Origin of the sequence: Kribbella lupini (assembly GCF_039529595.1) — a bacterium.
Taxonomy (GTDB): Bacteria; Actinomycetota; Actinomycetes; order Propionibacteriales; family Kribbellaceae; genus Kribbella; species Kribbella lupini.
On sequence record NZ_BAAANC010000002.1, the window covers coordinates 1,137,307 to 1,191,848 of the forward strand.

The 54,542-nt window shown below is 70.2% G+C and carries 57 protein-coding genes and 1 pseudogene (2 of these 58 only partly in view); 28 read left to right on the forward strand and 30 right to left on the reverse strand.

From position 1 onward, the window contains the following. Nucleotides 1–1,266: the 3' portion of a neutral zinc metallopeptidase gene (locus ABD235_RS18620; RefSeq protein ID WP_344175604.1), read on the forward strand. The gene continues 831 nt to the left of window position 1, outside the view; 1,266 of the gene's 2,097 nt are visible here — the last part of the coding sequence; its start codon lies beyond the left edge, outside the window; the stop codon is at nt 1,264–1,266. Here the strand turns inward: ABD235_RS18620 and ABD235_RS18625 are convergent. After that, nucleotides 1,263–2,948 (reverse strand): DUF2207 domain-containing protein, encoded by a 1,686-nt coding sequence (locus ABD235_RS18625; protein ID WP_344175606.1) that lies wholly within the window; start codon nt 2,946–2,948, stop codon nt 1,263–1,265. The genes ABD235_RS18620 and ABD235_RS18625 overlap by 4 nt on opposite strands. A gap of 80 nt (nt 2,949–3,028) precedes the next feature. Here ABD235_RS18625 and ABD235_RS18630 point away from each other — a divergent pair, with 80 nt between their 5' ends. The 3 genes from ABD235_RS18630 to ABD235_RS18640 are packed head-to-tail and all read left to right on the forward strand — an operon-like array spanning nt 3,029 to nt 9,536. Beyond that, a complete protein-coding gene (locus ABD235_RS18630; RefSeq protein WP_344175608.1) occupies nt 3,029–4,195 on the forward strand; it encodes a neutral zinc metallopeptidase in 1,167 nt (388 codons plus the stop codon). Nucleotides 4,196–4,242: 47 nt separating this feature from the next. Then, nucleotides 4,243–8,175, forward strand: a complete 3,933-nt coding sequence (locus tag ABD235_RS18635; RefSeq protein WP_344175610.1) for a Pls/PosA family non-ribosomal peptide synthetase — start codon at nt 4,243–4,245, stop codon at nt 8,173–8,175. Further along, complete coding sequence (locus ABD235_RS18640) at nt 8,175–9,536, forward strand: M1 family metallopeptidase (protein ID WP_344175612.1); 1,362 nt, start codon at nt 8,175–8,177, stop codon at nt 9,534–9,536. The genes ABD235_RS18635 and ABD235_RS18640 overlap by 1 nt, the downstream gene beginning before the upstream one ends. On the opposite strand, the gene ABD235_RS18645 is transcribed toward ABD235_RS18640, so the two are convergent. Then, nucleotides 9,533–10,408: a LysR family transcriptional regulator gene (locus ABD235_RS18645; RefSeq protein ID WP_344175614.1), complete on the reverse strand. Its 876-nt coding sequence runs from the start codon at nt 10,406–10,408 to the stop codon at nt 9,533–9,535. The two genes, ABD235_RS18640 and ABD235_RS18645, sit on opposite strands and share 4 nt — an antisense overlap. Before the next feature lie 90 nt (nt 10,409–10,498). Between ABD235_RS18645 and ABD235_RS18650 the strand changes: the two genes are divergently transcribed. Then, complete coding sequence (locus ABD235_RS18650) at nt 10,499–11,449, forward strand: nitrilase family protein (protein WP_344175616.1); 951 nt, start codon at nt 10,499–10,501, stop codon at nt 11,447–11,449. A 98-nt stretch (nt 11,450–11,547) separates the two neighbouring features. Here ABD235_RS18650 and ispF read toward each other — a convergent pair whose 3' ends face one another. Genes ispF through ABD235_RS18665 form a run of 3 tightly spaced genes read right to left on the reverse strand, consistent with a single transcriptional unit; the run spans nt 11,548 to nt 13,256 of the window. After that, nucleotides 11,548–12,018, reverse strand: a complete 471-nt coding sequence (gene ispF / locus ABD235_RS18655) for a 2-C-methyl-D-erythritol 2,4-cyclodiphosphate synthase (protein WP_344175618.1) — start codon at nt 12,016–12,018, stop codon at nt 11,548–11,550. Then, the gene (gene ispD, locus ABD235_RS18660) at nt 12,015–12,710 is read right to left on the reverse strand and encodes a 2-C-methyl-D-erythritol 4-phosphate cytidylyltransferase (RefSeq protein ID WP_344175620.1); all 696 of its coding nucleotides are present in this window, start codon (nt 12,708–12,710) and stop codon (nt 12,015–12,017) included. Before ispD ends, ispF begins: the two co-directional genes overlap by 4 nt. Before the next feature lie 60 nt (nt 12,711–12,770). Next, nucleotides 12,771–13,256, reverse strand: a complete 486-nt coding sequence (locus ABD235_RS18665; RefSeq protein ID WP_077017427.1) for a CarD family transcriptional regulator — start codon at nt 13,254–13,256, stop codon at nt 12,771–12,773. 251 nt (nt 13,257–13,507) lie between these two features. Here ABD235_RS18665 and ABD235_RS18670 point away from each other — a divergent pair, with 251 nt between their 5' ends. The 4 genes from ABD235_RS18670 to ABD235_RS18685 all read left to right on the forward strand — a co-directional run bounded on the left by ABD235_RS18670 (nt 13,508) and on the right by ABD235_RS18685 (nt 16,738). After that, complete coding sequence (locus ABD235_RS18670) at nt 13,508–14,068, forward strand: copper chaperone PCu(A)C domain-containing protein (RefSeq protein ID WP_344175628.1); 561 nt, start codon at nt 13,508–13,510, stop codon at nt 14,066–14,068. A gap of 101 nt (nt 14,069–14,169) precedes the next feature. After that, entirely contained in the window at nt 14,170–14,757 is a 588-nt protein-coding gene (locus ABD235_RS18675) for a TetR/AcrR family transcriptional regulator (RefSeq protein ID WP_344175631.1), read from the forward strand. Next, on the forward strand, nt 14,754–15,395 hold the full coding sequence (locus ABD235_RS18680; protein ID WP_344175633.1) for a VC0807 family protein: 642 nt from the start codon (nt 14,754–14,756) through the stop codon (nt 15,393–15,395). Before ABD235_RS18675 ends, ABD235_RS18680 begins: the two co-directional genes overlap by 4 nt. Beyond that, complete coding sequence (locus ABD235_RS18685) at nt 15,392–16,738, forward strand: FAD-dependent monooxygenase (RefSeq protein WP_344175635.1); 1,347 nt, start codon at nt 15,392–15,394, stop codon at nt 16,736–16,738. The genes ABD235_RS18680 and ABD235_RS18685 overlap by 4 nt, the downstream gene beginning before the upstream one ends. Before the next feature lie 22 nt (nt 16,739–16,760). On the opposite strand, the gene ABD235_RS18690 is transcribed toward ABD235_RS18685, so the two are convergent. The 3 genes from ABD235_RS18690 to ABD235_RS18700 all read right to left on the reverse strand — a co-directional run bounded on the left by ABD235_RS18690 (nt 16,761) and on the right by ABD235_RS18700 (nt 19,748). Further along, the gene (locus tag ABD235_RS18690; RefSeq protein ID WP_344175637.1) at nt 16,761–17,780 is read right to left on the reverse strand and encodes an iron-siderophore ABC transporter substrate-binding protein; all 1,020 of its coding nucleotides are present in this window, start codon (nt 17,778–17,780) and stop codon (nt 16,761–16,763) included. Between the two features lie 73 nt (nt 17,781–17,853). Next, entirely contained in the window at nt 17,854–18,531 is a 678-nt protein-coding gene (locus ABD235_RS18695; RefSeq protein WP_344175639.1) for a response regulator, read from the reverse strand. Next, complete coding sequence (locus tag ABD235_RS18700) at nt 18,528–19,748, reverse strand: sensor histidine kinase (protein ID WP_344175641.1); 1,221 nt, start codon at nt 19,746–19,748, stop codon at nt 18,528–18,530. Before ABD235_RS18700 ends, ABD235_RS18695 begins: the two co-directional genes overlap by 4 nt. 205 nt (nt 19,749–19,953) lie before the next feature. Between ABD235_RS18700 and phoU the strand changes: the two genes are divergently transcribed. The 5 genes from phoU (at nt 19,954) to ABD235_RS18725 (ending at nt 23,700) form a co-directional block, all read left to right on the forward strand. After that, entirely contained in the window at nt 19,954–20,667 is a 714-nt protein-coding gene (gene phoU, locus ABD235_RS18705) for a phosphate signaling complex protein PhoU (RefSeq protein WP_344175643.1), read from the forward strand. A gap of 214 nt (nt 20,668–20,881) precedes the next feature. After that, entirely contained in the window at nt 20,882–21,052 is a 171-nt protein-coding gene (locus ABD235_RS18710) for a hypothetical protein (RefSeq protein ID WP_344175645.1), read from the forward strand. Between the two features lie 64 nt (nt 21,053–21,116). After that, nucleotides 21,117–22,190: a serine hydrolase domain-containing protein gene (locus ABD235_RS18715; protein ID WP_344175647.1), complete on the forward strand. Its 1,074-nt coding sequence runs from the start codon at nt 21,117–21,119 to the stop codon at nt 22,188–22,190. A gap of 50 nt (nt 22,191–22,240) precedes the next feature. Next, nucleotides 22,241–22,858: a TetR/AcrR family transcriptional regulator gene (locus ABD235_RS18720; RefSeq protein WP_344175649.1), complete on the forward strand. Its 618-nt coding sequence runs from the start codon at nt 22,241–22,243 to the stop codon at nt 22,856–22,858. A gap of 11 nt (nt 22,859–22,869) precedes the next feature. After that, on the forward strand, nt 22,870–23,700 hold the full coding sequence (locus tag ABD235_RS18725; protein WP_344175651.1) for an SDR family oxidoreductase: 831 nt from the start codon (nt 22,870–22,872) through the stop codon (nt 23,698–23,700). A 43-nt stretch (nt 23,701–23,743) separates the two neighbouring features. Here ABD235_RS18725 and ABD235_RS18730 read toward each other — a convergent pair whose 3' ends face one another. Genes ABD235_RS18730 through mshA form a run of 3 tightly spaced genes read right to left on the reverse strand, consistent with a single transcriptional unit; the run spans nt 23,744 to nt 26,278 of the window. Further along, nucleotides 23,744–24,490, reverse strand: coding sequence for a phosphoglyceromutase (locus tag ABD235_RS18730; protein ID WP_344175653.1), 747 nt, complete (start codon nt 24,488–24,490; stop codon nt 23,744–23,746). 10 nt (nt 24,491–24,500) lie between these two features. Then, the gene (locus ABD235_RS18735; RefSeq protein ID WP_344175655.1) at nt 24,501–24,989 is read right to left on the reverse strand and encodes a type III secretion system chaperone family protein; all 489 of its coding nucleotides are present in this window, start codon (nt 24,987–24,989) and stop codon (nt 24,501–24,503) included. After that, on the reverse strand, nt 24,986–26,278 hold the full coding sequence (mshA, locus tag ABD235_RS18740; RefSeq protein WP_344175657.1) for a D-inositol-3-phosphate glycosyltransferase: 1,293 nt from the start codon (nt 26,276–26,278) through the stop codon (nt 24,986–24,988). Before mshA ends, ABD235_RS18735 begins: the two co-directional genes overlap by 4 nt. Nucleotides 26,279–26,354: 76 nt before the next feature. Here mshA and ABD235_RS18745 point away from each other — a divergent pair, with 76 nt between their 5' ends. Then, nucleotides 26,355–27,098, forward strand: coding sequence for an SDR family NAD(P)-dependent oxidoreductase (locus ABD235_RS18745; RefSeq protein ID WP_344175659.1), 744 nt, complete (start codon nt 26,355–26,357; stop codon nt 27,096–27,098). 130 nt (nt 27,099–27,228) lie between these two features. On the opposite strand, the gene ABD235_RS18750 is transcribed toward ABD235_RS18745, so the two are convergent. Beyond that, the gene (locus ABD235_RS18750; RefSeq protein ID WP_344175662.1) at nt 27,229–27,867 is read right to left on the reverse strand and encodes a TetR/AcrR family transcriptional regulator; all 639 of its coding nucleotides are present in this window, start codon (nt 27,865–27,867) and stop codon (nt 27,229–27,231) included. A 365-nt stretch (nt 27,868–28,232) separates the two neighbouring features. On the opposite strand from ABD235_RS18750, the gene typA reads away from it, so the two are divergent. Then, complete coding sequence (typA, locus tag ABD235_RS18755) at nt 28,233–30,095, forward strand: translational GTPase TypA (RefSeq protein ID WP_344175665.1); 1,863 nt, start codon at nt 28,233–28,235, stop codon at nt 30,093–30,095. A gap of 136 nt (nt 30,096–30,231) precedes the next feature. Further along, nucleotides 30,232–30,813, forward strand: coding sequence for a L,D-transpeptidase (locus ABD235_RS18760; RefSeq protein ID WP_344175667.1), 582 nt, complete (start codon nt 30,232–30,234; stop codon nt 30,811–30,813). Nucleotides 30,814–30,844: 31 nt separating this feature from the next. Here the strand turns inward: ABD235_RS18760 and ABD235_RS18765 are convergent, their stop codons facing one another. Continuing rightward, entirely contained in the window at nt 30,845–31,348 is a 504-nt protein-coding gene (locus ABD235_RS18765; RefSeq protein WP_344175669.1) for a macro domain-containing protein, read from the reverse strand. A gap of 322 nt (nt 31,349–31,670) precedes the next feature. Here ABD235_RS18765 and ABD235_RS18770 point away from each other — a divergent pair, with 322 nt between their 5' ends. Then, nucleotides 31,671–32,516 carry a L,D-transpeptidase family protein gene (locus ABD235_RS18770; RefSeq protein ID WP_344175671.1) on the forward strand — a complete coding sequence of 282 codons (846 nt, stop codon included), beginning with the start codon at nt 31,671–31,673 and terminating at the stop codon, nt 32,514–32,516. A gap of 49 nt (nt 32,517–32,565) precedes the next feature. Here the strand turns inward: ABD235_RS18770 and ABD235_RS18775 are convergent, their stop codons facing one another. The 5 genes from ABD235_RS18775 to ygfZ form a co-directional block, all read right to left on the reverse strand. After that, on the reverse strand, nt 32,566–32,922 hold the full coding sequence (locus tag ABD235_RS18775; RefSeq protein WP_344175673.1) for a DUF2516 family protein: 357 nt from the start codon (nt 32,920–32,922) through the stop codon (nt 32,566–32,568). A 112-nt stretch (nt 32,923–33,034) separates the two neighbouring features. Next, nucleotides 33,035–33,568 carry a hypothetical protein gene (locus ABD235_RS18780; RefSeq protein ID WP_344175675.1) on the reverse strand — a complete coding sequence of 178 codons (534 nt, stop codon included), beginning with the start codon at nt 33,566–33,568 and terminating at the stop codon, nt 33,035–33,037. 25 nt (nt 33,569–33,593) lie between these two features. After that, nucleotides 33,594–34,103 (reverse strand): helix-turn-helix domain-containing protein, encoded by a 510-nt coding sequence (locus tag ABD235_RS18785; RefSeq protein ID WP_344175677.1) that lies wholly within the window; start codon nt 34,101–34,103, stop codon nt 33,594–33,596. Nucleotides 34,104–34,315: 212 nt separating this feature from the next. After that, entirely contained in the window at nt 34,316–35,317 is a 1,002-nt protein-coding gene (locus ABD235_RS18790) for an asparaginase (RefSeq protein WP_344175679.1), read from the reverse strand. 58 nt (nt 35,318–35,375) lie between these two features. Beyond that, nucleotides 35,376–36,380 (reverse strand): CAF17-like 4Fe-4S cluster assembly/insertion protein YgfZ, encoded by a 1,005-nt coding sequence (gene ygfZ, locus ABD235_RS18795; protein WP_344175681.1) that lies wholly within the window; start codon nt 36,378–36,380, stop codon nt 35,376–35,378. A 106-nt stretch (nt 36,381–36,486) separates the two neighbouring features. On the opposite strand from ygfZ, the gene ABD235_RS18800 reads away from it, so the two are divergent. After that, nucleotides 36,487–37,314: an LLM class flavin-dependent oxidoreductase gene (locus ABD235_RS18800; RefSeq protein WP_344175683.1), complete on the forward strand. Its 828-nt coding sequence runs from the start codon at nt 36,487–36,489 to the stop codon at nt 37,312–37,314. Nucleotides 37,315–37,373: 59 nt separating this feature from the next. Here ABD235_RS18800 and ABD235_RS18805 read toward each other — a convergent pair whose 3' ends face one another. After that, nucleotides 37,374–38,750 (reverse strand): cation:dicarboxylate symporter family transporter, encoded by a 1,377-nt coding sequence (locus ABD235_RS18805; RefSeq protein WP_344175685.1) that lies wholly within the window; start codon nt 38,748–38,750, stop codon nt 37,374–37,376. A gap of 193 nt (nt 38,751–38,943) precedes the next feature. On the opposite strand from ABD235_RS18805, the gene ABD235_RS18810 reads away from it, so the two are divergent. Beyond that, nucleotides 38,944–40,200 carry a sensor histidine kinase gene (locus ABD235_RS18810; protein ID WP_344175687.1) on the forward strand — a complete coding sequence of 419 codons (1,257 nt, stop codon included), beginning with the start codon at nt 38,944–38,946 and terminating at the stop codon, nt 40,198–40,200. Between the two features lie 19 nt (nt 40,201–40,219). Further along, nucleotides 40,220–40,873, forward strand: coding sequence for a response regulator (locus tag ABD235_RS18815; protein ID WP_344175690.1), 654 nt, complete (start codon nt 40,220–40,222; stop codon nt 40,871–40,873). Between the two features lie 31 nt (nt 40,874–40,904). Here ABD235_RS18815 and ABD235_RS18820 read toward each other — a convergent pair whose 3' ends face one another. Further along, a complete protein-coding gene (locus tag ABD235_RS18820; RefSeq protein WP_344175692.1) occupies nt 40,905–41,399 on the reverse strand; it encodes a heme-binding beta-barrel domain-containing protein in 495 nt (164 codons plus the stop codon). Between the two features lie 173 nt (nt 41,400–41,572). Between ABD235_RS18820 and ABD235_RS18825 the strand changes: the two genes are divergently transcribed. Beyond that, nucleotides 41,573–41,935: a DsrE family protein gene (locus ABD235_RS18825; protein WP_344175694.1), complete on the forward strand. Its 363-nt coding sequence runs from the start codon at nt 41,573–41,575 to the stop codon at nt 41,933–41,935. A gap of 116 nt (nt 41,936–42,051) precedes the next feature. On the opposite strand, the gene ABD235_RS18830 is transcribed toward ABD235_RS18825, so the two are convergent. Together ABD235_RS18830 and ABD235_RS18835 are read right to left on the reverse strand one after the other, a co-directional pair. Beyond that, nucleotides 42,052–44,043, reverse strand: coding sequence for a hypothetical protein (locus ABD235_RS18830; protein WP_344175696.1), 1,992 nt, complete (start codon nt 44,041–44,043; stop codon nt 42,052–42,054). Then, nucleotides 44,043–44,606: a hypothetical protein gene (locus tag ABD235_RS18835; protein ID WP_344175698.1), complete on the reverse strand. Its 564-nt coding sequence runs from the start codon at nt 44,604–44,606 to the stop codon at nt 44,043–44,045. The genes ABD235_RS18830 and ABD235_RS18835 overlap by 1 nt, the downstream gene beginning before the upstream one ends. A 356-nt stretch (nt 44,607–44,962) precedes the next feature. On the opposite strand from ABD235_RS18835, the gene ABD235_RS18840 reads away from it, so the two are divergent. Continuing rightward, nucleotides 44,963–46,243 carry a molybdopterin-dependent oxidoreductase gene (locus ABD235_RS18840; RefSeq protein ID WP_344175701.1) on the forward strand — a complete coding sequence of 427 codons (1,281 nt, stop codon included), beginning with the start codon at nt 44,963–44,965 and terminating at the stop codon, nt 46,241–46,243. After that, nucleotides 46,240–46,698, forward strand: coding sequence for a hypothetical protein (locus tag ABD235_RS18845; RefSeq protein ID WP_344175703.1), 459 nt, complete (start codon nt 46,240–46,242; stop codon nt 46,696–46,698). The genes ABD235_RS18840 and ABD235_RS18845 overlap by 4 nt, the downstream gene beginning before the upstream one ends. On the opposite strand, the gene ABD235_RS18850 is transcribed toward ABD235_RS18845, so the two are convergent. Continuing rightward, nucleotides 46,635–47,465 (reverse strand): beta-keto acid cleavage family enzyme, encoded by an 831-nt coding sequence (locus ABD235_RS18850; protein ID WP_344175705.1) that lies wholly within the window; start codon nt 47,463–47,465, stop codon nt 46,635–46,637. The two genes, ABD235_RS18845 and ABD235_RS18850, sit on opposite strands and share 64 nt — an antisense overlap. Before the next feature lie 94 nt (nt 47,466–47,559). On the opposite strand from ABD235_RS18850, the gene dtd reads away from it, so the two are divergent. After that, entirely contained in the window at nt 47,560–47,985 is a 426-nt protein-coding gene (gene dtd / locus ABD235_RS18855) for a D-aminoacyl-tRNA deacylase (protein WP_344175707.1), read from the forward strand. 123 nt (nt 47,986–48,108) lie between these two features. Here dtd and ABD235_RS18860 read toward each other — a convergent pair whose 3' ends face one another. The 7 genes from ABD235_RS18860 to ABD235_RS18890 form a co-directional block, all read right to left on the reverse strand. Beyond that, nucleotides 48,109–49,332, reverse strand: a complete 1,224-nt coding sequence (locus ABD235_RS18860; RefSeq protein WP_344175709.1) for a choice-of-anchor P family protein — start codon at nt 49,330–49,332, stop codon at nt 48,109–48,111. Nucleotides 49,333–49,601: 269 nt separating this feature from the next. After that, nucleotides 49,602–49,898, reverse strand: a complete 297-nt coding sequence (locus ABD235_RS18865) for a DUF1416 domain-containing protein (protein WP_344175711.1) — start codon at nt 49,896–49,898, stop codon at nt 49,602–49,604. Between the two features lies 1 nt (nt 49,899). Beyond that, nucleotides 49,900–50,748, reverse strand: coding sequence for a sulfurtransferase (locus ABD235_RS18870; RefSeq protein WP_344175712.1), 849 nt, complete (start codon nt 50,746–50,748; stop codon nt 49,900–49,902). 12 nt (nt 50,749–50,760) lie between these two features. Next, nucleotides 50,761–51,213 (reverse strand): DUF4395 domain-containing protein, encoded by a 453-nt coding sequence (locus ABD235_RS18875; protein ID WP_344175714.1) that lies wholly within the window; start codon nt 51,211–51,213, stop codon nt 50,761–50,763. A gap of 287 nt (nt 51,214–51,500) precedes the next feature. Next, complete coding sequence (locus tag ABD235_RS18880) at nt 51,501–52,046, reverse strand: RDD family protein (RefSeq protein ID WP_344175716.1); 546 nt, start codon at nt 52,044–52,046, stop codon at nt 51,501–51,503. A 60-nt stretch (nt 52,047–52,106) separates the two neighbouring features. Further along, nucleotides 52,107–52,553 (reverse strand): thioredoxin family protein, encoded by a 447-nt coding sequence (locus ABD235_RS18885; RefSeq protein ID WP_344175718.1) that lies wholly within the window; start codon nt 52,551–52,553, stop codon nt 52,107–52,109. A gap of 45 nt (nt 52,554–52,598) precedes the next feature. After that, a complete protein-coding gene (locus ABD235_RS18890; RefSeq protein WP_344175720.1) occupies nt 52,599–53,024 on the reverse strand; it encodes an HIT family protein in 426 nt (141 codons plus the stop codon). A gap of 96 nt (nt 53,025–53,120) precedes the next feature. Here ABD235_RS18890 and arfB point away from each other — a divergent pair. The 3 genes and pseudogenes from arfB to ABD235_RS18905 form a co-directional block, all read left to right on the forward strand. Next, nucleotides 53,121–53,510, forward strand: a pseudogene (gene arfB / locus ABD235_RS18895) (alternative ribosome rescue aminoacyl-tRNA hydrolase ArfB); the annotation flags it as partial. A gap of 36 nt (nt 53,511–53,546) precedes the next feature. After that, nucleotides 53,547–54,164 carry a hypothetical protein gene (locus ABD235_RS18900; RefSeq protein ID WP_344175724.1) on the forward strand — a complete coding sequence of 206 codons (618 nt, stop codon included), beginning with the start codon at nt 53,547–53,549 and terminating at the stop codon, nt 54,162–54,164. Further along, nucleotides 54,161–54,542 carry the 5' portion of a hypothetical protein gene (locus ABD235_RS18905; RefSeq protein WP_344175726.1) on the forward strand. It continues 197 nt past the right edge of the window, so only the first 382 of its 579 coding nucleotides appear in the window; its start codon is at nt 54,161–54,163; its stop codon lies off the right edge, out of view. Before ABD235_RS18900 ends, ABD235_RS18905 begins: the two co-directional genes overlap by 4 nt.

Below are 54,542 nucleotides of genomic sequence, written 5' to 3' on the forward strand. Positions count from 1 at the left end.
GGCACGGGCAGCACGGCCGGCGGCACCTCGCACGGCACCTCTGACCCCGCGCAGACCGGCGGGGCTGGCGGCTTCACCGGCTCCTGGCCTACTGCCTCGACCGGACCTGTGCCGCCTCCGCCCACCGGCGGCTGGCCTGGGCCCACCACCGGACCGCAGCAGCCGCAGAACCCCTGGTCGGGGGCTACAGGTGGCGGTGGTTGGCAGCAGCAGGGCGGACCCAACGGCCCGCAAGGCGGTCAGCCGAACTGGCAGTACCCGCCGATTCCGATCCCGAAGCCGCCGGGCCCGGGCCGGCGCCGCAAGCCGCGGCAGCTGTCCAAGGGGCTGCTGATCATGCTCGTGGCCCTGGCCGTGCTGGTGGTCGGCTCCGGCGTCACCGTGGCGCTGAAGCTGACCGGCGACGACACCCCGACCAGCCCGGTCGCCGTCGACACGCCGTCGGAGACCCCGTCGGAGACGCCGTCCGAAACCCCGAGCGAGACTCCGTCGCCGACACCCACCCCGACGCCGACTCCGAAGCCGAAGCCCAAGCCGCGCGTGCCCACGCCGTACGAGGTGGTGGCCAAGAACAAGATCTACGCGGCCGGTGTCCTGCAGCCGACCAAGTGCGTGGAGCCGGCGTACCGGCCGACCACGTTCGCGGCGACGAAGGCCTACTACCAGCGCATCCTGCCGTGCCTGAACCGCACCTGGTACCTCGCGCTGAAGAAGACCGGCCAGCCGTTCCGCGCGCCGCACCTGATCGTCTACGCCAACACGGTGAAGACGCCGTGCGGCACCGAGCGCGGCACCCGCGGCTACTACTGCGGCGCGAACGAGGCGATCTACATGCCGTTCAACGTCGACTACAACAACTACAAGATCAACCCGACCTACACCCGGGCGTGGATGCTGAACACGATCGCGCACGAGTACGGGCACCACATCCAGCAGCTGACCGGCATCTTCCGGGCCAGCTTCGCCCGCCAGGCGACGATGGCCGACCCGAACCTGCGGCTGCTGGAGTCCCGCCGGCGCGAGCTGCAGGCGGCCTGCTTCGGCTCGGCCTACCTGGGCGCGAACGCGGCGTTCATCCCGATGCGCGGCGACCTGCTGAACAACTGGAAGTTCGCCGTCGCGAACGCCGGTGACGAGTTCAGCAAGCCGAAGATCCGCGACCACGGCTCGAAGGTCAACCACAACCGCTGGTCGACCCGCGGCTTCACCTTCAAGAACCCGATCTACTGCAACACCTTCAGCACCAACCCGCAGTACACGAGCTAGAACAGTCGGCGGGCAGCGGTCAGCGTCCCACCGAAGGTGGTGACGAAGCTGGTCAGCGACTCCCCGATGTCGGACAGGTGCCAGTTCTCCGGACCGGAGTACCAGCCGATGCCGGCATCGGGGTCGTCGTCGTCATCGGTGGCGGCGATCTCCAGCGCCCACTTCTCGGTCAGGCCGAGCACAGCGGCGTACGGCAGGCAGCGGGACGCGAACTCGAGCCGGTGGCTCTGCGGCAGGCTCGCCGAGGTCTCGTCGGCCAGGTAGCGCTGCAGGCCACCCACTCGACCCAGTACGGCGGCACCGCGCGCCGTCCGGGCAGGTGCGACCTGTCCGGCCAGCGACAACGCCACACCGGCCAGGATGACGGCCAGGCCGACCAGCCCGAACTTGGTGGCGATCGCCAGCACGATCGTCAGCACCACGCCGGCACCGACCAGCACCAGGCCGGCCGTGGTCCACCGGTTCCGGACGGCGTCCGGTCGGCTGGCGAACCAGCCCTGCGTGACGACGTCGGCGTACAGCTGCTCGCGCACCAGGTTGAGCCGGGGCCGCAGCGCCGGACCCAGCGTCGACACCTGGACCGTCTCGCCGTCGGCGAAGACCGCGTCGAGCAGGGCCTTCTCGTACGGCAGGAGCTCGGGCCCGCCCTCGTTGAGCCGGACCAGCTGCCAGTCGTGCCGGCCGAACTGCGTCTCCCGCGGCAGCTCGACGATGGTCAGGTAGTTGCGGACGGCAAGGTCCAGCAGCGTCGCGGTGATGTCGACGACGTCGGCCGACTCGTCCACCACGGTGCCGACCTGACCCGGGCGGATCCCGTCCGGCGCGGCGAACTGCGGCCCGTCGGCGCCGTCCAGCACCGGGCGCTCGGGCGCGCCCTCACCGGTCTTGCCCGCGTCACGTCCCTTGAAGAACCACAGCGCGGCCGCGGCCAGGACGCCGAGCCCGAGCAGCAGCGCGCTCAGCCCGATCGTCGAGGAGTCCGCGGTGAACGCGTGGTGCAGCGACCAGCGGGTCTTGAACTCGGCGTTCGGCTTGACCGTCGCCTGGCCGCTCAGCCCGGTCAGGAAGGTGACCCGGCCACCGGCGGGCACCTGCAGCTGCTCGATCACCACCTCGGCGGACTCGCCCAGCTGGTACGACGTACAAGGCATGCTCGACCCGGTCCGGCCGGCGAAGCAGGTCAGCCAGGTGGCGAACGGGACGTTCACGTTCAGCGTCGCCTTCGGGATCGCCGCCCCGAAGCCCTGGAGCACCGGCCAGCTCACCTCGCGGCCCTCGGTGGAGTCGGCCACGACGTTGTCGACGTCGTAGGTGTAGACGATCTTCGCCTGCCCCGACACCTGGACCGACAGCTGCCGGCCGTTGTCGATCTCGGTGTCGCTGAAGCCACCGGCGGGCTGCCCGTTCACGGTGGCCGACACGTTGCTGATGTCGTACACCCGGTCGTCGTCGGCGTTGGAGCGGACGCGGGTCGCCAGCGTGCGGACGAAGGTGTCGCCGCCGGCCGCGACGTCGACGGTCTCCTTGACCTGGAGCACGCCGTCACCGGTCAGGGTCGCCTCCGCGGCGTACGCCGTGATCTTGTCGTCGGCGGCCTGGGCAGGCAGCGCGCCCACGGCAACGAACGGGACCGTCAGGGCGACCAGCAGGGCAGCCGGGAGGAGTCGGCGCTTCAGTGACATGGGGTGAGAGTAGTCTCGGGGCGGTTCGCCCTGCGAACCCGCGACGACCTGCCACCGGCACAGAAGGGGACCTGCGACCAGTGAGCAACCCGTACGACTACGGGCGTCCCCAGGACCGTCCGCAGCACCAGAACCAGGCCTACCGCCCGCCGGCCCCGCCGCCTGGCGTGCTGCCTCCGCCGCAGCCGGGCCAGTGGCAGCAGGCGCCGCAGCAGTACCCACCGCAGTACCAGCAGCCGCAGTTCCCCCAGCAGGGCCAGTACCCGCAGTACCAGCAGCAGCCGGGGCAGTGGCCGCAGCCGCACTACGGCGGCCCCAACCACTTCAACGGCTTCCAGCCGCCGCCGCGGCGGCGCAGCTCCGGTGCGGCGAAGTTCATCCTGCTCGGCTTCTTCGCGCTGGCCTTCGTCGGCATCACGCTGGCCGTCGTCGGCGCGGTGCTGACCGACAGCTCCACCAGCACGGCGATCCCGGAGAACAGCGGCCCGTCGATCGTCCCCACCGCGACCACCAAGCCGGAGAAGGGCACCGCCGAGGACTACCTGGTCAACAGCGCGCTCTACGGCGCCGGTGGCCTCGGTGAGCTGGACTGCCCGGCCCAGAAGCTCGGCGACGGCAGCCTGGCGGCGCAGAAGGTGTACTACGAGAAGCTCTTCAAGTGCCTGAACGACGCCTGGCGCCCGGCGCTGAACCGGATCGGCGTGAACAAGCCCGACCCGGGCCTGGTCGTGTTCGACAAGCCGGTCAACACCGCGTGCGGGAAGTTCAACCCGCTGTCCGGCCGCGTGCTCGCGTTCTACTGCTACGGCAACCAGGTGATGTACACCGACGTGCTGCAGATGAACAAGGCGTTCGGGCCGAAGGAGGACCTGGCCTACCTCATGACGATCGCGCACGAGTACGGCCATCACATCCAGGGCGTCACCGAGCTGTTCTACGCGCGGGCCTACTACCTGCAGGACCACCCGAGCCAGAAGCTGGAGAGCTCCCGCCGCAACGAGGTGCAGGCCTCGTGCCTGGGTGGGGTGTTCAGCCGGGCGGTGGAGAAGAGTTACCCCTTCACCAACCGGATGAAGGAGTTCGAGTACCAGTCCAGCCACAGCTTCGGCGAGTCCGCGGACACCCCGCCCGACGAGCGCACGCACGGTCTGGCCAGTACGCAGGGTTTCTGGATCATGAACGGCTTCAACATCGGCGAGACCAAGGCCTGCAACACCTTCGCGGCGCCGGCGAGCCTGGTGAAGTGAGCGTCTTGTTCCCCTGGGGTTAAACGCCTCGGCGTATCATCCGGCGCGTGACGTTGCGACGGGGGGACAGTGCGCCGCCCGAGCGCACCTTGGTGGACATCCTGCACGAGACCGCGGGCAGGTACCCCGACGATCCGGCGCTGGACGACTCGCACGTCAGCCTCAGCTACAGCGAACTGCTCGCCCACGTGGGCAAGTTCGCGGCCCGCCTGACCGCGTCGGGAATCGGGCCGGGCGACCGGGTCGGCGTCCGGATCTCGTCGGGCCACAACGACCTGTACGTCGCGATCCTGGGCACGCTGCAGGCCGGCGCGGCGTACGTTCCGGTCGACGCCGACGACCCGGCCGAGCGCGCCGAGCTCGTCTTCGGTGAGGCGGCGGTCGCCGCGATCGTCACGGACGGCTTGGAGATCGAGAGCAAGCGCCCCGGCGGTCCGGACGAGGACGGCTACTACGACTTCCCGTACTCGGCGCGGATGGAACCATCGGCCGGCGGCGCGGAGGCCGGCGCCCCGGACGACCGGGTCGCCGGCCACCAGGGCGACGGGCCGACTCCCGACGACGACGCCTGGATCATCTTCACCTCCGGGTCGACCGGCGTACCGAAGGGCGTCGCGGTCACGCACCGCTCGGCAGCCGCGTTCGTCGACGCCGAGGCGCGGATGTTCCTGCAGAAGGAGCCGATCGGGTCCGACGACCGCGTGCTGGCCGGACTCTCCGTCGCCTTCGATGCGTCCTGCGAGGAGATGTGGCTGGCATGGCGGTACGGCGCGTGCCTGGTCCCCGCCCCGCGGTCGCTCGTCCGCAGCGGCATGGACCTCGGCCCGTGGCTCGTCGCGCAGGGCATCACCGTCGTCTCCACCGTCCCGACGCTCGCCGCACTCTGGCCCGCCGACGCGCTGGACGCCGTACGGCTGCTGATCTTCGGCGGTGAGGCCTGCCCGCCCGAGCTGGCCGAACGCCTGGCGATCGACGGCCGCGAGGTCTGGAACACTTACGGCCCGACCGAGGCCACCGTCGTCGCCTGCGGCGCGCAGCTGACCGGCGAGGGCCCGGTCCGGATCGGCCTGCCGCTGGACGGCTGGGACCTCGCCGTTGTCGATGCCCAAGGCAACGAGGTCGCCGAGGGCGAGATCGGTGAGCTGATCATCGGCGGCGTCGGCCTGGCCCGTTACCTCGACCCGGCCAAGGACGCGGAGAAGTTCGCGCCGATGCCGTCGCTCGGCTGGGAGCGCGCCTACCGCAGTGGCGACCTGGTCCGCAAGGAGGAGGCCGGACTGCTGTTCCAGGGTCGCGCCGACGAGCAGATCAAGCTCGGCGGCCGGCGGATCGAGCTGGGCGAGGTGGACGCGGCGCTCCAGGCCCTGCCCGGCGTCTCGGGGGCCGCGGCCGCCGTACGGACAAGTGCCGGAGGCAACCAACTCCTGGTCGGCTACGTGGTCGCCGAGGAGCCCTTCGACCAGAAGGCCGCCACGGAACGGCTGCGCGAAGCTCTCCCGGCAGCGCTCGTTCCGCTGCTCGCGCTCACCGACACCCTGCCGACGCGCACGTCCGGCAAGGTCGACCGCAACGCGCTCCCCTGGCCGCTGCCCGGCATGGACACCGACGGACCGGCCGCCGACCTGGACGGTACGGCGGGCTGGCTGGCCGAGCGCTGGACCGCTGTCCTCGGCGCCAAGGTCACCGGCCCCGACAACGACTTCTTCCTGCACGGCGGCGGCAGCCTCGCCGCGGCGCAGCTCGTCTCCGCGCTGCGCGAACGGTACGCCGAGATCACCGTCGCGGACATCTACGAGTACCCGCGCCTCGGCGCGCTCGCCGACCGGCTGGACTCCTCGACAGCGACGTACGAACCGATCGAGATCCGGGAGATCCGCCCGACCCCGCCCGGCACGCAGCTGCTGCAGACGGCGCTGACGCTGATCCTGCAGACCGTCGTCGGCGTGCGCTGGCTGGTCTACCTGTTCACGCTGAACAACGTGCTCGCCCTGACCGCCGGCGACCACCCCTGGATGCGCACGGTGTCGTGGTGGTGGATCCTCGTCGGCTGGCTGCTGCTGATCACTCCCGCCGGTCGAATGGGCATCGCCGTCGTCGGCGCGCGGATCCTCCTGCGTGGCCTGAAGCCTGGCGTCTACCCGCGCGGCGGCAACGTGCACGTCCGGCTCTGGGCCGCGGAGAACCTGGCCGACGCGGCCGGCGCCGCGAACCTGGCCGGCGCACCCTGGATCGCGTACTACGCCCGCGCGCTCGGCGCCAAGGTGGGTCGCGGCGTCGACCTGCACACGCTGCCGCCGGTGACCGGCCTGCTGACGATGGGCCGCGGCGCCTCGATCGAGCCCGAGGTCGACCTGTCCGGCTACTGGATCGACGGCGACCAGCTGCACGTCGGCGCGGTGCAGGTCGGCGCCGAGGCCGTGGTCGGTTCGCGCAGCACCCTGCTGCCCGGTGCGGAGATCGGCCGTGGCGCCGAGATCGCGGCCGGGTCGGCGGTCTCCGGCAAGGTGCCCTCGAACGAGCGCTGGTCCGGCTCCCCCGCGAGCCGGGTCGGTCGTGCGCGTCGCCCCTGGCCCGAGGAACGCCCGGCGCGGGCACCGTGGTGGGTCCTCGCGTACGGCGCAGCGTCGGCGTTGATGTCGCTGCTACCGGTCGCGGCAGCGGTGGCTGCGATCGCCGTCCTGGGTGCGTACCTCCAGGGGACCACCACGCTGGGCGACGCCGCCCTGAAGGCGCTGGCCGCGATCCCGCTGATGACGCTGGTCGGCTTCGTGACGCTGGCCGTGCTGACGCTGATCGGCGTACGGATCCTCGGACTCGGGATCAAGCCGGGGCACTACCCCGTCCGCAGCCGGATCGGCTGGCAGGTGTGGGCGACCGAGCGGCTGCTCGACTCGGCCCGGACGCTGCTGTTCCCGCTCTACGCGAGCCTGCTGACGCCGTGGTGGCTGCGCGCGCTCGGCGCGAAGATCGGCCGCGACGTCGAGGCCTCGACCGTGCTGCTACTGCCGAAGATGACGACCGTCGGCGACGGTGCCTTCCTGGCCGACGACACGATGATCGCGTCGTACGAGCTGGGCGGCGGCTGGCTGCACGTGGCCGGCGCGAAGGTCGGCAAGCGCGCGTTCCTGGGCAACTCCGGGATGACCGCGCCGGGCCGGTCGGTGCCCAAGAACGGCCTGGTCGCAGTGCTGTCGGCAGCACCGAAGAAGTCCAAGGCCGGGACGTCATGGCTCGGCAGCCCGCCGGTGAAGCTGCGCCGGCAAGCCGTCGCGGGCGACCAGAGCCGGACCTTCAACCCGCCGTACCGGTTGAAGGTGGCGCGGGCGCTGGTCGAGCTGTGCCGGTTCGTCCCGATGATGTGCACAGTGCTGATCGCGCTCGGCGTGCTGTTCGCCCTGCAGGCGCTGGACGTCTGGCTCGGGCCGTGGTGGACCGTGCTGCTGTCCGGCGCGGTGATCCTGGCCGCCGGCGCGGTCGCGGGCGGGATGGCGACGGTGGCGAAGTGGGTCATCGTCGGCAGGACCCGCGCGGTCGAGTACCCGCTGTGGAGCTCGTTCGTGTGGCGCAACGAGGTCGTGGACAGCTTCGTCGAGCTCGTCGCGGCGCCGTGGTTCGCCAACGCGGCCGCCGGTACGCCGGTGCTCGCGCTGTGGCTGCGCACGCTCGGCGCGAAGATCGGCAAGGGCGTCTGGTGCGAGACGTACTGGTTGCCCGAGGCCGACCTGATCACGCTCGGCGACGGCGCCACGGTGAATCGCGGGTGCGTTCTCCAGACGCACCTGTTCCATGACAGGGTGATGTCCATGAGCACCGTCACCTTCGGCCCAGGGTCGACGCTGGGGCCGCACGGCATCGTGCTGCCGGCCGCGTCGATCGGTGCGGGCGCCACCGTCGGCCCGGTCTCGTTGGTGATGCGGGGTGAGAGCGTGCCGGCCGGTACCCGCTGGGCCGGCAACCCGATCGCACCCTGGCAGGGTTGATGGTCGCCGGTTCCCAGGGCCGGGCCGAGCAGGGTGCAGACACCGCGGGTGATCCCTACGTCCCCTCGCACGGCAACGGCGGCTACTCCGTCGAGTCCTACGAGCTCGACCTCGACTACCGGGTCAGCAGCAACCGCCTGACCGGCAAGGCGACGATCACCGCGGTGGCCACGCACGCGCTGTCCCGGCTCAGCCTGGACCTGGTCGGCCTGCGGGTGGCGAAGGTGTCGGTCAACGGCCGTCGCGCCGCCCGTTACGCGCACCGATCCGGCAAGCTGCACATCACCCCGGCCGCGGCGATCCCGGACGGCGCGGAGTTCGTCGTCGACGTGCAGTACGCCGGCAACCCGGCGCCCACCGACAGCCCGTGGGGCGAGCTCGGCTGGGAGGAGCTGACCGAGGGCGTGATCGTGGCCAGCCAGCCGAGCGGCGCGGCCACCTGGTTCCCGTGCAACGACCACCCCGGCGACAAGGCACACTACCGGATCACCGTCACCACCGACTCGCCTTACCACGTGGTCGCGAACGGCCGGCTCGTCTCGCGCCGTACGAAGGCCAGCCGGACCAGCTGGGTCTACGACCAGGCAGCACCGATGGCGACGTACCTGGCGACCATCCAGATCGGCCGGTACGACGTACTGGAGCTGGCGTCGTCGCCGGTGACCCAGCGCGCGGCCCTGCCGCAGACGCTGATCAAGGACTTCCGGACCGACTTCGGCCGGCAGCAGGACATGATGAAGCTGTTCTGCAGGCTCTTCGGGCCGTACCCGTTCACGGCGTACACGGTGGTCGTCACCGACGACCCGTTGGAGATTCCCCTGGAGGCACAGGGGATCTCGGTGTTCGGCAGCAACCATCTGGACGGCCGGCGCGGGTCGGAGCGGCTGGTCGCGCACGAGCTGGCCCACCAGTGGTTCGGCAACAGCCTGACCCCGGCGAACTGGCAGCACATCTGGCTGAACGAGGGATTCGCCTGCTACGCCGAGTGGTTGTGGTCGGAGGAGTCCGGCGGGCTCTCGGCGTCCCAGCAGGTCTCCAAGGCCCACAGCCGGTTGGCATCGCTGGACGAGGACCTGGTGCTGTCGGACCCCGGTCCGGAGCTGATGTTCGACGACCGGCTCTACAAGCGCGGTGCGATCACCCTCCACGTGCTGCGCCAGTTGCTGGGCGACGACACGTTCTTCGACCTGCTGCGCACGTGGACGAAGACGTACCGGCACGGCTCGGTGACCACCGACGACTTCATCACCCTGGCGGCTTCGGTGTCGTCGGATGCTGACGCAGTACGGCGGCTGTTCGCGGAGTGGTTGGACACCCCCGAGCTGCCGGCTCTGCCTCGTACGTCCCGACGGCGCCGCTAGGCCCTGGCCGCCGCGACAGCTGCGGCGACGAACCGGTCCAGCAGCACCGAGCGTTCGACCGACGCGACACCGATCCACCAGGACGCGGCCTTGCCCCGCAAGGGCATCAGATCGACGCTGCTCGGCGCGATCGCCGCGGCAGTAGCCGGTACGACGGCCGCGCCGACCCCGGCCGCGACGAGCGCGAGGACGGTCTGGAGATCGCGGGCCTCCTGCAACACTCGCGGGCGGCAGCGCAGTTCGTCGTACAGGCGGGTGATCTGGTCGGTGAGGCCAGGGCCGCGTTCCGGCTTGAGGCGCACCAGGGGCCTCCCGTCGAGCCAGTTGGCGACCTGCGCCGCCTTGTCGGCCGGCCTGTCAGATCCGGTGGGCAGCGCGAGCGCGAGGTGGTCCTGCCGCAGGCGGCGATGGGTGATCCCGGCCGGCACCGGCAGTCGCACGAAGCCGACCTGCAGCGTGCCGGCCAGCAACCGCTCGTACTGGACCGCCGACGACATGTCGTCCAGTGACACGGTGACGCCGGGATAGCGGCTGCGGAACAACGCGACCGCCTGCGGGGCCAGCTCGATGCCGGACAGCCCGAAGCCGATCGAGAGCGTGCCCTCCTCGCCCGCGGCGACCGATCCGGCCCGGCGTTCGAACGCCTCCGCCCGGGAGATCAGATCGAGGGCGTCAGGCAACAACGCCTCTCCCGCCGACGTCAACCGGGCGCCCTGCCGGCCGCGGACGAAGAGCGTCGCGCCGACACGTCGTTCGAGCAACTGCAGCTGCTTGGTGACGGCCGGCTGGCTGGTCGAGAGCTCGAGGGCCGCGGCGCTGACGTTGCCCGTGCGCGCCACGGTGGCGAACGTCCGGAGCAGCCGCAGTTCCATAGCCACAGGATATGGATAACCCTGTGGATATCATTGGACGGCATGCTCGGATCGGCGGAATCCTGGGGCCGAGACCCCGAGGAGACGCCGATGCTGCGCTGTGCCGTTGTCCAGTTCGAAGCCGTTCCGGACGATCCGGACGCCAACTTGTCCACAGTCCGTCGCCTGGCCGAGCAGGCTGTGCGGGACGGGGCACGACTCGTTGTCTTCCCGGAGATGTGCCTGCTCGGTTACTGGCACCTGCGCCGGCAGTCACCCGAGCGGCTGCACGCGTTGGCCGAGCCGCGGACCGGGCCGTCCGTGACGACCGTCAGCGCGCTGGCCCGTGAGCTCGGCGCCGGCATCGGGGTCGGCTTCCTCGAAGTGGACGGCGACCGCCTCTTCAACGCGTACGCCGTCTGTCTGCCCGACGGCACCGTGCACGTCCATCGCAAGCTGCACGCGTTCGAGCACGAGGCGATCTCCAGCGGCGACACGTTCACGGTCTTCGACACACCCTGGCAGGTGCGGGTCGGGATCCTGATCTGCTGGGACAACAACCTGGTGGAGAACGTCCGCGCCACCGCGTTGCTCGGTGCAACGGTCCTGATCGCGCCGCACCAGACCGGCGGCACCGACTCAATCAGCCCGCACGGCATGAAGCCGATCCCGCTCGAGGTCTGGGAGAACCGGGCGACCGATCCAGCGGCGGTGGAGGCGGCCTTCAACGGCGCTTCTGGTCGCGGGTGGCTGATGCGCTGGCTGCCGGCGCGGGCCCACGACAACGGTCTGTTCGTGTTGTTCAGCAACGGCGTCGGCCGCGACGACGACGAGGTCCGGACCGGCAACGCGATGGTGATCGACCCCTACGGGCGCATCGTTGCCGAGACCCCGGTACCCGACGAGGCCGTGGTGGTCGCCGACCTCGATCTCGACCTGGTCCCGCTCTCGACGGGCCGGCGGTGGCTGCGTGGCCGCCGCCCCGAGCTCTACGGCCTGCTGACCGAACGCCAGGGCAACGAACTGTCACCCCGCGAGGTCCGCTTCACCACCCCGAGCTGATCCCTTCCCTGACTTTGAGCACCGGGCAGCCACTGGAAACGCCGAAACACGGCCGGCCGGTGCACAAGGTGAGGATCGGGCGTGGCGGGAGCGAGCGCTCAGTAGATCAGCGCGGTGGCGATCGCGGCGATGCCTTCGCCGCGGCCGGTGAGGCCCAGGCCGTCGGTGGTGGTGGCGCTGACCGAGACCTCGGCGTCGCAGGCCGTGCTCATCGCCTTCTCGGCCTCTTCGCGGCGGGCGGCGAAGCGCGGGCGGTTGCAGATCACCTGGACGGCGACGTTGCCGATCTCGTAGCCGGCGGCACGGACCCTGCGGGCGGCTTCGGCCATCAGCGTCGCGCCGGAGGCGCCGGCCCACTCGGGCTGCGCCGTACCGAAGTTCGATCCGAGGTCACCGATCCGGGCCGCGGACAACAACGCGTCGCAGACCGCGTGCGCGGCCACGTCGCCGTCGGAGTGTCCGTCCGGTCCCGAGGTCTCCTCGGGCCAGTGCAGGCCGGCCAGCCACATCTCCCGGCCTTCGACGACCGGGTGCACGTCGATCCCGGTGCCGACGCGTGGTGGTCTCACTGTCGTTGCCTCTCCGCCAGAATCCACTCGGCCAGCAACAGATCGCGCGGCCTGGTCACCTTGAACGCGTCCTCGGAGCCTTCGACGGTTTGCACGGTGACACCGAGGCGTTCGCACAGCATCGCGTCGTCCGTTGCCCCGTCGACATTCCCGGCATGGGCCTTGCGCAACAACTCCGGGTCGAACCCCTGCGGAGTCTGTACGGCGACCAGCGCCGACCGGTCCGGTGTCTCGAGCACCTCGCCCTGAGCACCGACCCGCTTGATCGTGTCGGTCACCGGGATCACCGGCACCACCGCCGGAGCACCGGCCCGTACGGCGGCAACGACCCGTTCGATCACCGCGACCGGGACGAACGACCGGGCCGCGTCGTGCACCAGCACGCAGTCGATCCCGTCGACGGGGACCAGCTCGAGCGCTGCCCGGACCGAGTCGGTGCGTTCGGCCCCGCCCGCGACGATCCGCAGGTCGGCGGCGCCGACGTACGGGTCGAGAAGCTTGCCCACGGCATCTTCCATGCCCGGGGGCACGGCGATCACGAAGCACGAGAGGCCGGCGGCGGTCGCTGCGGACAGTCCACGCACCGCGTGGACCAGCAGCGATTCGCCACCGACCTCTCGTAACGCCTTCGGCGCCTCACCACCGAGCCGCAACCCGAGACCGGCCGCCGGAATGATTGCCGCGGTGCTCATCGAGAGCCCACGCAGGACGGTACGGTCACGGGATCCGGATCGGTTCTGACCTGGAGTGGGTCAGGAAGCGAGGACCTCGTCGAGGATGGCTTCCGCCTTGTCCTCGTTGGTGTGCTCGGCCAGCGCCAGCTCGGAGACGAGGATCTGGCGCGCCTTCGCCAGCATCCGCTTCTCACCCGCGGACAGACCGCGGTCACGCTCACGGCGCCACAGGTCGCGGACGACCTCTGCCACCTTCATCACGTCACCGGAGTGCAGCTTCTCCAGGTTCGCCTTGTAACGTCGCGACCAGTTGGTCGGCTCCTCCGTGTGCGGCGCCCGCAGCACGTCGAAGACGCGCTCCAGACCAGCCTGATCCACGACGTCACGCACGCCGACGAGATCGAGGTTGCACGCGGGGACCCGGACGACCAGGTCGTTCTGTGCGACGATCCTCAAGACCAGATAGGCCTTGTCCTCACCTTTGATCTTGCGGGTCTCGATGTCCTCGATGACGGCCGCACCATGATTGGGGTAAACAACCGTCTCGCCGACTGTGAAAGTCATATGTCACGTGCCCCTTTCCAAGACCAATACTACCACGCAGTCGCTGGTCCGGCCGGGGCGTTTGCGCTGGTCAGAGGCCTTTTCCTGCCTTGACAAACGCTGTCCGGCATGCCTCGCGCGCGTAATTCAGTTGCCTGGGACACCCCCCGAAGGTGGAGCCGCCGTCGAGCCGCGGCCGCCCGGTCGCTACGCTTTGCTGCGCCGGAGGCCGCAGCCTGACGGCGTCCACAGCTTGCAGGAGAGGGATTCCAGTGCCCATCACGTTGCCCCCGTCGGCCGTTCGCCGCGCAGCCGCGGCCGGCGCCACCGTCACGCTCAGCCTCGCACTGGCGGCCTGCGGCGCGAACTTCAACGCGCAGACCATGAAGCCGTACCAGCCCGCCGAGGGCACCAACGCCACCTCGGGCTCGATCGCCGTCCGTAACCTGCTGGTGCTCGCCGACGAGGACGGCAGCGGCGAGCTGCACGCCGCCGTCGTGAACACGGGCAAGACCGACGACACCCTGGTCGGCATCGCCTCCGACCCGGCCGCCACCCCGCAGACCGGGGACGGCGCCGAGCCGGCCGCACCGCCGGCCACCGTCACGGTCGGCAACGTCCGCCCGATGACGCTGGCGCCGGGCGCGTCACTGACGCTGCCGCCGACCAGCGGCAAGCCGTTCACCGTCACCGGCGGGAAGCCCGGCACGATGATCACGCTGACGATCACCTTCGCCAAGGCAGCCCCGATCACCGCGCACGTCCCGGTGCTCACCACCGACCACTTCAGCCCCACCCCGCGCGACGACGCGCCCGCGGAGGGCCACGGCTGACCTCGCACCACCCGTCCGAACGGGCCGCTTCCACGACGTGGAGGCGGCCCGTTCGCCGTTCCGGCGTTGACAACTTTTACACGTCTGGATAACTTTTATCCATGCGGATAAATGAGCGGGTGTCCAGCCGCGCCGGCAGTACGGCGGCCCGGCGCGACCAGATCGTCGAGGCCACCATCGCCGTCCTGGCCGAGCGCGGGTACGCCGCGACGTCGTACGACGCGATCTGCGCGCAGGCCGGGCTGAGCAGCAAGCGGCTGATCTCGTACCACTTCTCGACCAAGGACGAGCTGCTCGCCGAGGTCCTGCACCGCGTGACCACCGACGCCGCGGAGTTCATGCGGCCCGCTCTGGACGCCGCCGACGGGCCCGCCGAGCAGTTGGCGGCGTACATCCGGACGAACGTCGAGTTCATCGCGGCCCGCCCCGAGCACGTCCGTGCCGTCCAGCAGATCGCCTTCGGTGGCGGCCCGGTGCCGTCCGACGAGGGCGACGCCGCCGTCGCGCGACTGGTCGGCCTGTTCGACAACGGGCAGCGCAGCGGCGCCTTCCGTCCCTTCGACAGCACCCTGATGGCGGTCGTCCTGCGCGCCGCGATCGACGCCGTGGCCGGCCGCCTGATCACCGGCGCCGACCCGGTGCACTGCGCCGACGAACTGGTCGCCACGTTCGCCGAGGCCACCGCATGAGCACGCCGACCGAGACCGCCCCGAAGGCCCGCTGGGGAGCTGTCCTGGCGCCGGTACTGATCGATCTCGTCCTTCCCCTGCTCGTCTTCTACGGCCTGCGCCAAGCGGGCGTCGGAGTGATCGGTGCGACACTCGGCGGTTCGGTGATCCCCGTACTACGGACGCTCCACGCCCTGGTCCGCGGTCGACGCGTCGACTGGATGGCCGTCTTCATGCTGACCGCGCTGGCCGCCGGGACGATCGCGTCGCTGATCGCCCACAGCCCGCGCATGCTGCTCGCCAAGGACGGCGTGATCACCGCGCTGTGCGGCCTGTGGATGCTCGGCACCCTGCTGGTCGGCAAGCCGCTCCTGCTGTCGATCGGGCGCGGCGTCGCCGAGGCCAAGCGAGGCCCCGGCGGCGGCGCGGTCTGGGCCGCCCGCTGGGACGCCGAACCCGGTTTCCGCCACGGCCTGCGGTTGATCACCGCCGTGTGGGGCGTCGGCCTCACGCTGGACGCCGTCGTCCGGATCGTGCTGGCCTACACGCTTCCGCTGGACGCCGTACCGGGCATCACCACGATCCAGTGGTTCGTGCTGTTCGGCGTGCTCTACACCTTCATGCTGCTGTACTCGCGCAAGCACAAGTTGCTCGCATGACCGCGGTCCTCGTCGTCGGCGCGGGCCCGACCGGACTCCTGCTCGCCACCGAGCTCGCCCTCGCCGGCGTGGACGTGACGATCGTCGACCGGGCCCTCAGCCGGAGCGGCCAGTCCAAAGCGCTCACCCTGCAACCACGTTCGGCCGAGATCCTGCACTCGCGTGGGCTCCTTGAGCCGCTGCTCGACCAAGCGACGGCCCGCGTACCCGGCGGCCACTTCGCCGGTCTGGCGCTCGACTACACCAGCTGGGACACGCGATTCCCTGACCAGCTGGGGATTCCGCAGGCCCGGATCGAGGAGCACCTCGAAGCTCACCTCGCCACGGCCGGCATCACCGTACGTCGTGGGCTCGAACTCACCGGTCTCACCCGCGCGTCCGACCACGTCGTCGCGTCCTTCGCCGACGGTACGACGATTCGCGCCGACTGGCTGGCCGGCTGCGACGGCGCCCGGAGCGCGGTGCGGACGCTGTCCGGGATCGCCTTCCCCGGCCGGGACGGCCGGTTCACCGCTGTCGTCGCCGATATCGTTGCCCAGGACAACCGTCCGGACGCGGGCGGTTGGCAGTTGCCGTCACTCACCCCGCAGGACGGCGCCGTGCTTTCCCTTCTCCCGTTGGAGAACGGAGTGTCCCGGCTGCTCTTCACCGGCCCGGAGCAGCAGAACCTGCCGAAGGACGAGCCGGTCGGTTTCGACGAGGTCTCGCGCGCTCTGACCAGCTGGTACGGCGCTGACGTCGTACTGAAGGAGGTGCTGTGGGGGTCGCGGTTCACCGATGCGGCGCGTCAGGCCGAGCAGTACCGCGAAGGCCGCGTGTTCCTGGCCGGCGACGCGGCGCACATCCACTCCCCGACCGGCGGCCAGGGGATGAACCTGGGCCTGCAGGACGCGTTCAACCTCGGCTGGAAACTGGCGGCCGTCGTCAAGGGCGAAGCGGGCGACGACCTGCTCGACAGCTACCACGCCGAACGTCACCCGGTCGGTGCCGCCGTCCTCGCGAACACCCGCGCGCAAGGGGTTCTGCTCGTTCCCGACGACGACGTCACCTGTCTCCGCGAAACCTTCGCCGACCTGCTCGCGGTCCCCGGAGCGAACCACCTGCTGGCCGGCGAGATCTCCGGCCTCGGAATCGCGTACGCGCCCGGCGACCACCCGCTCGTCGGCCGCCGGATGCCCGACCTGGACCTGCCCGACGGCTCGACCGTCGCCACTCGCCTCAGAGCGGGACGGCCGGTGCTGCTGGACCTGGACGACTTTCCATCAGCCGCCCGGGTCCTGGTCCGCCCCGACGGATACGTGCGCTGGGCAACCAACAACCCGAACCAGCCGGCCCCCGCCTGATGGGTCGGCCCGTGGGCGGGCCTCAGTTCGCGGCGGCGGCCGCCTTCGCGAGACCGGGGACGATCTTGTCCAGGACCCACGGGACCGACAGGACGCTGACCGCGCTCATCCCGGAGATCACCTGCTGGTCCTCCAGCACGTACGCGCTGCCCTTCTTCACCGACGGCAACGCGGCGTACACGGGATCGGCGGCGAACTTCGCCGCGGTCAGCCCGTCGACGTACGCGACCAGTACGTCGGCGTCGATGTCGGCGACCTTCTCCTTGCTGATCGACAACGCGAACTCCTTCTTCGCGTTCGTCTGCTCCAGCTTCTCGACCCCCGGCGCGTTCACGAAGCCCATCTCGTTGAGGATCTGCACCCGCGGGTCGCCCGGCATGTAGACGTAGTTGTCGGCGCCGAACGACCCGACGCTGATCGTCTTGCCCTTGAACTCCGGGTGCTCCGAGGCGATCTTCGCGATCCGGTCCTTGATCCCGGCGATCAACTGGTCGGTCTCCGCGGACTTGCCCAGCGCCTTGCCGATCAGCGTGGTCTGGTCCTGCCAGGTGGTCTGCCAGGGCGCCCCCGGGTAGGCGACGGTCGGCGCGATCCCGGACAGCGTCTTGTACACCGTCGCGTCGAACCCCTCGTACGGCGCCAGGATCACGTCCGGCTTCAGTGCGGCGATCTTCTCGTACGGGTAGCTGTCCGTTGCGTCGAGCAACGTCGTCTTCGCCGGGTCGAACCGGTCGGCGTCCCAGGCGGTGACGCCGTCCTTGGTCGGGCCGTAGGTCACCTTCGGCATCCCGACCGGCGTCTCGCCGAGCGCGTAGACGACGTCCTGCGCGTTCCAGCCGAGCGTGACGATCCGCTCCGGCTTCTTCGCGATGGTGGTCTCGCCGAAGGTGTTCTTCAGCGTCACGGGGAAGCCCGCTCCGGCGGCGCCGGACGACGCCGCGGCCGGCTCGTCGGCATCACTCCCGCACGCGGTCAGCGCGGTAGCCGACAGCAACAATGCGGCGACGACAGCGGTACTGCGGGTACGACGGGCCCAGGACATGGCGGTTCTCCTCAGTCGGACATCAACTAAGGACAGCCTAAGCTAACCCACCGGCGGGGCGGCCGGTGGGGTCTCAGGCCTCGAACTTGTAGCCCAGTCCGCGCACCGTCACCAGGTGCGCCGGGTTCGACGGGTCCTTCTCCAGCTTGGAGCGCAGCCGCTTCACGTGCACGTCCAGGGTCTTGGTGTCCCCGACGTAGTCGGCGCCCCAGATCCGGTCGATCAGCTGCCCCCGGGTGAGCACCCGGCCGGTGTTGCGCAGCAGCATCTCCAGCAGCTCGAACTCCTTCAGCGGCAGCCGGATCTCGGTCCCGGCCACCGTCACGACGTGCCGCTCGACGTCCATCCGGACCGGACCGGCCTCCAGCGTGTCGGGCAGCAGCTCGACGTCGGCGCCGCGCCGCAGCACGGCCTTGATCCGGGCCAGCAGCTCCCGCGGGCTGTACGGCTTGGTGACGTAGTCGTCGGCGCCCAGTTCGAGCCCGACCACCTTGTCCACCTCGGTGTCCTTGGCGCTGACGATGATCACCGGCACGTTGCCCCGGGTCCGCAACGCGCGGCAGACCTCGGTACCGGACAGGCCCGGCAGCATCAGGTCGAGCAGGACGATGTCCGCACCGGCCCGGTCGTACTCGTCCAGCGCGTCCGGGCCCGTCTCCGCGACGGCGACCTCGAACCCCTCCTTGCGCAGTACGTACGACAGCGCGTCGCTGTAGCTCTCCTCGTCTTCGACGACCAGCACTCGGGTCACGAAGCTGTCTCCTTTGCGATCTGACCTGACGGGGTAGGCGTCAGGGTGGTGGCCGGCTCCTCCTGGGTGGTGGAACCGGTCGGTTGCCCGGTGGCGGGATCGAGCCGCAGCGGGAGCCGGACGGTGAAGGTGGAACCCTGTCCCTCGACGCTCCAGACCCGCACGTCGCCGCCGTGGATCGAGGCGATGTGCTTGACGATCGACAGGCCCAGCCCGGTGCCGCCGGTCTCCCGGCTGCGGGCCCGGTCGACCCGGTAGAAGCGTTCGAAGATGCGTTCCAGGTCGCTGCTCGGAATCCCCACGCCCTGGTCGGAGACGGTGACCTCGACCAGGTCGCCGATCGGGTGCGCGGCGACCGCGACCCGGGTCCCGTCGGGGCTGTAGTTGACCGCGTTCTCGACCAGGTTGCCGATCGCGATCGCCAGCTGGTCCTCGCTGCCCATCACCTCGAGGCCGGGGTCGGTCTTCACGACGATGTTGATGTCGCGGTCCTCGGCGTCGACCCGGCAGCGGTCCACCGCGGCGTCGATCACGCCGTTGATGTCGACCGGGCCGGGGTTCTCCAGCGGGTCGTCGCCCTGCAGCCGGGACAGCTCGATGATCTCCTTGACCAGCCGGCTCAGCCGGGACGCCTCGATCCGCATCCGGCCGGAGAACCGCTGGACCGCCTCGGGGTCGTCGGAGGCCTCCGAGACGGCGTCGGCGAGCAGGATCAGCGCGCCGATCGGGGTCTTCAGCTCGTGGCTGACGTTGACGGTGAAGTCGCGCCGGATCGCCTCCAGCCGGCGCTCCCGGGTCCGATCCTCGACCAGGACCAGCACCAGCTGGCTGCCCAGCGGCGCTACCCGGGCGCTCACGTACTGGGTCGCGCCGAGCCGGCCGCGGACGATCTCCAGGTCCTGCTGACGGATCTCGCCGTCCCGCCGTACGGCGCGAACCATCGTCAGCAGGTCGTCGACGACCAGCCGCTCGCCGCGGACGATGCCGAGCACGTGCGCTGGAGCGCTGGCCTGCAGCACCTGGTCCTCGGGGCCCATCACGACCGCGGACGAGCGCAGTACGGACAGGACGGTGGCGACGCCGCTGGGGACCGCGGGGTCCGGGGAGACCGGAACCTTGGTCTGGGCCCGCTCGCTCAGCACCATCGCACCGAGCGAAAGCAGAGCCAGGGCCGCGCCGATGACGCCGCCCAGCACCGCAGCCAGCGTGGGGTCCACGTCCTCGATGCTACGCGGGGAAAGCACAGGGAAAGACCGAATGAGCACCGGATGACCGGAACGCGTCCTAACTGTTCATCACGCGTTCACCACTCGTCGCCGTCCGGCAACCTCGACGCCGTACGGTCCCCCGTGGGCGGGTACTGGACCGTGCCCGCGCCCCCTTCCGGCCCGGATCGGCCGGACAGCACAGATCGGATGCAGAATGCGCGACACCTACCACGAGCAGCTCGACGACATCCTCGCCGAGCTCGAGCGGATGACCAGGACGGTGTCCACCGCTGTCCGGCGGTCGACCACCGCCCTGCTGAGCGCCGACATCCGGCAGGCCGAAGAAGTGATCGCCGCCGACATCCAGCTGGACGCGGCCGGCGAGGGGGTCGAGGAGAAGGTCTTCGAGCTGATGGCCCGGCAGGCCCCGGTCGCCAACGAGCTGCGGATGCTGGTCGCCGCGCTGCGGATGGTCGCCGACCTGGAGCGGATGGGCGACCTCGCCGCCCACGTCTCCAAGATCGCCCGGCTGCGCTACCCCGCCGCCGCGATCCCGGCCGACCTGCACAGCGTCATCGAGGAGATGGCCGGCGTGGCCGGCAAGATGGTCGACAGCGCCGGGGACGTGATCAAGTCCCACGACGTCGACGCGGCCGCCCGCCTCGAGGCCGTCGACGACGAGATGGACAAGCTGCGCACCAACCAGTTCCGCCTGATGATGGACGACTCCTGGCCGCACGGCGTCGAGGTCGCCGTCGACATCGCCCTGCTCGGCCGGTACTACGAGCGCATCGCCGACCACGCCGTCTCGATGGCCCGCCGCGTCGTCTACCTCGTCACCGGCGAACTCCCGGTAGCCGTCGGCGGCACCGCCGCCGGCTCAGGCGCCGGCGCCTCCGCCCCGTCCCCGAACGGCAACAACAACTGATCTCCAGCACCAAAGACAGCTAGGCCACCTTGGGTGGCCGCAGGCGCCCACCTACAGGCCGCCCGCGGCCACCCATAGTTTTTCCCCCACATGCTCTCGTCGCAGGCTGTTCGTCCCTCGGGACTGTCCGGATTCGTCCGGGATCCGGCCGGACGGGGCGGGTGGGCCGCAGAGTAGACGCGGGCCGTCGCCCTGCGGCCGCGAGGGAGGGTTGATGTTCTTCTACCAGGATTTCCCGTCCGGAACCTCGGACGCACCCCGTGAGGTGGAGCGCCGGCTGCTCGACCAGGCGCTTGACCTGCAGGCCGAGCGGCTGCGGCTCGAGGCTCGCCTCGAGCAGCTGCGGCAGGAGAACCCGTGGCTCGCGGAGGCCCTCGCCGGCTGAGTGTCAGGGCCCGTGTCAGTACGGCGGCGGCCCGGTGTCAGCGCCGCTGGCCAGAGTTGCGGTCATGAACACGACAGCGATCACCACTGACCTGCAGAACGCCCTCCAGACCTTCGTCGACACCGGGTTCGCCGGCATCCAGCTCCGCGTCAACGACCAGCACGGCGAGTGGGTCGGCAGCGCCGGCGTACGGAAGCTCGGCGAGACCACGCCGCCGTCCACCGACGGTTCGTTCTGGGTCGGCAGCGTCACCAAGACCTTCACCGCGACCCTGATTCTGCAACTGGTGGCCGAGGGCAACCTCACGCTGGACGACTCGGTGGCCGCCCACCTGCCCGACCTCGGGCTGGACGAGCGGATCACCGTCCGGATGCTGCTGAACCACACCAGCGGGCTGTTCAACTACACCGGCGAGTACTACCCCGACGGCACCGTCGTACCGGGCATCCCGGCGACCGGCAAGGACTGGGTCGACAACCGCTTCCTCAGCTACCAGCCGATCGAGCTGGTCCGCCTGGCCCTGGCCAAGCCATCCCGCTTCGAGCCCGGCGCGGACTGGAGCTACTCCAACACCAACTACACACTGGCCCTCCTCCTGATCGAGAAGCTCACCAGCACCTCGTACGCCGAAACGCTCGACCGCATGATCGCCCAGCCGCTCGGCCTGACCGGCACCGTCGTACCGGCTGACCTGACCGACCTCCCCGGCGAGCACGCCCACGGCTACTACCGCTACCAGGACGGCGATGCCTGGAAGGTCGAGGACGTCACCCGCCAGAACCTGTCCCTGCTGGCCGGCGCCGGCGACCTGCTCTCGACCACCCGGGACCTGCACGTCTTCTTCTCGGCCCTTAACAGCGGCCGGCTCTTCACGGCGGACCTGCTCACCGAGATGCGCGCCGACGTCGGCCCGATCAACTACGGCCTGGGCGTCTTCGTCCAGGACCTGGGCCCGGGCGGCACGGTCCTCCACCACAACGGCAGCGCCCCGGGCGGCTTCGGAGCCCTGATGTACAGCTCGCCCGACGGCACCCGCACGATGACCGCCTGCATCACCATGGGCGACGCCGAGATCAACCCCGCGGAGGTCTTCCCCGCCGCCCTGGCCGCCCTGCTGAACGAGGTCTTCACCGCCTGATCCGCTCGCTGCCGTTGTGGCAAAACTACCTGCGTGGTAATTTTGCCTACATGGTAGAAACGATGCCGCGGCGGCAGCGGAAGAAGGAGCGGACCCGGGAGCTGATCCGGGACACCGCGCTGGAGCTGTTCGCCGCGCAGGGCTTCCGGGACACCACGATCAGCGCGATCGCCGAGCGCGCGGACGTCGCGGTCCGGACCGTCACGCTGCACTTCCCGGCCAAGGAGGACCTGCTCTTCGCCGACGACCCGTTCAGTTTCGAGTCGCTCAGCGAGTGGCTGGCCGCCAAGCCGGCCGGTACGCCGACGCTCGACGCGCTGCGCGACTGGATGGCGACAACGATGCGCGACCTCGACGCCACCGGTGCCTCGGCGGCGGTCTGGCGCCGGCGCGCGCTGAGGTCCCAGCTGATCGTGGCCGACGACGACCTGCGCGGCCGGGCGCGGGCGGCGTACTACCGCTACGAGCAGGTGATCGCCGCCGGCGTCGCCGCGGATCTCGGCCTGCCCGCTGACGCGCTCGCGCCGCGGTTGGCCGGGATCACGGTGATCACCGGCCTGCGCGAGCTGTACGAAACGGCCGAAGCGCAGTCCGACCCCGAGCAGTTGCTCGCGCTGGTCGACCGGGTGCTCGACTACGCCCGGGCCGGCCTCGCCCGCCTGACCTGAAGGAGATCCTCATGAGCAAGACCTGGTTCATCACCGGTACGTCGTCCGGCTTCGGCCGGCAGATGACCGAGAAGCTGCTGGCCCGCGGCGACACCGTCGTCGCGACACTCCGTCGTACCGGCGCCCTCGACGACCTGCGCACGCAGTACGCCGACCGCCTGGACGTCGTCGAGCTGGACGTCACCGACTCCGCCGCCGTACGCCGTACCGTCGACGCCGCCTTCGCCACGCACGAGCGGATCGACGTCGTGGTCAGCAACGCCGGCTACGGGCTCTTCGGCGCCGCCGAGGAACTCACCGACGAGCAGATCCGCCGGCAGATCGACACCAACCTGATCGGTTCGATGCAGCTGATCCGCGCAGCCCTGCCGCACCTGCGGGCCCAAGGCGGCGGCCGCATCGTCCAGGTCGCGTCCGAGGGTGGGCAGTACGCGTACCCCGGCTTCGCGGCGTACCACGCGACCAAGTGGGGCATCGAAGGCTTCGTCGAAGCCGTCGCCCAGGAGGTCGCCGAGTTCGGCATCGAGCTCACCATCGCCGAACCAGGCCCCGCCGCCACCGACTTCGGCGCCGGCCTGGCCCTGGCCACCCCGCTCGACGTCTACGAGGCCACCACGGCCGGCCAGGTCCGCCGAGGCCTGACCGACGGCTCCTTCGAACTCCGCGGCGACCCCGAGAAGTTCACCCAAGCCATGATCGACACCGCCGACCAGTCCCCGGCCCCGCGCCGCCTCACGCTGGGCAGCGACGCCTACCACCACATCCACGACGCCCTCCAGTCCCGCCTCGACGAACTGGAGAACCAGAAGGACCTGGCCTACGCGGGCGACCTCACCAACTGACCGCAGGCGGCGCGATACTCCGCCTGCGGTCACCCGATGTGAGTTACCGGCCCTGGTTCTTCACGGCTTCGATGGCGGCGGCCGCGGCGGCCGGGTCGAGGTACTCGCCGCCCTTGGTGATGGGGTTGAAGTCCTCGTCGAGCTCGTAGTACAGCGGGACGCCGGTGGGGATGTTCAGCCCGACGATGGTCTGCTCGTCGAGCTGGTCGAGGTGCTTGACCAGGGCGCGGAGCGAGTTGCCGTGGGCGGTGACCAGGACGGTCTTGCCGGCGCGCAGGTCGGGGACGATCGCGTCGTACCAGTACGGGAGCATCCGCTCGACGACGTCCTTGAGGCACTCGGTTGCCGGGAGCAACTCGCTCGGCAGCGCGGCGTAGCGGGGGTCGCCGGCCTGGTCGAACTCCGAGCCGCGCTCGATCGGCGGCGGCGGGGTGTCGTAGGAGCGGCGGAACAGCATGAACTGCTCCTCGCCGAGCTCCTCCAGGGTCTGCTTCTTGTCCTTGCCCTGCAGGCCGCCGTAGTGGCGCTCGTTCAGGCGCCAGGAGCGGCGGACGTCGATCCACTGCCGCCCGGCCTCCTCGAGGGCGATGTTCGCGGTGCGGATGGCGCGGCGCAGCACCGAGGTGTGCAGCACGTCCGGGAGCAGGTCGCGCTCGAGCAGCAGCTGGCCGCCGCGGTGCGCCTCCTCGACGCCCTGGGCGTTCAGGTCGACGTCGACCCACCCGGTGAACAGGTTCTTGGCGTTCCAGTCGCTGTGGCCGTGGCGGAGCAGGATCAGGCGATAGGTCATACCCCGCATGCTATCGAGGCTCGAGCCAGCCCTTGAACGCGTCCAGGTTCCGGGTGGACTCGCCGCGCGCGATCCGCCACTCGTACTCGCGCCGGATCGAGGTCGCGAAACCGAGTTCCAGGATCGTGTTGAACGACGAGTCGGCGTACTCCAGCACGGCGCCCAGCAGGCGGTCCACCTCGACCGGCGTGATCGCGTGCAGCGGGACCCGGCCGTCCAGGTGGATGTCGCCGTGGTGGTCGATCGCGAACGCGACGCCGTACATCTTGAGGTTGCGCTCCAGCAGCCACCGGTACACGGCCTCGTGGTTCTCGTCCGGCCGGCGGGCGACAAAAGCGTGGACGTGCACCGCCTGGGCCCCGACCGTCAGCGAGACGCCGGTCTTCAGCTTCCGCTCCCCCGGCAGGTCCGCCGCGAACGACCCCGGCGTGGTCTCGGTGAAGTCGAGCTCGTTCTCGGTCAGCACCTGCCGGATCACGTCCGCCGCCGACACCCTCATCCAGCCACCTCCGTGGCCAGTTCAGCGGCCATCGTCTGCGCGGCCGTCCGGTACGCGGCCAGCGTCTTCTCCGCGGTCTGTTCCCAGCCGAACGCCCGGGCATGCTCGACCGCGGCCTCGCTCATGCTCTCGCGGACGGCCGGATCCGTCGCGATCCGCGCCAGCGCGTCGGCGAAGTGGTCGACCCCGTGCCCGGGGACCAGCAGCCCGGTCACGCCGTCACGGACGGCGGTCGTCAGCCCACCGACCGCGGCCGCGACCACCGGCGTACCGCAGGCCTGGGCCTCCAGCGCGACCAGCCCGAACGACTCCGAGTACGACGGAACGCAGACCACCGACGCCGCCCGGTACCAGTCGGCCAGCCCCGGCCGCGCCATCGGCTTCACGAACCGCGTCACGTCGTCGACCCCGAGCCGGCGCGCCAGGTCCGCGTGCGCCTCGGGATGTTCCATCCCGTTGCCCGACGGTCCGCCGATGATCGCGACCACCAGCCGCTCGCGCAGTCCCGGATCGCGTTCGAGCATTCGCGCCGCGGCCCGGATCAGCAGGTCGGGCGCCTTCAGCGGCTGGATCCGCCCGACGAACGCGAGCACGACCGCGTCCTCCCGCAGTCCGACGGTACGCCGGGCCGCCGCCTGGTCGCCCGGGCTGAACATCTCCAGGTCGACGCCGGGACTGACCACCTCGACCTTGGCCGGCTGCGCGCCGTACAGGCCGATCAGTTCCTTGGCCTCGTCCTCGGTGTTGGCGAGCAGCCGGTCGGCGGCCTCGACCACCTGCTCCTCGCCGAGCAGCCGGGCGGGCGGTTCCGGGACGTCGTCCTCGGCCAGGCTGGAGTTCTTGACCTTGGCCATCGTGTGCATCGTGTGGACGAGCGGGACGGCCCAGCGGTCGCGGGCCAGCAGGCCGACCTGGCCGGACAGCCAGTAGTGCGAGTGGATGACGTCGTAGTACCCCGGTTCGCGGACCGCCTCGGCGCGGAGGACAGCACGGGCGAACGTGCACAGCTGGGCGGGGAGCTCGTTCTTCGCCAGGCCTTCGTACGGGCCGGCGGCGACGTTGCGGACGGTGACGCCCGGGGCGAGCTCGACCTTCGCGGGCAGGGCCGACGAGGTCGCGCGGGTGAAGATGTCGACGGCGATCCCGAGCCCGGCCAGCCGTTTGGACAGCTCCACCACGTAGACGTTCATCCCACCCGCGTCCCCGGTGCCCGGCTGGTCCAGCGGCGAGGTGTGCAGGCTGATCATCGCGACCCGCCGAAGTGGACGGTCGGCGGAGGGTTCGGTCACGCCGCCAGCGTAACTCCGGGCGCTTCGGCGTGAGACGGCGTACCGGTCTGCCGTCAGGGTTTGAAAGACTGCGGCTATGACGAGTCGTCCTGTTGCCGTGGTTACCGGAGCCAGTAGTGGGATCGGGGCCGCGACCGCGCGGCACCTCGCGGAGGCGGGGTTCGAGGTGGTCTGCGCGGCCCGCCGGCTGGACCGCATCGAAGCGCTGGCCAAGGAGATCGGCGGGCGCGCGGTCCAGTGCGACGTGACGTCGGCCGAGGACGTCGCGGCGCTGACCGCGGCGGCCGGTGAGCGCGTCGACCTGCTGGTGAACAACGCCGGCGGCGCGTTCGGCTTCGAGCCGGTCGCCGACGCCGACCTGGACGCCTGGCGGCGGATGTACGAGGTGAACGTGATCGGCGTCGCCGCGGTGACGAAGTCGTTGCTCCCGGCACTGATCGCGAGCGAGGGCACGATCGTGGTGATGGGGTCGACCGCCGGGCAGGTCGCGTACGAGGGCGGCGGTGGTTACACGGCCGCCAAGCACGCGGTGAAGGCCGTCGTCGACACGCTCCGGCTGGAGCTGTACGACCAGCCGGTCCGGGTCTGCGAGATCGCGCCCGGGATGGTGAAGAGCGAGGGCTTCGCGCTGACCCGGTTCGAGGGCGACGAGGCGAAGGCCGACGCCGTGTACGCCGGGGTCGCGGAACCGCTCACCTCCGACGACATCGCCGAGATCGTCACCTGGGTCGCGTCCCGCCCGCCGCACGTCAACATCGACCGCCTCACGGTCCGCCCGCGCGCCCAGGCCGCCCAGCACAAGGTGCACCGGGTCACCTGACCGCACCCCCTCGCCCCGGCGACGACTCTCGCCCTAACCCCCGTCCTGTCCACTTTGAGCACCGCCCAGCCACCGGACGGGCGTTCTCGTGACTGGACCGTGCTCAAAGTGAGGTGGTCGACAGCGGAGATCAGGGTTTGGCGCGGAGGCGGTCCACCGGCGGCGACGGGACCGGCAGGGGTTCCTTAGGTTCCGGGAGGCCGTAGCCGGCGTACAGGCGCCGGCGGATCGGCTCCAGCGGGAACGTCTCGGGGTAGATCGCGAGCTTGACCGTGACGCCCTCGAGCGTTGCCCTGAGCAACATCTCCTCGACCGCCGGGTCCGCCGCCCCACGCGCCGCGAAGACCTCGCGGATGGCGTCCTCGACCAGCGCCATCCGCCCGGACTTCTCGGTCTCGACCTCGGCGAACACGCCGTGCGTGCTGGGTTGCATCATCAGTGAGATCGCCAGCCGCTGCACCGGCAGCGTCATCGCGGCGGCCATCAGCGCGCCGTCGATCATTCCGGCCAGCCGTTCGTCCGGCGTCCCGGGAATTTCCAGGATGCCGGCGATCCCGTCCAGCCAGCGGTCCAGCAGCTGCGCGGCCAGGTCGCGCTTGGAGGCGAAGTAGTAGCCGACCAGTCCGCGGGAGACTCCGGCCCGGGCCGTCACGTCGCTGATCGACGCGGCCTCGTAGCCCTTCTGGGCGAACACTTCGAGCGCAGCGCTCAGGATCCGCTCACGCGAGCGTTCCCGCATCTGCAGGTTGGTGGCGACCGACCGCGGCACGCTTCTTCTTCCTGGTCAGGCCCCGGAGGCCGAGCAACCCCCCACCTCGTGCTCGGCACTCCCGGGCTGTGACCCCCCGTTACCCCTCCACAAGGCCCCTCCCCAGGCGCCCATGTACAGACTGGACGTCCAGTCAACGAATGTCAAAGGCTCAACCGCATCGTGGGCACGCAGCGTGACCGGTCGCGGCGGCCGGTTTCTCCGGCACGTGGGGTCCCCGGTAGGATGTGATGGCTGCGCAGTGCGTCGATCAGTAAGTCGAGTGGCACCACGAGCGACACCACACCCGTCGTAGCCACCGCCTGACTCTCAGTAACCACTGCCTGTCTCTGCTTTGCTAGTCCAACTGCTTGGAGCGCTTCCGCATGCCCCTCCGTAATGACCTGCGCAACGTGGCCATCGTGGCCCACGTCGACCACGGGAAGACCACCCTCGTCGACGCGATGCTGTGGCAGTCCGGTGCCTTCGGAGCCCACCAGCACGTCGACGAGCGAGCGATGGACTCGGGCGACCTGGAGCGTGAGAAGGGCATCACGATCCTGGCCAAGAACACCGCCGTACGGCACAAGATGGCCAACGGCGAGCAGATGACGCTGAACATCATCGACACCCCCGGCCACGCCGACTTCGGTGGTGAGGTCGAGCGCGGCCTGTCGATGGTCGACGCGATCGTGCTGCTGGTGGACGCCTCCGAGGGCCCGCTGCCGCAGACCCGCTTCGTCCTGCGCAAGGCGCTGGCCCGCAACATGCCGGTGATCCTCGTGGTGAACAAGGTGGACCGGCCGGACGCCCGGATCTCCGAGGTCGTCGACGAGACCTACGAGCTGTTCCTGGACCTCCTCGACCACGACGCCGACCAGAGCGCGCTCGACTTCCCGGTCGTCTACGCCTCGGCCCGCGCCGGTCGCGCCTCGCTGAACCAGCCCGCCGACGGCGGCCTGCCGGACTCCGAGGACCTCGAGCCGCTGTTCGAGACGATCCTGGCCAACGTGCCGGCGCCGTCGTACACCGAAGGCGCGCCGCTGCAGGCGCACGTGACCAACCTGGACGCCTCGCCGTTCCTCGGCCGGCTCGCGCTGGTCCGGGTGCACGAGGGCACGCTGAAGAAGGGCGCCCAGGTCGCCTGGTGCCGCCACGACGGCTCGATCCAGCGAGTCAAGATCACCGAGCTGCTGGTCACCGAGGCGCTCGAGCGCGTTCCCGGCGACTCGGCCGGCCCGGGCGACATCGTCGCGATCGCGGGGATCCCGGAAATCATGATCGGCGACACCCTGACCGACCCGGAGAACCCGAAGCCGCTGCCGCTGATCACGGTCGACGAGCCGGCCATCTCGATGACCATCGGCACCAACACCTCGCCGCTGGCCGGCCGGATCAAGGGCACCAAGGTCACCGCTCGCCTGGTCAAGGACCGGCTGGACCGTGAGCTGGTCGGCAACGTGTCGCTGAAGGTGCTGCCGACCGAGCGTCCGGACGCCTGGGAGGTGCAGGGCCGTGGTGAGCTGGCGCTGGCCATCCTGGTCGAGCAGATGCGCCGCGAGGGCTACGAGCTGACCGTCGGCAAGCCGCAGGTGGTCACCCGCGAGATCGACGGCAAGCGGCACGAGCCGGTCGAGCGCCTCACGATCGACTGCCCCGAGGAGTACCTCGGCACGGTCACCCAGCTGCTCGCGGTCCGCAAGGGCCGGATGGAGCAGATGACCAACCACGGCACCGGCTGGGTCCGGATGGAGTTCCTGGTGCCGGCGCGTGGCCTGATCGGCTTCCGTACCGAGTTCCTCACCGACACCCGCGGTACGGGCATCGCGCACCACGTGTTCGAGGGGTACGAGCCGTGGTTCGGCGAGCTGCGCACCCGTCCGTCGGGCTCGCTGGTCTCCGACCGGACCGGCGTCACCACGTCGTACGCGATGGTGAACCTGCAGGAGCGCGGCACGATGTTCTGCGAGCCGGGCACCGACGTGTACGAGGGCATGGTGATCGGCGAGAACTCGCGCGCCGACGACATGGACGTGAACATCACCCGTGAGAAGAAGATGACCAACGTCCGGTCGAACGCGGACGAGTTCGAGAAGCTGGTCCCGGCCCGCAAGCTCTCGCTGGAGCAGTCCCTGGAGTTCTGCCGCGAGGACGAGTGCGTCGAGGTCACCCCGGACGCGATCCGGATCCGCAAGGTCGCGCTGACCCAGGTCGAGCGCGCGAAGCTGGGCCGCAAGAACAAGGCCTGATCAGCAGCGGTTCACCGGCTGGTCGCGATCCACGGGGGAAAATTACCGGATCGTGACCAACCGGAGCGGCCGCTTCGTCGTCTACTAGTTCGGCACCATCATCCGGTGCACTCAGTTGGGGGAAGGACAAGGATTCATGGGGATTCTGCGTAAGCTCGGCGCCACCACGACGGCCGTCGCGATGCTGGGGGTCGGCGTGTTCGCCGCCACCGGTACGGCGGGGGCGGCCGCGCCGGCCAAGCCCGCGACCGCGGCGAAGGCGGTCGTAGTGCAGGCGGCGGCGCCGGCTGCGAAGAAGCCGGCCAAGCCGGCCGCGAAGAACGTGCTCGTCCCCGGCAAGCTGCGCCTCGACAAGCGCTGCATGACCGGCCGCATCATCTGCGTCAACAAGAAGACCCGCAAGGTCGCGTTCCTGTACAACGGGAAGCTGCTGGCCACCGGTGACGCCCGCTTCGGCGCACCGCGCACGCCGACCCGCAACGGCTTCTTCAAGCTGCAGCGCAAGTCCAAGAACCACGTCTCGTCGATCTACAAGTCGCCGATGCCGTACGCGATGTTCTTCAGCGGCGGCCAGGCGATCCACTACTCGTCGGACTTCAAGGCCCGTGGCTACAACGGCGCCTCGCACGGCTGCATCAACATGCGCGACAAGAACAAGATCGCCTGGATCTTCAACCGGGTGAAGGTCGGCGACCGCATCCTGGTCTACAGCGCCTGATCATCTGCACTCCTGGAACGGCGGTCGAGGATCACTCCTCGGCCGCCGTTGCTGTGTGGAAGGCCTTGTAGAGCCGGGGTTCGACCAGGCAGAACGTCGCGGTCTCCACGCCCGACTCCGTACGGCGCAACGTCCCGACGGCGATCTCCGCCGCCGACCGCGCCGGCCAGCCGTAGATCCCCGCCGAGATCGCCGGCAGACTCAACCGCCGTACGCCGAGCTCGTCCGCGATCCGCAGCACGTTGCGGTAGCAGGACTCGAGCAGCGCCGGATCCGTCTGCCCCGCCCGGTGATTCGGCCCGACCGCGTGGATCACGTACGACGCGGGCAGCTTCCCCGCCGTCGTCCACCCGGCCTCGCCAGTCGGCAGGCCGCGCGGATAACGCTCGATCAGCTCGTCCAGGAGCGTCGGGCCACCGGCCCGGTGGATCGCGCCGTCGACTCCGCCACCACCGCGCAGGGCGTGGTGAGCGGCGTTCACGATCGCGTCGGCGGGGACCGTGGTGATGTCGGCGGTGCTGAGGAGGATCTCCATTCCCCCAGTGTGCGTCTTCCAGTTCCCGCCGTAGCGAGCAGGTGCCCGGCGCGGTAGCTCGGCGTGCTGGAGTGAAGTCCTCGATGTTTTTCCATCGTGGGCTTTGCTCCAGTGCGCCGAGGTGCCGTGCCGGGTGCCGCGCAGTAGGCGGGAACTGGAAGACGCACACTGGGTGTGCGACAGGTCACGAGTCGCTCACGAGAGGTGCACCGACGGCGGTAGGCGATTTACGCTGACTCGTCAGTTGTGGGTGGGGGCCAACCATTGGGCCGGTGAGGGCGTCCCAGTTGGTACAGGGGACAAGCTGAACGAGGGGTATGCGATGCGCGCGCGGAACTGGGTACGGAAGGCGTCGGCGGTCCGGCACGTGCTGGCCGGGATGGTCGTCGCCGCGGCCGCGACCGGCCTGGTCGTTTACGGACTGAACGGTTCCGGAAGCGAAGCGTCGGCGGCCCCGGCCGCGCCGGTGGCGTCGACCGATCTGAAGACCGTGCCGTTCGAGGTCAGCGGCGAGCTGCCGATCTACCCGAAGGCCCTGTGGAGCAACGGCGCGAGCAGCGCCGACGTCCGCAAGGTCGAAGCCCGGCTGATCCAGCTCAAGCTGCTCGACAAGCGCTGGCTGGACAACTCCTTCGGCACGATGACCCGGACCGCGGTGAAGAAGTTCCAGGCCTCCAAGGGGATTCCCGAGCTCGGGTACGTCGACCAGAACACCTGGGACCAGCTGAAGGCCGCGACGCACGAGCCGACCCAGAAGGAGCTCTTCCCGCCCGCTCCCGTGGTCGACGGCAAGAAGCTGGACCAGCGCTGCGCGACCGGTACGGCGCTGTGCATCGATAAGTCCAGCCGCAAGCTGCGCTACGTCGTCGACGGTGTGGTGAAGCTGCAGTTCGACGTCCGGTTCGGCGCGCAGAAGACGGCGACCCGCGAGGGCGCGTTCTCGGTCGGCTGGAAGAGCCGCAACCACGTCTCCAAGCTGTACGACTCCCCGATGCCGTACGCGATGTTCTTCAGCGGCGGCCAGGCCGTGCACTACTCGTCGGACTTCGCCGCCCGTGGCTACGCCGGCGCCTCGCACGGCTGCGTGAACGTCCGTGACCTGGCCAAGATCAAGTGGCTGTTCGACCAGGTCAAGGTCGGCGACAAGGTGATCGTCTACCGGTCGTGACGTCAGTACGCCGTACCGGCTGGTGAGCCTGTACGGCGTACGCAGGGGATCAGAGCGGGCGCGGACCGCGCCGGCGACGGATGCCCCAGCCTCCGCCGCGGCCCCGGCCGCTGGCGGCGCGCAGGGCGGGCCGGGCGTCGACCAGGTAGACACCGGCGGCGACGATGCCGATCAGGCCGAAGAAGCTGAGCCAGCCGCCCTGGAAGATCTGCGACAGCGAGAACGTCGACAAGATGAGCACCCAGCCGGGCTTGGTCAGCTTGTCCGCGGCGACGAACACCTGGCGCGGTCGGAAGGCGGCGTCCAGCAGTGCGACCAGCTTCAGGCCGAGGACCACCCACCAGATGACGTCGAACGGATTGCCGAACCCCGGGAACAGGGTCGGGAACGTGGCGAGTGGGAGCATGCGTACGAGCCTAACAAGCAGACGGGTGGCCCACCTCTGCTCAGCGGCAGATTAGGACCACCCGTCGGCGTGTTGCGGCGTACGGCGTCAGGCCGCCACGCGAGGACTACGGTCAGTCGCCGACCTTCGTGGCGGCGTCGCCGGCGGCCTTGGCGGCAGTCTTCGCGGTCTTGCGGGCGCTGGTCGCGGTCGCCTTGACGTTGCGGGTCGCGGAGTCGGCGGTCTTGCGCGCGGTGGTCCGGGTCGCCTTGGCCTTGCTGACCGTGGTCTTGGCCTGGGCGGCCAGGTCCTCGGTGGCCTTCTGGCTGCGGATCCGGCCGACGATCTCCTCGCCGCGGGTGGCCAGGTCGTCGTAGGTCTCCTCGGCCTGGCCGATCACGACGGTCAGACCGGCCTGCGCGACGGCCGGCAGCTCACGCAGCTTGGCCGGGACGGTGCGGGCGTCGGCGGCCAGCGCCTCGAGGCGCTTGGACAGCTCGGCCTGGCGCTTGGTCAGCTCGGTGCGCAGCGTCGACTGCAGGGCGTCCTGGTCGAGCTTCGCGAACCGGGCGGAGACGTCCTCGCTGACCGCGCGGAACTTCTCCACGGCCAGGTCGCCGGCACCGGCGATGACGTACAGGGGCGTGACGGGGGTACGGGTAGCCATCAGGCTTCTCCTCGGAGCAGTGTTTTCAGTGGGTGGAGCGCTGTGGTGCAGGGGTCTTGGGGGCCGCGGGCTTCTTCGCCGGCGCGGTCTTCTTGACGGTCCGAGCCGTCTTCTGGGCCGGCGGCTTCGTCGCCGCCGCGGCCGGTACGTCGTCCTCGGGTGCGTTCTCCCGGACGAAGGATCCGTAGACGTCGAGCAGCACGCGCTTCTGCCGTTCGTTCAGCAGCGGGTCGAGCAGGATCGCGTCGACCACGCCCGTCGCGCGCCCGGCGCCGTCGGCGCCGTCGTCTGGATCGAGGATGCCGGCCCGGATGTAGAGCGTCTCCGCGGAGATCCGCAGGGCCTTGGCCAGCTGCTGCAACACGTCGGCCGACGGCTTGCGCAGCCCGCGCTCGATCTGGCTCAGGTACGGGTTGGAGACGCCGGCCAGGTCGGACAGCTGCCGCAACGACAACTGCGCGTGACGCCGCTGCTCGGCGAGGTACTCCCCCACCGAACCCACCGCGTCCGCCGCACGATCACTCAACCTGGCCATGCGTCCAGTGTGCTAGCAAGGTGCTTGCAATTGCAAGCAGAACGCGGGTGAGCCCGCTCACGCCATGTGACAGGCCCTGAAAAGCACCGTCCCGCCCGCGCCTTCGGCGCGGGCGGGACGGAAGGGAAGGAAGGCGGGGTCGCCCAGGCCGAGGCTTCGGCGGGGCCGGGCTCGGCGGGGCCGGGCTCGGCAGGGGGCCGGCCGGGGCGGGCTCAGGCGAAGGTGGGCGCGTGCGGCCGTACCGAGCCGACCTGTACGCCGCCGCCGAGCAGCGGGGCGTGCAGCTGCTTGTCGAGGACCTCGTGGTTCAGGCCGAGCATCTTCAGGGTCGCGGCCATCACTACCGCGCGGGCTCGGGGGCTGCCGTCTTCGATCTTCACGGCGATGCCGCGGCCGTCGGCCAGGCCCACGGCGTACACGCTCTCGGCGCCGACCTTGCAGAACAGGCCGGGGATCGCGCGGATCAGCTCGGCCTCGTCGCGCCGGGTGCCACTGGCGTACTCCGGGAACGCCCGGAACGCGTCCGCGACCCGGCCCTCGAGCGTCGTCGGCTCGGCAGCGGCGAAGAGCCCGAAGGAGCGCGCCAGGCCGGCCAGGCTGATCGCCAGGATCGGCGCCCCGCACCCGTCGACCGCGACGTACGAGACCTTCTCGCCGGCCGAGTCCTCGACGGCGGTCCGGATCACCTGCTGCAGCGGGTGTTTCGGCGACCGGTAGTCATCGGCACCCCAGACCCCGTCCGGCGAAGCCTCCCGCGCGACATCGTGGATCGGCCAGCCGTTCGCCACGCAGGTCGCGATCATCGCGGCGTGCTTGCCCGAGCAGTTCATCGTGATCGGCTCCGGGCCGTGCCCCGCCCGGACCCACTCGTCGCGGACGTAGTCCTCGACCGGGTACTGCGCCGGCGTCCGCAGCGCACTCTCGTCCAGCCCGACGCCCGCCAGGATCTCCCGTACGCCGTCCAGATGGATCTGCTCGCCCGAGTGCGACGCCCCGGCGAGCACGAGCAGCCGGCCGTCCAGGTCGAGCCCGTGGCGCAGCATGCCGAGCGCCTGCATCGGCTTGTTCGACGAGCGCGGGAACATCGGCTGGTCGACGACGCCGACGGACCACTCGACACCACCGTCGGGGTTCGTCACCACGACGGAGCCGCGGTGGTGCCCTTCGACGAAGTCGCTGCGGACGACGTCGGCCACGATCACAGGTTCGGTCACGCCTGAACTGTACGGCCGGAAAGTCAGGAGCAAAAACCCCAGTTGGGGATGATCCGAATCACAGCCGGGCGCGCACGTGCAGCCCGACCTCCGGGTCCACGATCAGCTCCTGCGTCGCGGTCACCGTCGGCTGGTCCTCGGCCACGACCTGCAGCTCCACCTCGCTGTCGACCGAACGCTTCACCAGCGCCAGCGCGATCGGCCCGAGCTCGTGGTGCCGCGCCGCGGACCCGATGAACCCGACCTGCTTCTCACCCGCCCGTACGGCGTACCCGTGCTGCGGTAGGTGATCGACCGACCCGTCGAGGTGCAGCCGGACCAGCCGCCGCGGCGGACGACCCAGGTTGTGCACCCGCGCGACCGTCTCCTGACCGCGGTAGCAGCCCTTGTTCAGGTGGACGCCGACGCCGAGCCAGCCCAGCTCGTTCGGGATCGCGCGCTCGTCGGTGTCGAGACCGAACCGCGGGTGACCCGCCTCGATCCGGAGCGCCTCGTACGCCCAGACACCCGCCGGCGGGCCGGCCAGCTCGGCGTACGCCGACAGCTCCTCCCGCGGCAGGAACACCTCGTACCCACCGAGCGAGTCGCCGCCGGACCGCGTCAGCGGCCCTTCGGCCGGCGCCGCGCCGGGCCGCCAGACGATGGCGAAGCGGTCGGTCACGTCGGCGATCTCCACCCGGGACATGAACACCATCTTCTGCAGCCACTCGACCAGCGCGGCGGCCGCGCCCGGCTCGGTGTGCAGCCAGAACGTCTCGCCGTCGTCGACGCCGTACATCGCGTGCTCGACGTGACCGGTCGGGGACAGCAGCAGCGCCGTCGTCGACGTACCGGCCTGCAGGCCCTCGAAGTACTGCGTCGTGAGCGCGTGCAGCCAGGTGAGCCGGTCCGGCCCGCTGATCGTGACCACGTCCCGGTGGGACAGGTCGACGTACCCCTCGCCGCGGACCAGCGCCCGTTGCTCGCGCAGGTCCGAGCCGTAGTGCGCCGCGACTCCGGCGTCCAGGCCGTCGGCCTCGACCGCCGCGGGCAGGTCCAGCAGGGGGCTGCGCATCGATGACATGTCACCAGCGTACGTCGCCCGGCGTACGCCGAACGCCTCCCGCTGTGGGATGTGGACAACCGCCCCGATCGCGACGCTGGAGGTACGACTCGGAGAGGACAGGACGATGACAGACAAGCGCTTCAGGTTCGGCATCGTGGCCACGCCGGCCGACGGCAGTCCGGACCAGTGGACGAAGACCGTACGTCGGGCCGCGGAGCTCGGGTACTCGACGGTCCTGATGCCGGACGGGCTGCAGCTGCTCTCGCCGTTCCCGTCGCTGGCGATGGCGGCGACGGTCGCCGACATCCGCGTCGGCACGTTCGTCGCGGCCGCGCCGATGCGCACGCCGTACGCCGCCGCCTGGGACGCGCACACGCTGACCGTGCTGACCGACGGGCGGTTCGAGTTCGGGATCGGCACCGGGCGGCCCGGGACGGACAAGTTCGCCGAGAAGCTCGGACTGCCGTACGGGTCGGCGAAGGAGCGGCTGCAGCAGGTGCGCGAGACGCTCGACCACCTGGCCGAGCTGGACGGTGACCGGCACACCCCGGTGATCATGGCCGCGGGCGGGCCGAAGTCGCTGGCGCTGGCGGCCGAGCGGGCGGACGTGGTGTCGATCGCGAAGGGCGCGCTGACGCCGCCGGCCGAGGTGATCCAGCTCGCCGACGACCTGCGGACGCTGGCCGGCGACCGGGCCGACGACATCGAGCTGGCCCTGAACCTGTTCGCGGCCGGGGACGGCGAGCTGCCGCCCTGGACGAAGATGGCGACCGGTGCGGAGCCGGAGGCGCTGCGGGCGACCGACTCGCTGATGCTGCTGCCGGGTGATCCGCGTCAGATGGCGGACGAGCTGCTGCGGCGGCGCGACGTGCTCGGTGCGTCGTACATCAGCGTGAACTCGGCGTACCTGGAGGAGCTGGCGCCGGTGGTCGAAATCCTTGCTGGGCAGTAAAGGCGCCGGCGCCCGTCAGCTGTGGCTGACGGGCGCCGGCTGAGGGGTGGGTCAGGTGGCTAGTGGGTGCGGTCCTGGGGCTCGGGACCAGCGGTGACGGCTTCCGGTACGTCGCCCGCGTGGGTGTCGCCGGCCGCGAACGCGGCCTCGTCGAACGGGTCCTCACCGGCGAAGACCTGCTTGACCTGATCGCGGTCGAGCTCGCCGACCCAGTGGCCGACCAGCACCGTGGCGACCGCGTTGCCGGCGAAGTTCGTCAGCGCGCGGGCCTCGGACATGAACCGGTCGATGCCGACGATCAGGCCGACGCCGTCGACCAGCTCCGGCCGGTGCGACTGCAGGCCGCCGGCCAGCGTGGCCAGGCCGGCGCCGGTGACCCCGGCGGCGCCCTTCGAGGCGATGATCATGAACGCCAGCAGGGAGATCTGCTGCCCGATCGAGAACGGCTGGTCCATCGCCTCGGCGATGAACAGCGACGCCATCGTCAGGTAGATCGCGGTGCCGTCCAGGTTGAACGAGTAGCCGGTCGGAACGGTGATGCCGACCACGCTCTTGGAGACACCGAGGTGCTCCATCTTGCCGATCAGCCGGGGCAGGGCGGTCTCCGACGACGAGGTGGACACGATCAGCAGGAACTCGCGACCGAGGTAGCGCAGCAGCTGGAAGATCGACAGCCCGGTGACCACCCGAAGAATGGTGCCCAGGACAACGATCACGAACAGCGCGCAGGTGATGTAGAAGGCGATCATGATCTTGCCCAGGCTGATCAGGGCGTCCACGCCGGTGGCGCCGACCACCGCGGCGATCGCGCCGAAGGCGCCGATCGGGGCGGCCCACATGATCATCGCCAGCACCTTGAAGACCAGGCGCTGGATGTGCGCGATGCCGGTCAGGACGGGCTGGCCCTTCGAGCCCAGCGCCTGCAGTGCGAAGCCGATCAGCAGCGCCACGAAGACGGTCTGCAGCACCTCGCCCTCGGTCAGCGCCGAGACGATCGTCTTCGGGATGATGCCGAGGATGAAGTCGGTGGTGGTCTCGTGGGCCGCGCCGACCTGCTTCTGGCCGGTCTCGCGCAGCTTGTCGGTCAGGTTCAGGCCGGACCCCGGCTGGACCAGGTTGCCGACGACCAGGCCGATACCCAGGGCCACGGTCGACATCACGATGAAGTAGATCAGCGCGAGCCCACCGACCTTGCCGACGCTGGCGGCCTGGCGGACCGAGCCGATGCCGAGCACCAGCGTGCAGAAGATGATCGGGCTGATCATCATCTTGATCAGGTTCACGAACCCGGTGCCGAGCGGTTTCAGCTCGACCGCGAAGTCCGGGAACAGGAACCCGACGCCGATGCCGAGGGCGACGGCGACGATGACGGCGATGTAGAGGAAGTGGGTCCGGTCGTTGCGGACCGGGGTGGGACGGGGATCGGTGGTCGACATACGTGGCTCCTTGGCCGGCAGAGCTGGTTCCGGGCGGTTCTGAGTAACTGTGACGTGACGCACAGGACAACTGCGCATTTCGTTCATATCGTTCGCGGTCGGTACCCACACTTCGGCGCGCGGCGAAGCGACCGACCGCGGCGAACAGATGCCGCGCACTACCAGTGGTGGCGCTGGTGTGGAGAATGACGGCATGAAACGTCGGCCGTGGGAGCTGCGGCGCCAGGTGCTCTGGCTGCAGACCGGCACGGTCGCGGTGCTGATCGCGATGGTCTGGATCACGCTCGCCAGCCGCGCCCGGTCGCAGGCCGACCGCGACGCCGCGGCCGCCGGTCTGGAGCCCCCTGGCTGGGACCAGTTGCTGCGGGCCGAGACCCGGACGATGCTCGGCATCGCCAGCCTGATGCTCGGGGTGGCGATCGCGGGCAACGCGCTGGTCGCCTGGCGGGTCCGCCGCGCGACCCGCGGGATGGGAACGCAGACCCTCGCCTGGATGCTCGACTTCTACCAGGGCGTCCTGCGGGCCGCCCGCGAAGGCCTGCTGCTGATCGACGCCGACGGACGGATCCAGCTGGTCAACGAGGAGGCCCGGCGACTGCTCGGGCTGCAGGCGATCCCCGCCGGCACCGCCGTGGAGGACCTCCACCTCCCGGTCGCGCTGTCCGACCTGCTGAAGGCCGGCCGTACGGCGTACGACGAACTGCACCTCGGGGCGTACGGCGTGGTCGTGGTGAACCAGCAGCCGGCGCGCTCCGGCCGGATCGTGACGCTGCGGGACCACAGCCAGCTGCAGGCGCTGCTCGGCGAGCTGGACGCGGTCCGGAGCCTGGCCGAGTCGCTCGAGGCGCAGAACCACGAGGCCTCGAACCGGCTGCACACCGTTGTCAGCCTGATCGAGATCGGCCGGCCGGAGCGGGCGCGGGAGTTCGCGGTGTCGGAGCTGCAGTTCGCGCAGGCGATGACCGACCGGGTGGTCGGCACGGTCGGCGACCCGGTGCTCGCGTCGCTGCTGCTGGCCAAGCTGTCACAGGCGCAGGAACGCGGCGTACTGCTCACGCTGGAGCTCGGATCCGAGGCCCTCAACACCCGACTGCCCGCGCAGGACGTGGTGACCGTGGTCGGGAACCTCCTCGACAACGCGATCGAGGCCGCCCGCAGTGGCCCGGCACCACGCCGCGTCGAGCTGAAGGCCGGTACGACGCCGGACGCGATCGACCTGGCCGTGACGAACACGGGCGCCGAGCTCGGGTCGGTCGAACTGGCCCGCATGTTCGAACGCGGCTGGACGACGAAGAACGAGCCAGGACACGGACTCGGACTGGTGCTGGTCCGCAGCACGGTCGAGCGTTGGCAGGGGACGTTGATGGTCGACCCGGACTCCGAGCTGGACGAGATCCCCGCGCTGACGGTGCGCGTGCGGCTGCCGCGAGCGGTGAGTCAGAGTGCCTGATCTCCTGAGGGTTCTGGTGGTGGAAGACGATCCGGTGGCTGCGGAAGCACACCGCACTTATGTGGATCGTCTTCCCGGCTTCACGTGTGTCGGCATCGCCGGTACGGCGGCCCGGGCATTGTCCGTGCTTTCGCAGAGCCAGATCGACCTGGTGCTGCTCGACATGAACCTGCCCGACGGGCACGGACTGGACGTCGTCCGGCGGATGCGTGCCTTGGGCAACGTCACGGACGTGGTGGCGGTGACGTCGGCGCGAGAGGTTTCCGCCGTCCAGGCTGCTGCGCGGATCGGGGTGGTGCAGTACGTCCTGAAGCCCTTTGCCTTCGAGACTTTGCGGGACCGGCTGTCCGCCTACGCACGTCAGCGGCGGGCCGCCGAGGCCGGTCAGGTGGTGGCCGACCAGGACGAAGTCGACCGGTTGTTGCATCCGGCAACGGTCTCGTCGGTACCGAAGGGCTTGGCGGGATCGGTACTCGATCGGGTGGTGCAGTTGCTCGGCAATCGCGAGGGCTGGACGGCCGAGGAGGTCGCCGCCGAGCTCGGGACCTCGCGCATCACGGCCCGGCGCTACCTCGAGCACCTGGCGGATCAGCAGCAGGCGCTACGCACGCAGCGCTACGACGGGCGGAGCGGGCGGCCGAAGGTGGAGTACAGCTGGGTGTCGGAGAGCTAGACGCCGTACGGAGCTGGACGCCGTACGGGAGTCAGACCCGGACGAGGGTCGCCCAGAGGTGCGGCTGCAGCGGCTGGCCTTCGGCGGCCATGTCGTACGCCCAGAGGAGCTCGCCCTTGACCAGGCCGTAGAGGCGGTGACCGGCGGTGACCTCCTTGGCGGTGGCCGTCCGGGCGATCACGTCGGTCTGCATCTCGACCTTGGCGCCGTCGATCTCGCCGTACCAGATCTCCGCGAAGCCGGTCGGGTGCGCCATCACGACCTCGAGCTTGTTGTCCGGCTTGGGCCGCCAGAAGCCGGTCTCCACCGCCAGCGGACGCTCCTTGGTGCCGTCCTCGGCGACCACGTAGGTCTGGCTGACGTAGTGCAGGTACGGCTTGCCGTTGTGGCTGAAGTCGATCTGCTGCCCGAACTCGAACTTCTCGATCGTCGGGTAGTCGCCGTGCCCGCGGCCCTCCCACCGGCCGAGCAGCCAGGCGAGCGGCATCAGGTCGGGGTGCAGGTCCTGCGGGATCTCGAAGGCCATCGGTGGGTCGCCGGGTCAGTTCGCGCTGCGGCCGCGGTACAGCCGGTAGACGACGAACGCCGAGAACCAGGCCATGAACACACTGACCAGGACCAGGAGGGTCGTGAAGATGACATGCAGCACGTTCGCCAGTCTAGGGGATGGTCGCGCTGACGCTGGACTACGGTGGCGTGATGTCCCGCACCCTGGTGATCAAGCTGACCGCAGGCGCCGATGAACCCGAACGCGCCAACCAGGCCTTCACGGTAGCCGCCACCGCGGTCGCCTCGGGCGCAGCCGTCTCCCTGTGGCTCACCGGCGAGGCCGTCTGGTTCGCTGTTCCTGGGCGGGCCGAGTCCTTCGAGCTTCCCCACGCGGCGCCTCTCGCCGACCTGCTGTCGGCGGTGCTGGCCGGTGGGACCCTCACGGTCTGCACGCAGTGCGCCAAGCGGCGGGAGTTGACGGAGGCGGATCTGCTTCCGGGCACGCGTGTTGCCGGCGCCCCGGCGTTCACGGAAGAAATCCTGGCGGACAACGCCCAGGCGATCGTCTACTGATCCCCTCAACAGGAGCCGGAGACTGCGGACAACTGTTTGTTGTTCACAGTCCCCGGTGGGTGGTCGCGGTCCCGGCAAGATGCTCTCTGCCTTCCGCCGTTCGAGTGACGGCGGGATCAGCGGGAGCGGTCTCGGTCCTGTGGGTCCTGGGTGTTCTGTACGTCGCGTTGGTGCTGGGCGCCGGGGGTACGGCCGCCCTGGCCGGCTGGTTCGAGCTGGCGCTCCGGGCGACGCTCGGCGGGGCCGGCGACGCCTTCGCGGGCGAGTGAGTCCAGCTTGGCCTTCTCCGCGTCCGACATCGGCTGGCTGTACCCCTGCTGACCCTGCCCACGCTCGCCGTTCTTCAGAGCGTTCTCGCGGTTCCGGTCTTCCTCCAACCGAGCCTCCAGCGGCCCTGAAGGCTTCTGGGTCTCGCGTGCCTGCGCCTCGGCCCGCAGGTCACCACCGGTCGGCAGGGCCGAGGTCTCCACCTCGGCAGGATCCTGCTGGTTCTGCTCAGCCTCAGGCCCTCGGCCGTCCTGCTCCTGCTCAGTTTGCTCGCGATCGCCTGGGTCCTGCTCCGCCTGGTCGCGCTCAGGCTGGTCCTGCTCCGGACCGTCCTGCACCGGCTCAGGCTGTTCGACGTCAGGCTGGTCCACCTCGTCCAGTCCAGCTCGGTCTACCTCAGGCTGCTCACGATCAACCTGTACGTCGTCCCGCGCGACGTCGCCCTGCTCGACCTCCTGCGCATCCCGGCCCGGCTCCACCTGGTCAATCTCCTGCGGATCGCGCTGCTGGTCCGCCTGATCGACCTCCGAGTCGCGCTCCCCCTCAGCCTGGTCGCGCTCGCCCTCAGCCTGCTGGCCACCGTCGGCCTCAACCTGCTGATCGCGATCGGGCTCGCCCTGCTCCTGGTCGCGGTCCGCAGCCTGCTGCTCAACCGCCGGCTCGGCCTGGTCGATCTCCTGCGGGTCCCGATCAGCCTCGCGATCAACCTGCTCCGGCGCCGTCACAGGCTCCGCCCGATCAACCTCGACGTCGTCCCGCGCGACCTCGCCCTGCTCCACCCCCGCGTCACCCTCAGCCCGGTCGACCTGCTCCCGATCCGCCTGGTCGTCCACCACAGGCTGACCCTGGTCAGCCTCCTGCTGGTCGCGATCCGCCTGCTGCTCGGCGTCAGCCTCCTGGCCATCCCGCTCAGCATCCGCCTGAGCATCAACCTCCGGCTGATCCACCTCAGACCCGTCACGCTCGGCCTGCGCGTCGACCTCCGGCTGATCCGCCTCTGCGCCGTCCACCTCGGCGTCGGCGTCCGGCTGGTCCGGGCCGTCGAGCCCCTCGGCCACCGCGGCGCCAGCGGCTGCCGCAGGCAGCACGTCCGGCCCCTCGGTCCGCTCGCGTTCGCGGTCCTGTTCCTGGGCCTCGGCCTCGCGGGTCTCCTCCCGGTCCTCCTCCTCGCGCTCGAGCTCCTCGGCGTTCTGCTCCGCCTCGGTCGTCTCGCGCTCGGTCTCGGCCTGGTCGCGTTCGGCGTCCTCCCGGTCGCGCTCGAGGGTGTCGGGCACCCGATCGCCGTCGCGGTCGGTGAGCCGGTCCACGTCCCGATCGAGGAGCTCGCGGTCGCGGGTGTCGAGGACGCGGTTGCCGTCCAGGTCGTGCGGATCGAGGTCGGGGCCGTCGACTCCTTGTTCCAGCTCGAGCCGGTCGTCGACGTCGTCGCGGGCGAGGTCCGGGTCGCTCAGGGCACGCTCGACCAGGCCGAGCATCAGCATCCGCTGCTGGTGCTGGGTGAGGTTCTGCAGCTGTGCCTTGGCTTCGGGGTTGTTGCGCAGGAACTCGACGACCGCCTCGGTCATCGCCCGGCGTTCCTTGTAGTCGAGCTCCCGCTCGCGCTGCTGGAGCCGCTCGTTCTGGCGGTCGAGATCCAGCCCGTTGCCCTGCTCCGGCCCGTCGTTCGGCGGGAAGTTGTCCGGCCCGTCCATCGCCGGCGCCCCCACGGGCTGCCGCGGGCGACCGCGCCGCAGCAACCGCCGCAGCCCACGGAACGTGGACCGCACCAACCGCGCGGCCCTCTTGAACCCGCGGTACAGGCTCTCGAGCAGTTCTTCCTCAACCGACTGGGGCTGCGCCATCACGCCACCTCGCTCGCATAGACGGAGTACGCGAAGCCGGCGGTCGGATTCGCCTCACCCGGCAGCAGCCGGGTGGCGTACAGATGGAACTCGGCGCCGGGCCGCAGCCACACCGCGAGGTGCCGCCGCCGTTCCCGCCACTCGCCGGGGATCCGCGGGTCGTCGCCCGGCCCGACGAACACCGGCTCGCCCCAGTGGTGCCGGGCCAGCGCGAGCTGGTCGGGCCAGTGGTCGTCCATCAGGTCCTCGGCGTCGCGGACCTCTTCAGCGGTGATGTTGTACGCCGACCAGGTGCCGCGCGGACTCTCCGGCAGTACGGCGTCCGGCAGCGCGAGCATGACGGTCTCGCGCGGGGTGACCAGGCCCCACGCATACTCGGCCGGGTCGATGTCGCCGGGCGCCCAGGGCTTCCAGCCGGTCGCGGCGACCACGCGCGCGACCAACGCGCGGATCCCGGCGGTCCCGGACTCGGGCGGCCCCCACAGCCGGCTCCAGTCGCCCACCTCCGCGAGGTCGGCCATCGCGCGCACGTCCTCGTCCGGCGACCGCAGCTGCGTCCTCACTGACCTTCCCCTCTCCGACCCACGACCTCGACCAACGGACCTCCGGCGACCCCTGACCCGGACCACCCTCAGGTTAAGCCGAATCGGTGCCACCCGTTCCGACGTATCCACAGGCCCAGCGGATCCCGCTCGCACCGATCACCCGAACCGGCGGACCGGCCCCGGGGACCAACCACCCTTACACGCAACCTGGCCCCTCGCGACCTGGCAAAACCTGCAATCCGACAACAATCCGGCCGCGGCCCGCCAGGCCCGGCGCCGATCCGTCCCCGACCCGTAAGCCCGCGCGCGGGCCGTTCGCGGGCGGTAACCGCAACCACCCCGCCGATCGGCGCGGAACGCGTTCTGATGGAGGAATGAAGCTCCCGAGCCCTCCGCAGCCGGCGTTCAGGTCCGCGCTGCACCACCCGCGGGTGGCGACCGTGATCGGCCGCTGGCTGGCGGTCGCCGTCGTGGTCTGCTTCCTGACCGGCCTGTTCAGCCACTTCCAGCAGGCCACACCCGACTGGCTGCACATCCCCGCCCGCCCGGCCTCCCTGTACCGCGTCACACAGGGCCTGCACGTGCTCAGCGGCACCGTGGCGATTCCGTTGCTGCTGGCAAAGCTCTGGACCGTCTACCCGAAGCTCTTCGAGAAGCCCCCGTGGCCGCCGAGCCGCGCCGCGCTCGCCACGCTGCTCGAACGGCTCTCGATCCTGGTGCTGGTCTCCGCGCTGGCGCTGGAGCTGTTCATCGGCTTCCTCAACACCCTGCAGTGGTACCCGTGGCCGTTCCCCTTCAAGGAAACGCACTACGCTCTGGCCTGGATCATCATCGGCGCCCTGCTCGTGCACCTCGCTGTCAAGCTCCCGCTGATCCGCGCCCACTGGAGCCGCACAGCAGCAGACCGTACGCCGTACGCGCCGCTCGAGGAGGAAGCCGGCGCCACGCCGCTCGAGGAGCAGGACACCGCCGCGCTGCCGAAGGACGCGCCGCTCGAGGAGCAGCCCGCCGACGCACCGCACCCCGAACCGGCGCTCCCCCGAACCTCCCTCCCCGCCGAGGTCACCGGCCTCAGCCGCCGCGGCCTCTTTCGCACCGTCGCCGGCGCCGGAGCCCTGGTCGGTATCGCGTCGGTCGGCCAGTCCGTCCCCGCCTTCGGCCCGATCGCCGTCCTCGCGCCACGCAAGCCCAACGTCGGCCCGCAGTCCCTCCCGGTCAACCGCACCGCCCACGACGCCGGCGTCGTACCGGTCGGCGACGACTGGCGCTTCACGATCAGTGGCCCTCAGCAACTTTCCTGGTCGCTCGCCGAGCTCAGATCCCTGCAGCAGAGCCGATCCGACCTCCCGATCGCCTGCGTCGAGGGCTGGAGCCAGGGCGCCGTCTGGGAAGGCATCCGGGTCCGCGACCTGCTCCGCCTGGCCGGCGCCCCCGACCACTCGACCGTCCGCGTCGTCTCGATGGAGAAGGGCGGCTTCTACGCGACCAGCGAACTCCCGCCTCAGTTCGCCGCCGACCCGCTCACGCTCCTGGCGCTGAAGCTCAACGGCTCCGACCTCGATCTCGACCACGGCTTCCCGGCCCGGATCATCGCCCCCAACCGCCCCGGTGTCCTGCAGACCAAGTGGGTCCACCGCCTGGAGGTCATCGCATGAGACTCGTCCGCGTAGCCATGGCAGCCGTCGGCGTCGGACTCGGCCTGTGGGGCCTGCGCCTTCTCCTGCAAAGCCTCAGCATCGACGCGCTGATCCGCCTGCCGCTCTGGCTCGGCGGCGCCGTCGTGGCCGACGACTTCCTGCTCGTCCCGCTGACCGTCGCGGCCGGCTGGCTCCTGACACGCTGGTCGATCGGTCCCGGCCACCACCGCACGATCGGCGCAGTTCGCACCACGGCCCTGTACGTCGGGATCACGACCCTCGTCGCGATCCCGCTGCTCATCCGCCAGGGCAAGGGCGTCAACCCGACCGTGCTGCCGCGCGACTACCTCCGCGACTGGTTGTTGCTCGAGGCCGCCATCATCGTGGCCGGTGTGGTCGTGGCGCTGATTCAGTCCCGGCGGGCGACGTTCAGCAGCTCGCGCGCGGCGTCCGGCGACATCGGCGGCCGCTGAGCCAGGGTCGCCAAGGCGGCAGCACGCTCGACGAGTTCCGCGTTGTGCGTGACCGGCTGCCCCTTCGCCAGGGTCAGCGTGTCCTCCATCCCGACGCGGAGGTGGCCCCCCTTCGACAGCGCGGCCAGCGCGACCGGGATCGTCGTACGGCCGACGCCGGTCGCGGCCCAGGACGTCACGGCCGACGGGAGAGCGTTGACCGCGGCAACCAGTGCGTCCGGCGTACCGGGCATGCCGCCAGGGACGCCCATCACCAGATCGCAGTGCACCCGACCGCCGTACGGCAGGCCGAACTTGTCCAGGAGCCGGTGCAGCGCGGCCACGTGCCCGAGGTCGAACAGCTCGAACTCCGGTACGACGTGCCGCTCCTGCGTGAGCTGGTAGAGCTCGGTGACGAACGGCCACGGGTTCATGAACACGTCGTCGCCGAAGTTGACCGTGCCCATCGTCAGCGAGCAGGAGTCCGGCGCCGCCTCCAGCACGCGCAGCCGGTGCTCGAACGGGTCGGTGACGGCGCCGCCGGTGGACAGCTGGACGATCAGCGCGGTGTTCTCCCGGATCGCCGCGACGGTCTCGGTGAGCCGGCCGAGGTCGAGCGTCGGGCGGTGGTCGGCGTCCCGGATGTGGATGTGGATCATCGCGGCCCCGGCCGCCTCGCAGCGCTTCGCGGTCTCGACCAGTTCGTCGAGCGTGGTGGGCAGCGCCGGGCAGTCCGCCTTCGCGGTCTCGGCGCCGGTCGGGGCAACGGTGATCAACGTCGACGTCATGGAGGAATCGTGCCAGATGTCGGCCACGAACGGGAGATTCGGTCGTGATTCACCCCGAAGACCGGACGATTTGCGGCGCGGCAGACTGGGTCCCATGAGAGCAGTGGTGCAACGAGTCACGGACGCGTCGGTCGAGGTCGAGGGCGTCACGGTCGGCGCGATCGATCAACCCGGCCTGGTGGTGCTGCTCGGCGTCACCCACGACGACACCGAGGAGAAGGCCAAGACCCTGGCCGCGAAGATCTGGACACTGCGGATCCTGCGCGACGAACGCTCGGCCGCCGACGAGCAGGCCCCGATCCTCGCGATCAGCCAGTTCACCCTGTACGCCGACACCCGCAAGGGCCGCCGCCCGTCCTGGAGCGCCGCCGCTCCCGGCCCGGTCTCCGAGCCCTTGTACGACGCCTTCTGCGCGGCCCTGGAGTCGCTCGGCGCCAAGGTCGAACGCGGCCGCTTCGGCGCCGACATGCAGGTCCACCTCACCAACGACGGCCCGGTCACGTTGATCCTCGACGCGTGACCCGTCGTACGCACAGCACAAAGAAAACGGCCCCGGTGCGGATCCGAGGATCCGGCCGGGGCCGTTCTGGTGCCTGTCTGGATCGGTGAGGTTCGACTCAGTCAGGTGAGGTGTGGGGCTGGATCAGCCGATCACACCGGCGGCCGAGTGGCCCACGACAACCTTGGTGTTCAGGCTGTAGACATCGATCACCAGGGCGTTGACGGAGATGTAGCGGCTCTGACGCAGGACCTGGTTGAAGGTCAGCTTGGCGATGCCGGGGATCTCCAGCTCGGCGTTCTCACCGGTCTTGACCGGGTAGACCTTGTTGCCGACCTTGATCGAGGCGATGGTCGAGTGCGAGTTCAGACCGACCTTGCCGTCCTTGGTCTTCCACGCCGAGGCCGAGGACTCGATGGCGCCGATGGACAGGTTCGCGACCTTGACGCCGGCGATGTGCGAGCTGAAGTCGACGTAGGACTTGTTCTGGCCGATGTCGCCCCGCTTGGTGGTGAACGCGGCGCCGACGTAGGCGACCTTCGGGATGTTCACCTCGCCGACCGCGACGCGGTCGGTGCGCCCTCCAGTGCCCTGGCAGGTGGCCTGGTAGGAGGTCGGGCCGGACGTGACCAGCTTGTCGACGTTGGCCTTGGTGGCGAACGCGTCACCGATGACCAGCGCGGTGGCCGGCTTGGTGACCTCGGCGCGGGTCTTGAGGACCGCGACGTCGACACCTTCCGGGATGTACTTGTTCTTGACCGTGGCGTGCAGCACGACCGCCTGCGCGTACGAGTAGATGCCGGCGTCGGTCTTCACGCCGCCGACGCGGTTCAGCACGATGTAACCCAGGCCCGGGACGGCGACCTTGGTGTTCGGCTTGGCCTTCAGCAGCGACGGAACGGTCACGGCGCCGATCTTCACGCCGGCGAAGGTGGTGCTGCCGGTGTAGTAGGTGACGCCGTTCTTGATCCACGCGGTGGTCGTGGTCCGGGCGCCGACGAGGTGCAGCAGGCCGCCGACGCGGATGTCGGCCGCGGTGGCGGTCGAGGTCACGCCGTTGCCGCGCTTCTCGGCGAAGGCGAAGGTGTCGGTGGTGACCGTCTTGGCGATGGCCTGGTTGTTGACGTTCGCGGTCGCCAGGTCGTTGCGCGACTTGCGGCTCGCGTCGGTGGTGCAGCTGATCTCCGCCTTGACCTGCGGGCCGCTGGCAACGATGCCGCCCTGCACGTCGGTGCCGATCGAGTAGCCGTTGTAGCCGTAGACCGGCGACGCGTTCGCCGAGCCCGAGGTGAGCGCAATCGTCGAAGCTACGCCGACAACCGCGGCAACGCCCACGGCAGCGAGCTTCTTGTTGATGCGGGGCTTCATTAAGACTTCTTCTCCCTGAGTGATGACGTGACCCCAACTGCGGGCCAGGACACAGACACAACTCAGGTGATCGCAGTAGGTAACGAGATGAAGGGAGTCCGTAATCAAACCGTTACCAAACTGCCTGACGCGCCGAAAACCCAGCAAATATTGGGCTTTCGGGCCGTCGTGTGCATCAGTACTGGCACCCGGTGAGCAGTACGCGGCAACGACGAAGGGCCCGAGCGCGCAAGGCTCGGGCCCTTCGGGGTCGTTCACTGTACAGAGCGTCAGACCGCGACGGCCACCTCGGCCACCTCGCCGTACTGCGCGACGACCTGGCGGTCGACCGGGTCGGCCTTCGGCGCCAGCGTGCGCAGCGTCCAGCTGCCCGGCGCCGCGAAGAACCGGAAGTGCCCGGTCGCGGAGGTCGGCACCTCGGCGGTGAACTCGCCGGAGGCGTCGAGCAGCCGCACGTACGCGCCGCCGACCGGGTCCTCGCCGCGCAGGACCTGGCCCTGGATCACGGCTTCCTTGTCGATGTCGACGCCCTTGAGGTCAAGGCCGCCCTTCTTGGCTCCGCACATGTCAGGCCTCCCCGGGCTCGTCGCCGAGCGCCACCGGTACGCCGACCAGCGAACCCCACTCGGTCCACGAACCGTCGTAGTTCTTGACGTTCTCCTGGCCGAGGATCTCGTGCAGCACGAACCAGCTGTGCGCCGAGCGCTCGCCGATCCGGCAGTACGCGATGGTGTCCTTGCCGAAGTCGACACCGGCCTCGGAGTACAGCTTCTGCAGCTCCTCGTCGGAGCGGAACGTGCCGTCGTCGTTGGCCGCCTTGCTCCACGGGATGCTGGCCGCGGTCGGGATGTGCCCGGCGCGCTGGGCCTGCTCCTGCGGGAGGTGGGCCGGGGCGAGCAGCCGGCCGGCGTACTCGTCGGGGCTGCGCACGTCGACCAGGTTCTTCACGCCGATCGCCTGCTCGACCTCGTCGCGGAAGGCGCGGATCTCCAGGTTCGGCTCCTTGGCGGCGTACTCGGTGGCGTCGCGCTTGACCACCTCGTCGGTCAGCTCGCGGCTGTCCAGCTCCCAGCGCTTGCGGCCGCCGTCGAGCAGGCGGACGTCACCGTGGCCGTAGAGCTTGAAGTACCAGTACGCGTACGCGGCGAACCAGTTGTTGTTGCCGCCGTACAGGACGACCGTGTCGTCGTTCTTCACGCCACGCTCGGACAGCAGCGCGGAGAACTGCTCCTGGTTGACGAAGTCGCGGCGAACCTGGTCCTGGAGGTCGTTCTTCCAGTCCAGCTTGATCGCACCGGCGATGTGGCCGGCGTCGTACGCCGAGACGTCCTCGTCGACCTCGATCAGCACGACGTTCTCGTCGGACTTGTGCTCCTCGACCCAGTCGGCCGAGACGAGAGCGGATTCCCTGCTCATGTGTGCTGCTCCTCAGGTGGTAGTTGCGGGGTTTGGCGTACGGATGCGTTGGATCAGCAGATAGGCCTCGCAACCGAGGCACAGCCCGACCGCCGCGTTCACGAACGCGGCGACCAGGGCGAATCCGGTGGCGACGACGCCGAGCACCTCGACGCCGCTGAAGTAACCGATCAGGCCGAGCACGGCGAAGACCAGCCCGACCAGCTGGGCGAACCGCGGCGGCGCCGCGTCCTCCAGCTCCTTGGGCTTGCCCAGCCGGGGCCGGACGAGCCGCTTGAACAGCTGCCCGTACGGCGACGCCTGGACGCCGAACACGACCGAGACCGCGAACACGACCGCCTGGACGGCCAGCGGCCAGGGGTTGTTCAGGATCAGCGTGAGCGCCAGGACGACCGTCGTCAGCGCCGCCGCGAACCGGAGTCCGCGCGGGTCGACCTGCGGGGTGACCGCCGCTTGCTGGGACATACGAACTCCTCGACAAGGAGCTGGATCGAGACTGCCCGCCCGAAGAGGTTGCGGGAGGCGACGTACATCCGAACCGTGCTCAGCTGCCGGTTCCGGAGCGCTCGGGACGCCGCCTGGTCAGGGGCGACGACACAGGGACGAGCGCATGCGGCAGTTGTCCACTGCCCTGCGCTTGGTCAGCCATGTCGTGTAAGCCACGTGTCGAGAGTACGGAAACGCCGGAGACCCGCCAGTCGTGGTCCCACTTCCTGAGACAACTGATCACTATGCGGGATGTCTGAATCGGTTCAGCGCGGCTGCCGACCTTGGACGACGTTGGTCGCGGCGTACTTGTCGTGCAGCGCCTGCCGCTTGCCGTCCCACAGCGGCCACAGGACGTCGAGCAGGCTGACGACGCTTCCGACGAGCCCGACGGCCGCCGGCAGGAAGCCGAGCGCCTCGAACGCGCTGCTCACCCCGACCCGCTTGGCCACGGCCCGCCCCGGCGGCGGTCCGGCCACGTCGCGCAGCCGGACACTGATCCCGATCGCCTTCTTGCCGGGCGTCGCCCCGGTCCGGACCAGGAAGAAGTACTGGTACGCGAAGTTCATCGCGAGGTAGATCACGAAGGCCGGGACGTACCAGCGGTACTCCGTCCACGGCTCGTCGAAGTACGACGCCTCGGGGTCCATCGCGTCGATCCAGCGGTAGAGGAAGTAGCCACTGACCGGCAGGCTCGCGACCGACACGATCACCCAGTCGAACAACGAGGCCACGGCGCGCTGCCACCACCCGGCCAACGGGACTCCGTCCGGCGTACTGGGCAGTGCCGGGGCGAAGTCCTGAGCGGTCATGCGCTCAGGGTGAGACCTTCCGGGGTCAACCGGCTCGACTGTTCAGGCAGGGTGCAACAGTCAGCTGGCGCGGGCTACCGCGGCGCCCAGGGCCGCGATCACGTCGGCCTTGCGCGGGGCGCCGCTGGCGCGGGTGACGGTGTCGCCGTCGGCGTCGAGCACCAGGACGGTCGGCGTCCGCAGGATGTTGAGCCGGCGGACGAGCTCGAGGTTGGACTCGGCGTCGATCTCGACGTGCCGGACGCCGTCAACCATGCCCTCCACCTCGGCCAGGACCCGTCGGGTCGCCCGGCACGGCGCGCAGAAAGCCGAGGAGAACTGCAGCAGCGTCGCGCGCTCCCCCAGCTCCACTCCGATGTCGTCAGCCGTCAGCTGATCGCCGTTGTCCACCGCAGGCCTCTCCACCGTCCGCGTCGCGCGGAAGCGTCCGTCGTACCAGGTCTTGAGCACGCTCAGCAGCACCCCGGCGACCACCGCGGCGACCAGCACGACAATCCCTGGACTCACAGCAATCGAGAGTACGTCGCTGCACTTTCGGATCCACGCGGGCGTTCACTCCTTGGACAGCTCGGCCGCCAGCAGCGTCCTGGGGTCGCCGGTGAGCTGGTGCGTCGACCGGCCCGTTGGCCAGGGCAACGTGTCGTCGCCGTCGCCGGGGTACCTCGGTACGACGTGGAAGTGCAGGTGGTCGATGCTCCGGCCGGAGTCCGGGCCGGAGGCGTTGAGCACGCAGACGCCCGTTGCGCCGAGCGCATCGGGCATCGCGCGGGCGACCCGGCGTACGAGCTCGGTCGTCGCGATCAGGTCGTCGGGGCCGACGTCGAGGACGCCGAGATCGCAGTGCCGGCGCGGTACGACGAGAGTGTGGCCGGGGGCGATCTCCGAACCGGGCAGAGGCGAGAAGGCAACGGCCGCCTCGTCCTTCGCGACCCACTGGGCGGAGTCGGCGGCGATCAGGTCACAGAAGACGCAGTCCATGGGGAGCAGTCTGGCGGTAATGGGCAGGCTCGGCCTGGGGTTTTCGGGTTGAATGGGGGCGTGGACGGAGGGCTGACGGTGCGCGCCGGGGTGGTGATCCCCGAGGCCGAGCTGGGGTGGCGGTTCTCGCGCTCGAGCGGGCCGGGCGGCCAGTCGGTGAACACGGCCGACAGCCGCGTCGAGCTGATCTTCGACCTGGCGGCGACGTCCGCCCTGGGCGAGCCGTTGAAGAACCGCGCCCTCGAGCGCCTGTCGACCCGGCTGGTCGACGGCGTACTGACGATCGCCGCGTCCGAGCACCGTTCCCAGTGGCGCAACCGCGAGGCGGCCCGGGCCCGGCTGGCCAGCCTGCTGCGCGACGCGATCGCGGCCCCGCCCCGGCAGCGGCGTCCGACCCGCCCGTCGAAGGGCGCCGTACGCCGCCGCCTGGACGAGAAGAAACGCCGCGGCGAGACCAAACGCCTCCGCGGCCGCCCCTTCGACTGAGCCCGCGGCGGCCCCCACCCTGGATACGCTTCGGCTGTGCAGGACACGGGGAGCGGAGAACGGGAGGAACTGCCCGAGCTGAAGGACCTGAAGGTCCGGGGCCGGCCGGTCAGGACCTGGGTGATCGGTGCGGTCGTCGTACTACTGGCGATCTCGGCCGCCTTCGGTGGACTGGCCAAGGCCTCCGACGAAGTCCCGGCGGTCGGCCCGGGGACAGCCGTCGACGCCGGCCAGTTCAGCGTGACCGTCCAGCGGGTGGTGATCGTCGAGGACCTCAAACCGCTCTTCACCCCCGACGAGGGCGGCGTCCTGATCGGCGTCGTGCTCAAGCTCGAGCTGACCGACAAGACCGGCGTCGAACCGCCGCGCGACCTGATCCGGCTGCTCGACGTCAACGGCGTCAAGCCCACCGACGCGCCGATCGGCACCACCAACCTGCGCGACCAGACCCAGGACCCGGTGCTCACCCCGCACCACGCCGAGGACGTCGCGTACGTCTGGAAGTTGCCCAAGGCCACCGATCTCCCGCGCGAGGTCAAGCTCGGCGTCCAGCACTACGAGTTCCGCGAGTCGGTCCTGGACCACCACGAGAACTGGACCAAGGACACGATCGCCGCCGAGGTGACCGTGCCGGTGAAGGACAACAGGAAATGACCCGCCGCAAGCTCGTCGACACGGCCCTGGTCGCCGTCGTCCTGGTCGCGATCGTCGGCCTGTACCGGCTCACGCCGACCGAGAAGGACTTCCAGCAGCCGATCGCGGTCAAGGGCGTCGCGGGCCAGGCCGTGCACACGCCACGCTTCGACTTCACCGTGGAGAAGGTCCGGATCAGCAAGAAGCTCCGCGTCCCGCGCACGACGCCGGACCGTGACACGCTGACCGACTTCGTCGTGATCGACGCCGTGGTCACCGCCAACCGCGAACCGATCCACCTGCAGAAGATCGGCATCCGGGCTTCCGACGGTACGACGTACGCCGCGGCGAACCGCAGCGAGCTGGACCGCAGCGACCTGACCGGCTTCCAGTTCGCGC

What these genes read in the sequence shown, in the direction of transcription:
- dtd (WP_344175707.1), top strand. Translation starts at nt 47,560, where the DNA reads ATGAGAGCAGTGGTGCAACGAGTCACGGACGCGTCGGTCGAGGTCGAG.
- ABD235_RS18860 (WP_344175709.1), bottom strand. Translation starts at nt 49,332, where the DNA reads ATGAAGCCCCGCATCAACAAGAAGCTCGCTGCCGTGGGCGTTGCCGCG.
- ABD235_RS18870 (WP_344175712.1), bottom strand. Translation starts at nt 50,748, where the DNA reads ATGAGCAGGGAATCCGCTCTCGTCTCGGCCGACTGGGTCGAGGAGCAC.
- ABD235_RS18715 (WP_344175647.1), top strand. Translation starts at nt 21,117, where the DNA reads ATGAACACGACAGCGATCACCACTGACCTGCAGAACGCCCTCCAGACC.
- ABD235_RS18730 (WP_344175653.1), bottom strand. Translation starts at nt 24,490, where the DNA reads ATGACCTATCGCCTGATCCTGCTCCGCCACGGCCACAGCGACTGGAAC.
- ABD235_RS18650 (WP_344175616.1), top strand. Translation starts at nt 10,499, where the DNA reads ATGCTGCGCTGTGCCGTTGTCCAGTTCGAAGCCGTTCCGGACGATCCG.
- ABD235_RS18690 (WP_344175637.1), bottom strand. Translation starts at nt 17,780, where the DNA reads ATGTCCTGGGCCCGTCGTACCCGCAGTACCGCTGTCGTCGCCGCATTG.
- ABD235_RS18720 (WP_344175649.1), top strand. Translation starts at nt 22,241, where the DNA reads ATGGTAGAAACGATGCCGCGGCGGCAGCGGAAGAAGGAGCGGACCCGG.
- ABD235_RS18830 (WP_344175696.1), bottom strand. Translation starts at nt 44,043, where the DNA reads ATGGCGCAGCCCCAGTCGGTTGAGGAAGAACTGCTCGAGAGCCTGTAC.
- ABD235_RS18775 (WP_344175673.1), bottom strand. Translation starts at nt 32,922, where the DNA reads ATGCTCCCACTCGCCACGTTCCCGACCCTGTTCCCGGGGTTCGGCAAT.
- ABD235_RS18890 (WP_344175720.1), bottom strand. Translation starts at nt 53,024, where the DNA reads ATGGACTGCGTCTTCTGTGACCTGATCGCCGCCGACTCCGCCCAGTGG.
- ABD235_RS18765 (WP_344175669.1), bottom strand. Translation starts at nt 31,348, where the DNA reads ATGGAGATCCTCCTCAGCACCGCCGACATCACCACGGTCCCCGCCGAC.
- ABD235_RS18785 (WP_344175677.1), bottom strand. Translation starts at nt 34,103, where the DNA reads ATGGCCAGGTTGAGTGATCGTGCGGCGGACGCGGTGGGTTCGGTGGGG.
- ABD235_RS18850 (WP_344175705.1), bottom strand. Translation starts at nt 47,465, where the DNA reads ATGACGTCGACGTTGATCACCGTTGCCCCGACCGGCGCCGAGACCGCG.
- ABD235_RS18770 (WP_344175671.1), top strand. Translation starts at nt 31,671, where the DNA reads ATGCGCGCGCGGAACTGGGTACGGAAGGCGTCGGCGGTCCGGCACGTG.
- ABD235_RS18825 (WP_344175694.1), top strand. Translation starts at nt 41,573, where the DNA reads ATGTCCCGCACCCTGGTGATCAAGCTGACCGCAGGCGCCGATGAACCC.
- ABD235_RS18710 (WP_344175645.1), top strand. Translation starts at nt 20,882, where the DNA reads ATGTTCTTCTACCAGGATTTCCCGTCCGGAACCTCGGACGCACCCCGT.
- ABD235_RS18640 (WP_344175612.1), top strand. Translation starts at nt 8,175, where the DNA reads ATGGTCGCCGGTTCCCAGGGCCGGGCCGAGCAGGGTGCAGACACCGCG.
- ABD235_RS18760 (WP_344175667.1), top strand. Translation starts at nt 30,232, where the DNA reads ATGGGGATTCTGCGTAAGCTCGGCGCCACCACGACGGCCGTCGCGATG.
- ABD235_RS18745 (WP_344175659.1), top strand. Translation starts at nt 26,355, where the DNA reads ATGACGAGTCGTCCTGTTGCCGTGGTTACCGGAGCCAGTAGTGGGATC.
- ABD235_RS18880 (WP_344175716.1), bottom strand. Translation starts at nt 52,046, where the DNA reads ATGACCGCTCAGGACTTCGCCCCGGCACTGCCCAGTACGCCGGACGGA.
- ABD235_RS18845 (WP_344175703.1), top strand. Translation starts at nt 46,240, where the DNA reads ATGAGACTCGTCCGCGTAGCCATGGCAGCCGTCGGCGTCGGACTCGGC.
- typA (WP_344175665.1), top strand. Translation starts at nt 28,233, where the DNA reads ATGCCCCTCCGTAATGACCTGCGCAACGTGGCCATCGTGGCCCACGTC.
- phoU (WP_344175643.1), top strand. Translation starts at nt 19,954, where the DNA reads ATGCGCGACACCTACCACGAGCAGCTCGACGACATCCTCGCCGAGCTC.
- ABD235_RS18820 (WP_344175692.1), bottom strand. Translation starts at nt 41,399, where the DNA reads ATGGCCTTCGAGATCCCGCAGGACCTGCACCCCGACCTGATGCCGCTC.
- ABD235_RS18680 (WP_344175633.1), top strand. Translation starts at nt 14,754, where the DNA reads ATGAGCACGCCGACCGAGACCGCCCCGAAGGCCCGCTGGGGAGCTGTC.
- ABD235_RS18685 (WP_344175635.1), top strand. Translation starts at nt 15,392, where the DNA reads ATGACCGCGGTCCTCGTCGTCGGCGCGGGCCCGACCGGACTCCTGCTC.
- ABD235_RS18665 (WP_077017427.1), bottom strand. Translation starts at nt 13,256, where the DNA reads ATGACTTTCACAGTCGGCGAGACGGTTGTTTACCCCAATCATGGTGCG.
- ygfZ (WP_344175681.1), bottom strand. Translation starts at nt 36,380, where the DNA reads ATGTCATCGATGCGCAGCCCCCTGCTGGACCTGCCCGCGGCGGTCGAG.
- ABD235_RS18865 (WP_344175711.1), bottom strand. Translation starts at nt 49,898, where the DNA reads ATGTGCGGAGCCAAGAAGGGCGGCCTTGACCTCAAGGGCGTCGACATC.
- ABD235_RS18800 (WP_344175683.1), top strand. Translation starts at nt 36,487, where the DNA reads ATGACAGACAAGCGCTTCAGGTTCGGCATCGTGGCCACGCCGGCCGAC.
- ABD235_RS18675 (WP_344175631.1), top strand. Translation starts at nt 14,170, where the DNA reads ATGCGGATAAATGAGCGGGTGTCCAGCCGCGCCGGCAGTACGGCGGCC.
- ABD235_RS18735 (WP_344175655.1), bottom strand. Translation starts at nt 24,989, where the DNA reads ATGAGGGTGTCGGCGGCGGACGTGATCCGGCAGGTGCTGACCGAGAAC.
- ABD235_RS18810 (WP_344175687.1), top strand. Translation starts at nt 38,944, where the DNA reads ATGAAACGTCGGCCGTGGGAGCTGCGGCGCCAGGTGCTCTGGCTGCAG.
- ABD235_RS18725 (WP_344175651.1), top strand. Translation starts at nt 22,870, where the DNA reads ATGAGCAAGACCTGGTTCATCACCGGTACGTCGTCCGGCTTCGGCCGG.
- ABD235_RS18805 (WP_344175685.1), bottom strand. Translation starts at nt 38,750, where the DNA reads ATGTCGACCACCGATCCCCGTCCCACCCCGGTCCGCAACGACCGGACC.
- ABD235_RS18875 (WP_344175714.1), bottom strand. Translation starts at nt 51,213, where the DNA reads ATGTCCCAGCAAGCGGCGGTCACCCCGCAGGTCGACCCGCGCGGACTC.
- ABD235_RS18780 (WP_344175675.1), bottom strand. Translation starts at nt 33,568, where the DNA reads ATGGCTACCCGTACCCCCGTCACGCCCCTGTACGTCATCGCCGGTGCC.
- ABD235_RS18645 (WP_344175614.1), bottom strand. Translation starts at nt 10,408, where the DNA reads ATGGAACTGCGGCTGCTCCGGACGTTCGCCACCGTGGCGCGCACGGGC.
- ispD (WP_344175620.1), bottom strand. Translation starts at nt 12,710, where the DNA reads ATGAGCACCGCGGCAATCATTCCGGCGGCCGGTCTCGGGTTGCGGCTC.
- ABD235_RS18840 (WP_344175701.1), top strand. Translation starts at nt 44,963, where the DNA reads ATGAAGCTCCCGAGCCCTCCGCAGCCGGCGTTCAGGTCCGCGCTGCAC.
- ABD235_RS18625 (WP_344175606.1), bottom strand. Translation starts at nt 2,948, where the DNA reads ATGTCACTGAAGCGCCGACTCCTCCCGGCTGCCCTGCTGGTCGCCCTG.